General features: G+C 72.0%; 46 protein-coding genes (2 of these 46 cut by a window edge). 38 read left to right on the top strand and 8 right to left on the bottom strand.

Translation table 11 applies throughout. From position 1 onward, the window contains the following. The 10 genes from ACIBNE_RS16090 to ACIBNE_RS16045 all read left to right on the top strand — a co-directional run. On the top strand, positions 1–133 hold the final stretch of the coding sequence (locus ACIBNE_RS16090) for an ABC transporter ATP-binding protein (RefSeq protein ID WP_399271856.1). It extends 908 nt beyond the left edge of the window; 133 of the gene's 1,041 nt are visible here — the last part of the coding sequence; its start codon lies beyond the left edge, outside the window; it ends in the stop codon at positions 131–133. A 385-nt stretch (positions 134–518) separates the two neighbouring features. Beyond that, positions 519–1,517 carry an ABC transporter permease gene (locus ACIBNE_RS16085; protein ID WP_399271854.1) on the top strand — a complete coding sequence of 333 codons (999 nt, stop codon included), beginning with the start codon at positions 519–521 and terminating at the stop codon, positions 1,515–1,517. A gap of 57 nt (positions 1,518–1,574) precedes the next feature. Beyond that, positions 1,575–3,332, top strand: coding sequence for an ABC transporter substrate-binding protein (locus tag ACIBNE_RS16080; protein ID WP_399271852.1), 1,758 nt, complete (start codon positions 1,575–1,577; stop codon positions 3,330–3,332). Between the two features lie 123 nt (positions 3,333–3,455). Further along, positions 3,456–4,469 carry an ABC transporter permease gene (locus ACIBNE_RS16075; protein WP_399271850.1) on the top strand — a complete coding sequence of 338 codons (1,014 nt, stop codon included), beginning with the start codon at positions 3,456–3,458 and terminating at the stop codon, positions 4,467–4,469. Continuing rightward, positions 4,466–5,569: an ABC transporter ATP-binding protein gene (locus ACIBNE_RS16070; RefSeq protein ID WP_399271848.1), complete on the top strand. Its 1,104-nt coding sequence runs from the start codon at positions 4,466–4,468 to the stop codon at positions 5,567–5,569. The genes ACIBNE_RS16075 and ACIBNE_RS16070 overlap by 4 nt, the downstream gene beginning before the upstream one ends. 80 nt (positions 5,570–5,649) lie before the next feature. Next, the gene (locus ACIBNE_RS16065) at positions 5,650–6,882 is read left to right on the top strand and encodes an ABC transporter ATP-binding protein (RefSeq protein WP_399272928.1); all 1,233 of its coding nucleotides are present in this window, start codon (positions 5,650–5,652) and stop codon (positions 6,880–6,882) included. An 18-nt stretch (positions 6,883–6,900) separates the two neighbouring features. Then, positions 6,901–7,575 (top strand): trimeric intracellular cation channel family protein, encoded by a 675-nt coding sequence (locus tag ACIBNE_RS16060; protein ID WP_399271846.1) that lies wholly within the window; start codon positions 6,901–6,903, stop codon positions 7,573–7,575. Positions 7,576–7,598: 23 nt separating this feature from the next. After that, positions 7,599–8,453, top strand: coding sequence for a thioesterase family protein (locus tag ACIBNE_RS16055; protein WP_399271844.1), 855 nt, complete (start codon positions 7,599–7,601; stop codon positions 8,451–8,453). A 97-nt stretch (positions 8,454–8,550) separates the two neighbouring features. Next, positions 8,551–9,564 carry a helix-turn-helix transcriptional regulator gene (locus tag ACIBNE_RS16050; RefSeq protein WP_399271842.1) on the top strand — a complete coding sequence of 338 codons (1,014 nt, stop codon included), beginning with the start codon at positions 8,551–8,553 and terminating at the stop codon, positions 9,562–9,564. Positions 9,565–9,628: 64 nt separating this feature from the next. Next, the gene (locus ACIBNE_RS16045) at positions 9,629–10,792 is read left to right on the top strand and encodes a cysteine desulfurase family protein (RefSeq protein WP_399271840.1); all 1,164 of its coding nucleotides are present in this window, start codon (positions 9,629–9,631) and stop codon (positions 10,790–10,792) included. Here ACIBNE_RS16045 and ACIBNE_RS16040 read toward each other — a convergent pair. Further along, positions 10,785–11,468: an N-acetylmuramoyl-L-alanine amidase gene (locus tag ACIBNE_RS16040; protein ID WP_399271839.1), complete on the bottom strand. Its 684-nt coding sequence runs from the start codon at positions 11,466–11,468 to the stop codon at positions 10,785–10,787. The genes ACIBNE_RS16045 and ACIBNE_RS16040 overlap by 8 nt on opposite strands. 61 nt (positions 11,469–11,529) lie before the next feature. Here ACIBNE_RS16040 and mnmA point away from each other — a divergent pair, with 61 nt between their 5' ends. Further along, a complete protein-coding gene (mnmA, locus tag ACIBNE_RS16035; protein WP_399271837.1) occupies positions 11,530–12,684 on the top strand; it encodes a tRNA 2-thiouridine(34) synthase MnmA in 1,155 nt (384 codons plus the stop codon). Here mnmA and ACIBNE_RS16030 read toward each other — a convergent pair. Continuing rightward, positions 12,681–13,487, bottom strand: a complete 807-nt coding sequence (locus tag ACIBNE_RS16030) for an alpha/beta fold hydrolase (RefSeq protein ID WP_399271835.1) — start codon at positions 13,485–13,487, stop codon at positions 12,681–12,683. The two genes, mnmA and ACIBNE_RS16030, sit on opposite strands and share 4 nt — an antisense overlap. Positions 13,488–13,615: 128 nt before the next feature. Between ACIBNE_RS16030 and ACIBNE_RS16025 the strand changes: the two genes are divergently transcribed. The 9 genes from ACIBNE_RS16025 (at position 13,616) to gatB (ending at position 24,350) form a co-directional block, all read left to right on the top strand. Then, positions 13,616–14,155 (top strand): TIGR00730 family Rossman fold protein, encoded by a 540-nt coding sequence (locus tag ACIBNE_RS16025; protein WP_399271833.1) that lies wholly within the window; start codon positions 13,616–13,618, stop codon positions 14,153–14,155. A gap of 7 nt (positions 14,156–14,162) precedes the next feature. After that, positions 14,163–14,861 carry an SDR family oxidoreductase gene (locus ACIBNE_RS16020; RefSeq protein WP_399271831.1) on the top strand — a complete coding sequence of 233 codons (699 nt, stop codon included), beginning with the start codon at positions 14,163–14,165 and terminating at the stop codon, positions 14,859–14,861. Between the two features lie 5 nt (positions 14,862–14,866). Next, positions 14,867–15,886 carry a methionine synthase gene (locus ACIBNE_RS16015; RefSeq protein ID WP_399271829.1) on the top strand — a complete coding sequence of 340 codons (1,020 nt, stop codon included), beginning with the start codon at positions 14,867–14,869 and terminating at the stop codon, positions 15,884–15,886. Between the two features lie 33 nt (positions 15,887–15,919). Then, positions 15,920–18,103, top strand: coding sequence for an NAD-dependent DNA ligase LigA (gene ligA, locus ACIBNE_RS16010; RefSeq protein ID WP_399271827.1), 2,184 nt, complete (start codon positions 15,920–15,922; stop codon positions 18,101–18,103). Positions 18,104–18,370: 267 nt separating this feature from the next. After that, positions 18,371–20,506 (top strand): putative bifunctional diguanylate cyclase/phosphodiesterase, encoded by a 2,136-nt coding sequence (locus tag ACIBNE_RS16005; RefSeq protein WP_399271825.1) that lies wholly within the window; start codon positions 18,371–18,373, stop codon positions 20,504–20,506. A gap of 281 nt (positions 20,507–20,787) precedes the next feature. Continuing rightward, positions 20,788–21,084, top strand: a complete 297-nt coding sequence (gene gatC / locus ACIBNE_RS16000; RefSeq protein ID WP_016642027.1) for an Asp-tRNA(Asn)/Glu-tRNA(Gln) amidotransferase subunit GatC — start codon at positions 20,788–20,790, stop codon at positions 21,082–21,084. Between the two features lie 5 nt (positions 21,085–21,089). Next, entirely contained in the window at positions 21,090–22,589 is a 1,500-nt protein-coding gene (gene gatA, locus ACIBNE_RS15995; RefSeq protein WP_399271823.1) for an Asp-tRNA(Asn)/Glu-tRNA(Gln) amidotransferase subunit GatA, read from the top strand. Beyond that, entirely contained in the window at positions 22,586–22,825 is a 240-nt protein-coding gene (locus ACIBNE_RS15990; protein ID WP_399271821.1) for a hypothetical protein, read from the top strand. Before gatA ends, ACIBNE_RS15990 begins: the two co-directional genes overlap by 4 nt. 16 nt (positions 22,826–22,841) lie before the next feature. Next, positions 22,842–24,350: an Asp-tRNA(Asn)/Glu-tRNA(Gln) amidotransferase subunit GatB gene (gene gatB / locus ACIBNE_RS15985; RefSeq protein ID WP_399271818.1), complete on the top strand. Its 1,509-nt coding sequence runs from the start codon at positions 22,842–22,844 to the stop codon at positions 24,348–24,350. 87 nt (positions 24,351–24,437) lie between these two features. On the opposite strand, the gene ACIBNE_RS15980 is transcribed toward gatB, so the two are convergent. Then, positions 24,438–25,325: a hypothetical protein gene (locus ACIBNE_RS15980; RefSeq protein WP_399271816.1), complete on the bottom strand. Its 888-nt coding sequence runs from the start codon at positions 25,323–25,325 to the stop codon at positions 24,438–24,440. Between the two features lie 219 nt (positions 25,326–25,544). Between ACIBNE_RS15980 and ACIBNE_RS15975 the strand changes: the two genes are divergently transcribed. The 3 genes from ACIBNE_RS15975 (at position 25,545) to ACIBNE_RS15965 (ending at position 30,665) form a co-directional block, all read left to right on the top strand. Then, positions 25,545–27,605, top strand: coding sequence for a phosphocholine-specific phospholipase C (locus ACIBNE_RS15975; protein WP_399272926.1), 2,061 nt, complete (start codon positions 25,545–25,547; stop codon positions 27,603–27,605). Between the two features lie 246 nt (positions 27,606–27,851). Beyond that, positions 27,852–30,092, top strand: a complete 2,241-nt coding sequence (locus ACIBNE_RS15970) for an MMPL family transporter (RefSeq protein ID WP_399271814.1) — start codon at positions 27,852–27,854, stop codon at positions 30,090–30,092. 15 nt (positions 30,093–30,107) lie between these two features. Next, positions 30,108–30,665, top strand: coding sequence for a GNAT family N-acetyltransferase (locus ACIBNE_RS15965; protein WP_399271812.1), 558 nt, complete (start codon positions 30,108–30,110; stop codon positions 30,663–30,665). A 61-nt stretch (positions 30,666–30,726) separates the two neighbouring features. Here the strand turns inward: ACIBNE_RS15965 and ACIBNE_RS15960 are convergent, their stop codons facing one another. Then, on the bottom strand, positions 30,727–31,953 hold the full coding sequence (locus ACIBNE_RS15960) for a serine hydrolase domain-containing protein (RefSeq protein ID WP_399271810.1): 1,227 nt from the start codon (positions 31,951–31,953) through the stop codon (positions 30,727–30,729). A 333-nt stretch (positions 31,954–32,286) separates the two neighbouring features. On the opposite strand from ACIBNE_RS15960, the gene ACIBNE_RS15955 reads away from it, so the two are divergent. Next, positions 32,287–32,469: a hypothetical protein gene (locus ACIBNE_RS15955; RefSeq protein WP_399271808.1), complete on the top strand. Its 183-nt coding sequence runs from the start codon at positions 32,287–32,289 to the stop codon at positions 32,467–32,469. Then, on the top strand, positions 32,466–35,576 hold the full coding sequence (locus ACIBNE_RS15950) for an AAA family ATPase (protein WP_399271806.1): 3,111 nt from the start codon (positions 32,466–32,468) through the stop codon (positions 35,574–35,576). The genes ACIBNE_RS15955 and ACIBNE_RS15950 overlap by 4 nt, the downstream gene beginning before the upstream one ends. On the opposite strand, the gene ACIBNE_RS15945 is transcribed toward ACIBNE_RS15950, so the two are convergent. From ACIBNE_RS15945 to ACIBNE_RS15935, 3 genes are all read right to left on the bottom strand, one after another. After that, entirely contained in the window at positions 35,519–35,755 is a 237-nt protein-coding gene (locus ACIBNE_RS15945; RefSeq protein WP_399272924.1) for a DUF6191 domain-containing protein, read from the bottom strand. The two genes, ACIBNE_RS15950 and ACIBNE_RS15945, sit on opposite strands and share 58 nt — an antisense overlap. 68 nt (positions 35,756–35,823) lie before the next feature. Beyond that, positions 35,824–36,996: a PQQ-dependent sugar dehydrogenase gene (locus tag ACIBNE_RS15940; RefSeq protein ID WP_399271804.1), complete on the bottom strand. Its 1,173-nt coding sequence runs from the start codon at positions 36,994–36,996 to the stop codon at positions 35,824–35,826. A gap of 221 nt (positions 36,997–37,217) precedes the next feature. Beyond that, the gene (locus ACIBNE_RS15935; RefSeq protein WP_399271802.1) at positions 37,218–38,219 is read right to left on the bottom strand and encodes an aldo/keto reductase; all 1,002 of its coding nucleotides are present in this window, start codon (positions 38,217–38,219) and stop codon (positions 37,218–37,220) included. 135 nt (positions 38,220–38,354) lie between these two features. Here ACIBNE_RS15935 and ACIBNE_RS15930 point away from each other — a divergent pair, with 135 nt between their 5' ends. The 9 genes from ACIBNE_RS15930 to ACIBNE_RS15890 all read left to right on the top strand — a co-directional run bounded on the left by ACIBNE_RS15930 (position 38,355) and on the right by ACIBNE_RS15890 (position 52,125). Continuing rightward, positions 38,355–39,305 (top strand): 2-hydroxyacid dehydrogenase, encoded by a 951-nt coding sequence (locus tag ACIBNE_RS15930; protein WP_399271801.1) that lies wholly within the window; start codon positions 38,355–38,357, stop codon positions 39,303–39,305. A gap of 552 nt (positions 39,306–39,857) precedes the next feature. After that, a complete protein-coding gene (locus tag ACIBNE_RS15925; protein ID WP_399271799.1) occupies positions 39,858–42,674 on the top strand; it encodes a putative bifunctional diguanylate cyclase/phosphodiesterase in 2,817 nt (938 codons plus the stop codon). Between the two features lie 236 nt (positions 42,675–42,910). Beyond that, the gene (locus ACIBNE_RS15920; RefSeq protein WP_399271796.1) at positions 42,911–44,776 is read left to right on the top strand and encodes an acetolactate synthase large subunit; all 1,866 of its coding nucleotides are present in this window, start codon (positions 42,911–42,913) and stop codon (positions 44,774–44,776) included. A 20-nt stretch (positions 44,777–44,796) separates the two neighbouring features. Beyond that, the gene (gene ilvN / locus ACIBNE_RS15915; RefSeq protein ID WP_399271795.1) at positions 44,797–45,324 is read left to right on the top strand and encodes an acetolactate synthase small subunit; all 528 of its coding nucleotides are present in this window, start codon (positions 44,797–44,799) and stop codon (positions 45,322–45,324) included. 100 nt (positions 45,325–45,424) lie between these two features. After that, positions 45,425–46,426: a ketol-acid reductoisomerase gene (gene ilvC, locus ACIBNE_RS15910; protein ID WP_399271793.1), complete on the top strand. Its 1,002-nt coding sequence runs from the start codon at positions 45,425–45,427 to the stop codon at positions 46,424–46,426. Positions 46,427–46,662: 236 nt separating this feature from the next. Further along, positions 46,663–48,264, top strand: coding sequence for a phosphoglycerate dehydrogenase (gene serA, locus ACIBNE_RS15905; RefSeq protein ID WP_399271791.1), 1,602 nt, complete (start codon positions 46,663–46,665; stop codon positions 48,262–48,264). A 269-nt stretch (positions 48,265–48,533) separates the two neighbouring features. After that, a complete protein-coding gene (locus ACIBNE_RS15900; protein ID WP_399271789.1) occupies positions 48,534–49,811 on the top strand; it encodes a helix-turn-helix domain-containing protein in 1,278 nt (425 codons plus the stop codon). Then, a complete protein-coding gene (locus tag ACIBNE_RS15895; protein ID WP_399271787.1) occupies positions 49,808–50,443 on the top strand; it encodes a transcriptional regulator in 636 nt (211 codons plus the stop codon). Before ACIBNE_RS15900 ends, ACIBNE_RS15895 begins: the two co-directional genes overlap by 4 nt. Further along, a complete protein-coding gene (locus ACIBNE_RS15890; RefSeq protein ID WP_399271785.1) occupies positions 50,440–52,125 on the top strand; it encodes a pyruvate, phosphate dikinase in 1,686 nt (561 codons plus the stop codon). The genes ACIBNE_RS15895 and ACIBNE_RS15890 overlap by 4 nt, the downstream gene beginning before the upstream one ends. An 88-nt stretch (positions 52,126–52,213) precedes the next feature. On the opposite strand, the gene ACIBNE_RS15885 is transcribed toward ACIBNE_RS15890, so the two are convergent. Continuing rightward, on the bottom strand, positions 52,214–53,362 hold the full coding sequence (locus tag ACIBNE_RS15885; protein ID WP_399271783.1) for a PucR family transcriptional regulator: 1,149 nt from the start codon (positions 53,360–53,362) through the stop codon (positions 52,214–52,216). A gap of 185 nt (positions 53,363–53,547) precedes the next feature. Between ACIBNE_RS15885 and ACIBNE_RS15880 the strand changes: the two genes are divergently transcribed. From ACIBNE_RS15880 to ACIBNE_RS15865, 4 genes are all read left to right on the top strand, one after another. Then, positions 53,548–54,474: a proline dehydrogenase family protein gene (locus ACIBNE_RS15880; RefSeq protein ID WP_399271780.1), complete on the top strand. Its 927-nt coding sequence runs from the start codon at positions 53,548–53,550 to the stop codon at positions 54,472–54,474. A gap of 43 nt (positions 54,475–54,517) precedes the next feature. Next, the gene (gene pruA, locus ACIBNE_RS15875) at positions 54,518–56,158 is read left to right on the top strand and encodes an L-glutamate gamma-semialdehyde dehydrogenase (protein ID WP_399271779.1); all 1,641 of its coding nucleotides are present in this window, start codon (positions 54,518–54,520) and stop codon (positions 56,156–56,158) included. A gap of 152 nt (positions 56,159–56,310) precedes the next feature. Next, positions 56,311–56,679, top strand: coding sequence for a hypothetical protein (locus ACIBNE_RS15870; protein ID WP_399271778.1), 369 nt, complete (start codon positions 56,311–56,313; stop codon positions 56,677–56,679). 177 nt (positions 56,680–56,856) lie between these two features. Next, on the top strand, positions 56,857–57,671 hold the 5' portion of the coding sequence (locus ACIBNE_RS15865) for a S1 family peptidase (RefSeq protein ID WP_399271776.1). It continues 250 nt past the right edge of the window; 815 of the gene's 1,065 nt are visible here — the first part of the coding sequence; its start codon is at positions 56,857–56,859; its stop codon lies off the right edge, out of view.

Below are 57,671 nucleotides of genomic sequence, written 5' to 3'. Positions count from 1 at the left end.
CGCCACGGACCGCCCGCCCCTGGCGGACGTCGGCGGCGGCCACCGGGTCGCCTGCCACTACGCCGCGGGCATCGCCGACGGGAGCGTCGCGCGGAGCGCCGCTTCGGCACGGGACACGGCCTACGCCCCCTGAGGGCGGCAATGCCCGGTTCTGCGGGATCTGGTGGCGATGTGATGTACATGTCGTACGTTGCGGGGTTCCCGCCCCAACTGCCCCGCGTCCGTACCCCGTTCAGTGACGTCCGGATAACGGAATGCGCCTGACCTCATCACGTTTGAGCAAACATTCCCCTGGGGGGCTGGCGGGTGATCGCGGCCACATTGAAGACTCCCCGCTAACACCGGGCAGTCGGCCCTTTGTGCGAACTGGGCGCCAAGTGCTCTCTCGCACTTCACGGGGCATCTTCCGTAACGACAGACCCAGTTGACTTCCAGTTGAGTTCCACCCAAAGCGAGCCAGGCCGTCACTGCGGCGAGTACGGGCCGGCCACCGCCGGCCGAGAGGGGTCAAAGGCACTGTGACCGCACCGATCGAGACCACCGGATCGGCTGCCGAGGCGCAGCCGGAGGCAGTCCTCACGGGGGCCAAACAGAGCCAGATCGAGGGCCGTTCGCTCGGTCAGATCGCCTGGACCCGCTTCAAGCGGGACAAGGCGGCCATGGCCGGCGGAATCGTCGTCCTCCTGCTGATTCTGCTCGCGGTCCTCTCCAAGCCCATCCAGGCCTGGTTCGGACTCGACCCCAACGCGTTCAACCAGGACCTCGTCGACCCGGCGCTGCTGGCGCCCAAGGGCGAGTGGGGCGGCATGAGCTGGGACCACCCGCTCGGTGTCGACCCGCAGTACGGGCGCGACATCATGACCCGCATCATCGAGGGCTCCTGGGTCTCGCTGCTCGTCGCGGGCGGCGCCACCCTGCTCTCGGTGGTCATCGGCGTGATCATGGGCATCATCGCCGGCTTCTACGGCGGCTGGGTCGACACCGTCATCAGCCGCACCATGGACACCTTCCTGGCGTTCCCGCTCCTGCTCTTCGCGATCTCGATCTCGGCCTCGCTGCAGAGCGGCGCCTTCGGCCTGGACGGGCTGCCCCTGCGGATCAGCGTCCTGATCTTCGTGATCGGCTTCTTCAACTGGCCCTACATGGGCCGGATCGTGCGCGCCCAGACCATGACCCTGCGCAACCGCGAGTTCGTGGAGGCGTCCAGGTCGCTCGGAGCGCGCGGTCCCTTCATCCTCTTCCGGGAACTGCTCCCGAACCTGGTGGCGCCGATCCTCGTCTACGCGACGCTGCTGATCCCCACCAACATCCTCTTCGAGGCGGCGCTCAGCTACCTCGGTGTCGGAATCGCGCCGCCGCAGGCGTCGTGGGGCGGAATGCTCTCCAACGCCGTCGAGTACTACGAGCCCGATCCGCAGTACATGATCGTGCCGGGCCTGGCCATCTTCATTACGGTCCTGGCGTTCAACCTGCTGGGCGACGGGCTGCGCGATGCGCTCGACCCCCGCAGCAAGTAGTGCGCGGCGTGCAGCCAACTCCCGCGCCGCAACCAACGATTGAGGGGGCAACCTCAGGTGAAGACTAGAAAAGCAACGGCCGCCATCGCCACGGCCGTGGTGCTGGGGCTGACGGCCACCGCCTGTGGTGGCTCCGACAGCAAGGACGAAGGCGGCAAGGGGGGCTCCGGCGCCACCGACGCCGCGCTGAACTCCATCGTCAACCCTTCCACCACGAAGGGCGGCACCCTCAAGATCGAGATGTCGGACGAGCCCGACTCCCTCGACCCGGGCAACACCTACTACGGCTGGGTGCAGAACGTCTCGCGCCTCTACAGCCGTACGCTGATGTCCTTCAAGCCCGCCGCGGGCAAGGCCGGCCTGGAGGTCGTCCCCGACCTCGCCGAGGCCAAGGGGCAGCCCAGCCCGGACGCCAAGACCTGGACCTACAAGCTCAAGAAGGGTCTGAAGTACGAGGACGGCACCGTCATCACGTCCAAGGACGTGAAGTACGCGGTCGAGCGTTCCAACTTCGCGCCCGAGGCCCTGTCCAACGGCCCGACGTACTTCAAGGCGCACCTCATCGGCGGCGACAAGTACAAGGGTCCGTACAAGGACAAGAACCCGGCCGGCATCGCGTCCATCGAGACGCCGGACGACAACACCATCGTCTTCAAGCTGAAGAACGCCTTCGCGGACTTCGACTACCTGGCGACCTTCTCGCAGACGGCCCCCGTGCCGCGCGGCAAGGACAAGGGCGCCGACTACGTCAAGGGCATCGTGTCCTCCGGCCCGTACAAGTTCTCGTCGTACAAGGAAGGCCAGTCGGCCGAACTCGTGCGCAACGACAACTGGGACGCCAAGACCGACCCGATCCGCCCGGCCCTGCCGGACAAGGTCACCCTGCGCTTCAAGGTCAAGCAGGAGACGGTCGACAACAACCTGCTCGCCGACAACATCACCGTCGACGGCTTCGGCACCGGTGTCGCCCCGGCCACCCAGGCCAAGGTGCTGACCCAGAAGAAGTACAAGTCGCAGACGGACAACCCGTACGCGGGCGCCACCTCGTACATCGGTCTGAACCCGAACGTGAAGCCGTTCGACAAGCTGGAGTGCCGCCAGGCCGTCCAGTGGGGCGTCGACAAGGCCTCGGTCCAGGCCGCGCAGGGCGGTGACCCGAAGGGTGACGTCGCCACGACGCTGCTCCCGCCGTCCGTCGCCGGTTACACCAAGTTCGACCTGTACGAGACCGAGGGCCACAAGGGCGACGTCGCCAAGGCCAAGGAACTGCTGACGAAGTGCGGCCAGCCGAACGGCTTCAAGGCCAACCTCTCGGCGCGTGCCGACCGCCCGGCCGAGATGGCCGCGGCGACCGCCATCCAGGCGTCGCTGAAGAAGATCAACATTGACGTCGAGATCAAGTCCTTCCCCGGCGGCAAGTACTTCCAGAACTTCGCGGGCAACCCGAGCTACGTGCACGCCAACAAGCTCGGCATGATCATGACCGCGTGGGGCGCCGACTGGCCGACCGGCTTCGGCTTCCTCGACCAGATCGCCAACGGCGCGGCCATCAAGCCCTCCGGCGGCAACAACGTCCAGGAGCTCAACGACCCGAAGGTCAACGAGGGCCTGAACAAGGGCATCGCCAACACCGACGACGCCGCCCGTGAGAAGGGCTGGGGCGAGGTCGACAAGCTCATCGCGGAGACGGCGACCGCCGTGCCGCTGATCTACCGCAAGAACCTGCTCTTCCGGCCGAAGTCCGCGACGAACGTCACGGTCACCCAGGCCTACCTCGGCCAGTACGACTACCTGCTGATGGGCTCCTCGAAGTAATCGAGGGACCGGGCAAAACGAGAGTTTCGAAAGGCAGGTGATGGCATCGGTGCTCGCCGGTGGTCCGGCCGCTCCTCATGAAGGAGCCGGCCGGACCCCGGCGGGCGCCGACGCCGGATAGCTGTGGCTGCGTACATCATTCGACGCCTCTTCGGCGCGGTGCTGCTGCTGTTGATCGTCAGCGCAGTCACCTTCGCGATCTTCTTCCTAGTCCCCCGGCTCGCCGGGCAGACGATGGACCAGTTGGCGGCCCAGTACGTGGGCAAGGACGCCAACCCCCAGTCCATCCAGGCGGTCAAGCAGAACCTCGGCCTGGACCAGCCGCTCTACGAGCAGTACTGGGACTTCATCCGCAACATCGTCACGGGCACGACCTACAAGTTCGGCCCCGACGCCTCCGAGTGCAGCGCCCCGTGCTTCGGCTACTCCTTCAAGAACCACGTCGAGGTGTGGCCGCAGATCACCGACCGCATCCCGGTCACCTTCTCGCTGGCCATCGGCGCCGCCGTGATCTGGCTGATCAGCGGCATCGCCATCGGCATCGTCTCGGCGCTGAAGCGCGGCAGCATCCTCGACCGCTTCTTCATGGCCATCGCGCTCGCCGGCGTCTCCCTCCCGATCTTCTTCACCGGCATGCTGGCGCTGGGCGTCTTCACCGTCCAATGGCCGGTGTGGGACGAGGGCATCAACTACGTGCCGTTCACCGAGAACCCCGGTGAGTGGGCGTGGAACCTGCTGATCCCCTGGTGCTCGCTCGCCTTCCTCTACTCCGCGCTCTACGCCCGTCTCACCAGGGCCGGAATGCTGGAGACGATGGGCGAGGACTACATCCGCACGGCGCGGGCGAAGGGCCTCACGGAAGCCAAGGTCATCGGCAAGCACGGCCTGCGCTCCGCGCTCACCCCGCTCGTCACCATCTTCGGCATGGACTTCAGCCTCCTGATCGGCGGCGCCGTCCTCACCGAGACGGTCTTCTCCTTCAACGGCCTCGGCCGTTACGCGATCGACAGCGTCCAGAAGAGCGACCTGCCGGTCGTGATGGGCGTGACCCTGATCGCCGCGTTCTTCATCGTTTTCTGCAATCTGCTGGTGGACCTGGTGTACGCCGCCATCGACCCCAGGGTGAGGTACTCGTGAGCGAGGTTTCCAAGAAGGCCAAGGACGCGGCGGTGGGCGAACCCGTGCCCGCGCAGCGGTCCGGGTCCGGCTCGGAGGAAGCCTTCCTCTCCGTACGCGACCTGCGCATCCACTTCAAGACGGACGACGGCCTCGTCAAGTCGGTCGACGGCGTCAGCTTCGACGTCAAGCCGGGCCAGACGCTCGGCATCGTCGGCGAGTCGGGCTCCGGCAAGTCGGTCACCTCGCTCGGCATCCTCGGCCTGCACCGCACCGCGCCGAACGCCAACATCTCCGGTGAGGTCTGGCTGGACGGCGAGGAGCTGATCGGCGCCTCCGCCGACCGCGTGCGCGCGCTGCGCGGCCAGAAGATGGCCATGATCTTCCAGGACCCGCTCTCCGCGATGCACCCGTACTACACGGTCGGCGCGCAGATCGTGGAGGCGTACCGGGTCCACCACAAGGTCACCAAGAAGGTCGCCCGCACCCGTGCGATCGAGATGCTCGACCGCGTCGGCATCCCGGAGCCCGGCAAGCGCGTCGACTCCTACCCGCACGAGTTCTCCGGCGGCATGCGCCAGCGCGCGATGATCGCGATGGCGCTGGTCAACAACCCCGAGCTGCTGATCGCCGACGAGCCGACCACCGCGCTCGACGTGACCGTGCAGGCGCAGATCCTCGACCTGATCAGGGATCTCCAGAAGGAGTTCGGCTCCGCGGTCATCATGATCACGCACGACCTGGGCGTGGTCGCCGAGATGGCCGACGACATCCTGGTGATGTACGGCGGCCGGTGCATCGAGCGCGGCAGCGCCGAGAAGGTCTTCTACGAGCCCCAGCACCCCTACACCTGGGGCCTGCTGACCTCGATGCCGCGCATCGACCGCGAGGGCTCCGAGCGGCTCATCCCGGTCAAGGGCTCGCCGCCGTCCCTGATCAACGTCCCGTCCGGCTGCGCCTTCAACCCGCGCTGCCCGTACGCGGACGTCCCCAAGGACGGCATCACCCGCACCACCCGTCCCGAGCTGACCCAGGTCAGCAGCGGCCACTACTCGGCGTGCCACATGTCGGCCGAGGAGCGGACCCGGATCTGGACCGAAGAGATTGCGCCGAAGCTGTGAGTGAGGCCGAAGCAGTGAGCAAAGCCGCGAACAAGGCCGCGAGCGAGGCTGCCAGCGACAACGAGGCGGGCGCCGGGGAGGTGCTCCTGAAGGTCGAGAACCTGACGAAGCACTTCCCGATCCGCAAGGGCCTGCTCCAGCGGCAGACCGGCGCGGTCAAGGCCGTCGACGGCATCTCCTTCGACGTGCGCGCGGGGGAGACCCTGGGCGTCGTGGGCGAGTCCGGCTGCGGCAAGTCGACCATGGGCCGGCTGATCACCCGGCTGCTCGAACCGACCGGCGGAAAGGTCGAGTTCGAGGGGAAGGACATCACGCACCTGTCCATGGGGCAGCTGCGGCCGATGCGCCGCGACGTGCAGATGATCTTCCAGGACCCGTACTCCTCGCTGAACCCGCGCCACACCATCGGCACGATCGTCAGCGCCCCCTTCAGGCTCCAGGGCGTCACGCCCGAGGGCGGGGTCAAGCAGGAGGTCCAGCGGCTGATGGGGCTCGTGGGTCTCAACCCCGAGCACTACAACCGCTATCCGCACGAGTTCTCCGGCGGCCAGCGCCAGCGCATCGGCATCGCCCGCGCGCTCGCCCTGAACCCGAAGATGGTCGTCGCGGACGAGCCGGTCTCGGCGCTCGACGTGTCGATCCAGGCGCAGGTGGTCAACCTGCTGGACGACCTCCAGGACGAGCTGGGCCTCACGTACGTGATCATCGCGCACGACCTCTCGGTGATCCGGCACGTCTCGGACCGCATCGCGGTCATGTACCTCGGCAAGATCGTCGAGCTCGCGGACCGCAAGTCGCTGTACGAGTCGCCCATGCACCCGTACACCAAGGCGCTGATGTCCGCGGTGCCGGTGCCGGACCCGAAGCGGCGCGGCCAGAAGAGCGAGCGCATCCTGCTCAAGGGCGACGTGCCCTCGCCGATCTCGCCGCCGAGCGGCTGCCGGTTCCACACCCGGTGCTGGAAGGCGACGGAGCTCTGCAAGACGCAGGAGCCGCCGCTGATCGCGCTGAAGACCGGCCACCAGGTGGCGTGCCACCACCCCGAGAACGCCGAGGACCAGGCGCCGAGCGACAAGGCGCTGCCCGGGGCGCGGGAAGCGGTGGAGATCGTGACGCTGCCCGGCGCGTCCGTGTCCGAGGAGGCGGAGGCGCCCGAGGCCGCGGAGGCACCCGCGAAGGCGGAAGCGTCCGACGACACCCCGGCCGAGGGCGACGACGCCTCGACCGAGGACGAATCCGCTGCCGCGGACGACTCCTCCGCCGAGGGGGACTCCGGCGGCAGCGGTACCCGGAAGGACCTCACCAAGGAGTAGACCCGGCACAATCGTCCGGTGCTCCATGAATTGTTCACGCCCTCCGTCCAGCATGCGCTCGACCTCATCGGGATCTTCGTCTTCGCGATCTCCGGTGCTCTGCTCGCCGTACGCAAGAACTTCGACGTCTTCGGCATCGCGGTACTCGCAGAGGTCACGGCGCTGGGCGGGGGGCTCTTCCGCGACCTGATCATCGGGGCGGTGCCGCCCGCGGCCTTCACGGACCTCGGCTACTTCATCACCCCGCTCTTCGCCACCGTGCTCGTCTTCTTCCTCCACCCCGAGGTGGAGCGGACGCAGCACGCGGTCAACGTGTTCGACGCGGCTGGCCTCGGGCTCTTCTGCGTGACCGGCACCACCAAGGCGTACGACTACGGGCTCGGCCTCACCGCGTCGGCGACGCTGGGCCTGGCGACGGCGGTCGGCGGCGGCGTGCTGCGCGACGTCCTCGCGAACGAGGTGCCCTCGCTGCTGCGCTGGGACCGCGACCTGTACGCGGTGCCGGCGATCGTCGGCTCGGCGATGGTGGTGCTGTTCATCCGCTTCGACGTGGTGAACGCCTTCACCAGCGGGCTCGCGGTGGTCACCGCGTTCGTGCTGCGGCTGCTCGCGATGCACTTCCACTGGCGGGCGCCGCGCGCCTGGAACCGGAAGTCGGCGAGGTCGGAGACCGAAGAAGCTACCGCTCAGTAACCCCGTTCGGGTACGGTGCCCGCATGGCTCAGGCGACACAGGCAACCATCGGCAACAGCGAGTTCGACCGGGACACCGCGGTCGTCCCCCGCCCCGGCGAGCCGGGCGTGTACGACGCGGAGCTCTCGGCGGGCTGGACGATCATCCACGCCGTGAACGGCGGGTACCTGCTGGCGGTGCTGGGGCGGGCGCTCGGCGACGCGCTGCCGCACGCCGATCCGTTCTCGGTCTCGGCGCACTACCTCACGGCGTCCGTGCCGGGCCCCGCGGTGATCCGTACCCAGACCGTGCGCAGCGGGCGGACCGTCTCGACCGGGCAGGCGTCGCTCCTCCAGTACGAGGAGGACGGCACCGAGGTCGAGCGGATACGGGTGCTCGCGACGTACGGCGACCTGGACGCGCTCACGGACGAGGTCCGCACGACGGCCCTGCCGCCGGCGATCCCGCCGTACGAGCAGTGCCTGGGCGCCGCGGACGGGCCCGCGCCCGCGGCGATCCCCGGCTCGTCGGCGATCACCGACCGCCTGAACATCAAGCTGGACCCGGCGACGGTCGGCTGGGCGGTCGGCGCGCCGTCCGGCAGGGGGGAGATGCGGGGCTGGTTCGGCCTCGCGGACGGGCGCGACGCGGACGCGCTGTCCCTGCTGCTGACGGTGGACGCGCTGCCGCCGACCAGCTTCGAGCTGGGCCTGAAGGGCTGGACGCCGACGGTCGAACTGACCACGCACGTCCGCTGCCGCCCGGCTCCCGGCCCCCTGCGGGTCGCGATCACGACGCGGAACCTGGCGGGCGGGTTCCTGGAGGAGGACGCGGAGGTCTGGGACAGCACGGACCGCCTGGTGGCCCAGTCCAGGCAACTGGCGAGGGCGCCGCGCTAGGGGGCGCCGTCGCGCCCGCGGCGGGCGGGGGAACCGCACGAGAGCGGGGCACGCCCCGGGCCGACGGTCCCAGGAGGAGGCACGCCATCCTGGGGGCGTGAAGTCCGACCGGCTGCTCTCCATCCTCCTGCTCCTCCAGACCCACCACCGCCTCCCCGCCCCCGACCTCGCCACCCGCCTGGAAGTCTCGGTCCGCACCATCTACCGGGACGTCGAGGCACTCTCCGCCGCGGGCGTCCCCGTCTACGCCGAACGCGGCCGGCACGGCGGCATCTCCCTGCTCCCCGGCTTCCGCACCGACGTCACCGGCCTGACCGCCGACGAGGCCCGCGCCCTCTTCGTCCTCGCCGCCGAGGGCACCCACGCCGCCCTCGGCCTGGACGAGGCGCTGGGCTCCGCGCTCCGCAAGGTGATGGCCGCGCTGCCCGCCCCGCACCGCCCCGCCGCCGAGCAGACCAGCCGCCGGATCCTGGTCGACCCGGTGCGCTGGATGCGCGCCCCGAAGACCCCGCCGCCCGCCGTGGACGTCGCGGAACTCCAGGACGCCGTCCTCACCGACCGCCGCCTGCGCCTGCGCTACCGGCACAGCGGGGCGGGGGCCCCGAGGACGTACACCGTCGACCCGTACGGCCTCGTCGTGAAGGCGGGCGTCTGGTACCTCGTCGCGGACCGCCGCCGCACCCCCCGCCTCTTCCGCGCCGACCGCGTCCAGCGCGCCGGGACGACCGGCGACCCGGTGCGCCGCAGGCCGGGCGTGGAGCTGGCCGACGTCTGGGAGGTGCTGCGGCGGCAGGTCGAGGACCGCCCGACGGGCGTCCGCGTCCGCGTCAGGGTGCACACCTCCCGCGTGGACCTGCTGATGCGGATCTACGCGCCCCAGCTCACCGGCCCGCCCGAGCCGACCGGCGACGACCCCGCCTGGCAGGAGGCCGAACTCGCCTTCCCCACCGTCCAGGGCGTGCGCTCGCTCCTCGCCCTCGGCGAAGGCCTGGAGGTCGTCGCGCCCCCGGAGGCCCGCCGCGAGATCGCCCGCGCGGCCGCCTCGGTCACCGCGCTGTACGCGAAGGACGCGGGGCCGCACCCGGACGCCGCCGCGCCCCGCCCCGGCTGATAACGGCCTGCGGCCGGGCCGCCCGCTCCGGTCCGCCCCACCGGCTCGTAGAATCGTGCCCACCATGGCTTACCTCGACCACGCCGCGACCACCCCGATCCTCCCGGAGGCGGCCCAGGCGTTGACCGCCCAGCTCGCCGTCACCGGGAACGCGTCCTCGTTGCACGCCGCCGGCCGCAGGGCCCGCCGTACGGTCGAGGAGTCCCGCGAGACGCTGGCCGCCTCCCTCGGCGCCCGGCCCAGCGAGGTGGTGTTCACCTCCGGCGGCACGGAGGCCGACAACCTCGCCGTGAAGGGCCTGTACTGGGCCCGCAGGGACGCCGACCCGCGCCGCGTCCGCGTCCTGGCCAGCCCCGTCGAGCACCACGCGGTGCTCGACGCGGTCGACTGGCTCGGCGAGCACGAGGGCGCCGAGGTCGAGTACCTGCCCGTCGACTCCCACGGGCGCGTGCACCCCGAAGCGCTCCGCGAGGCGATCGCCCGCGACCCCGACACGGTCGCGCTCGCCACGGTCATGTGGGCGAACAACGAGATCGGCACGGTCATGCCCGTACGGGAACTGGCCGAAGCGGCGGCCGAGTTCGACGTGCCGCTGCACGCCGACGCGGTACAGGCGTACGGCCAGCTGGAGGTCGACTTCGCGGCCTCCGGCCTCGCCGCGATGACGGTTTCCGGCCACAAAGTCGGCGGCCCCTACGGGATCGGCGCGCTGCTGCTGGGCCGCGAGTACAGCCCCGTGCCCGTGCTGCACGGCGGCGGCCAGGAGCGGCACGTGCGCTCCGGCACCCTCGACGTCCCCGCGATCGCCGCGTTCGCGGTGGCCGGGCACCTCGCCGCCGAGCGCCGCGAGGACTTCGCCCGCGACATCGGCGGTCTGCGCGACGAGCTGATCGCGGTCGTACGGGCCGCGGTGCCGGACGCGGTGCTCGGCGGCGACCCCGTGGACCGCCTCCCCGCCAACGCCCACTTCTCGTTCCCCGGCTGCGAGGGCGACTCGCTGCTCCTGCTGCTGGACGCGCAGGGCATCGAGTGCTCGACGGGCTCGGCCTGCACGGCGGGCGTCGCCCAGCCCAGCCACGTCCTGCTCGCCGCGGGCACCGACCCGGACCTGGCGCGCGGCACCCTGCGCTTCTCGCTGGGGCACACCTCGACCAAGGCCGACGTGGCGGCCGTCGCCGCGGCGATCGGCCCGGCGGTGGAGCGGGCCAGGACGGCGGGGCTCAGCTAGCGCGGGCCCCCGAGGGCGTCGGGGACGGCTCCGGCGCCGCCAGCGCCGCCCGCACCAGCTTCAGGTACCGGTCCCAGTCCCAGTGCGGCCCCGGGTCCGTGTGGTCGGCCCCCGGCACCTCGGAGTGCCCGATGACGTGCTCCCGGTCCGCCGGCATGCCGTACCTGCGGCAGATGTCGGCGGTCAGCCGCGCGGAGGCCGCGTACATCGCGCCCGTGAAGTCCCGCGGCCGGTCCACGAACCCCTCGTGCTCGATGCCGACGCTGCGTTCGTTGTACTTCCGGTTGCCCGCGTGGAACGCCACGTCCAGCTCGCGGATCAGCTGGGTCACCGTCCCGGCCTGCGTCACGATGTAGTGCGTCGCCGCGCCGTGCCCCGGGTCCCTGAACGCCCGTACCGCCGAGTCGTAGCTGCCCTGCGTGACGTGGACGACCACCCGGTCGATCTCGTAGTCGTCCGGCCTGTCCGCCCGCCGCAGGTTCGCGTTCGACGCCGCCCTCCACCGCGCGCCCGCGTGGTCAAGCTCGCCCTCCTTGCGGGGCCTGGTCACCCCGGGCAGCCGCCACCAGGCGTCGCCGATCTGCTCGCGCGCGAGCAGCGCCGTGCCGGCGGCCGCCGCCGCTCCGCCGACGAGCAGCGCCCGGCGGGTGATCCGAGGATCCCGTTTCTCCCCCATGCGACCGTCAACGCGTACTCACGGGCATTCGGTTCCCGGCGCCCCGTACCCTGGAAGGGCTATGACTCAGACTCCTCAGGGCACCCCCCAGCGTCCGCACCCCCGTCCCCTCCGGGTCCTGGCCGCCATGTCCGGCGGCGTGGACTCCGCCGTCGCGGCCGCCCGCGCGGCCGAAGCGGGCCACGACGTCACCGGCGTGCACCTCGCGCTCTCCGCGAACCCGCAGTCCTTCCGCACGGGCGCCCGGGGCTGTTGCACCATCGAGGACTCCCGCGACGCCCGCCGCGCGGCCGACGTCATCGGCATCCCGTTCTACGTCTGGGACCTCGCCGAGCGGTTCCGCGAGGACGTGGTGGAGGACTTCGTCGCGGAGTACGAGGCGGGCCGCACGCCCAACCCGTGCCTGCGCTGCAACGAGAAGATCAAGTTCGCCGCGCTGCTCGACAAGGCGCTGGCGCTGGGCTTCGACGCGGTCTGCACCGGCCACTACGCGACGGTCGTACGGGCCGAGGACGGCACCCGCGAGCTGCACCGCGCCTCCGACATGGCCAAGGACCAGTCGTACGTGCTCGGCGTGCTGGACGAGAAGCAGCTGGCCCACGCGATGTTCCCGCTCGGCGACACCCTCACCACCAAGGACGAGATCCGCGCGGAGGCCGAGCGGCGCGGTCTGGCCGTCGCCAAGAAGCCCGACAGCCACGACATCTGCTTCATCGCCGACGGCGACACCCAGGGCTTCCTCGCGAACCGCCTGGGCAAGGCGGAGGGCGACATCGTCGACGAGGCGGGCAACAGGCTCGGCACGCACGAGGGCGCGTACGGCTACACGATCGGCCAGCGCAAGGGCCTGCGCATCGGCCACCCGGCCCCGGACGGCAAGCCGCGCTACGTCCTGGACATCTCTCCCGTGAACAACACCGTCACCGTCGGCCCCGTCGAGGCGCTGGACGTCACGGCCCTGACCGCGATCAAGCCGCGCTGGTGCGGCACCCCGCCCGAGGGCCCCGGCACGTACACCGCGCAGCTGCGCGCGCACGGCGGCGAGACGGAGGTGAGCGCGGAACTGCGCGACGGCACGCTGCACGTCGCGTTCACCGAGGCGGTCCGCGGCGTGGCACCGGGCCAGGCCATCGTGCTGTACGACGGCACGCGCGTGGTCGGCTCGGCGACGATCGCCACCACCGAGCGGCGCAGCACGGCGGGCGCCACCGCCTAGCCCGCGAGGCCCAGCAGCGGCGCCTCGGTGCCCGCGAAGAAGTCCGTGAGGACCGGGGCCAGGACCTGCGGGGCCACCTCGTGGGTCTGGCCGGTCAGCGTGCGGTGGCGGGCCCTGGGCACCGCGTCGGCGACCGCGCGCGCCGCCGAGCGCATCCACTCGGGGCTCGCGCCGCCGCTGATCACCAGGGTGCGCCTGGCGACGGCCGCGAGACCGGCCAGCGGGGGCTCTCCGTCGCCCATCACCGCGTAGTCGTACGCCAGGGTGGGCGCCAGCGCCTGAAGCCCCGGCCACATCGGGGCGCGCCGCATCTGGTCGAGCATCTCGGGCGGCATGCCCGTGCCCGTCAGGAACAGCTCCAGCGCGCCCGTCCGGTCGCCCGCCGCGACCAGCTCGCGCAGCCGCGCCCGGTCGGGGGCGGCCGCGGCCCGGCTCGCCGGGTCCAGGTCGTACGGCGGCTCGTACACCGCGACGCGGTCGACGGGCAGCCCGGCGGCGACCGCCCTCAGGACCAGCGCGGCGCCCGACGACATGCCGTACACACCGGCCCGCCCGCCCGCCTGGGCGAGAACCGCCGCCAGGTCCTCGACCTCGCGCTCCACCGCGTAGGGCGCGGTGTCACCGCTGGAGCCGCGGCCCCGCCGGTCGTAGCGGAACACCGTGAAGCGCGGCGCGAGGAGCGCGGCCAGGGCGTCGTCCGTGGCGGCCGTGGACAGGGCGCCGGTCACCAGCACCACCGAGGGGCCCGCGCCCTGCCGCCGAAAGGCGATGGGCGTGCCGTCTTGCGAGAGGGTCTTCTCCATGTGAGGGCAGACCGCGTGCCGCCGCAGAACTCATCGTTCGGCCGGAAAATACTTTCGCGCCGCAGGTGGGAGGGGGTACGAAGGGGCCCGCCCGGCCGCTTGTCACACCCGGCCCCTACCGTGGACGCATGAACATCTGCGTCTTCCTCTCCGCCGCCGACCTCGACGAGCGCTACGTCCGCCCCGCCCGCGAATTCGCCGAGCTCATCGGCAAGGGCGGGCACACCCTGGTGTGGGGCGGCTCCGACGTCGGCCTGATGAAGGTCGTCGCGGACGGCGTCGAGGCCGCGGGCGGCAGGCTCGTCGGCGTCTCGGTGGACTTCCTCGCCGACAGGGCCAGGCCCGGCGTCGACGAGATGGTGATCGCCGGGGACCTCGCGGAGCGCAAGGCGCTGCTCCTGGAGAAGTCCGACGCGATCGTCGTCATGGTCGGCGGGACCGGCACGCTCGACGAGGCGACCGAGGTGCTGGAGCTGAAGAAGCACGCCAAGCACACCAAGCCGGTGGTGCTGCTCAACACCGCGGGGTTCTACGACGGGCTCAAGCTCCAGTTCCAGCGCATGGAGGAGGAGGGCTTCCTGCCGATACCCCTCACCGACCTGGTGTTCTTCGCGGAGGACGGCGTCGCGGCCCTTGCCCACCTGGAGGAGTCCCACGGGGTGCGCTGATGCGAGCATGGTCCCCATGGCTACACATGTGATCACTGGTGCCGGGTCCGGGATCGGCGCGGCCGTCGCGCGCCGGCTGCACGAGCGGGGCGACGACCTCGTGCTGCTGGCCCGCGACGCCGGGCGCGCCAAGGAGCTCGCGGCCGCCCACCCCGGCGCCCGCACCCTCGTCGCCGACCTGGCCGACCCGGACCGCATCTCCTGGGCGTTCGGCCACCAGTCGCTGCCCGACCGCGTCGACTCGCTGCTGCACGTCGCGGGCGTCGTGGACCTCGCTCCGGTCGCCGACCTCACCCCCAGGACCTGGCGCGAACAGCTCAACACCAACCTCCTCGCCCCCGCCGAACTGACCAGGCACTTCATCCACCAGCTCCGCCTCACCCGCGGCCACGTGCTGTTCGTCAACTCCGGCGCGGGGCTGAACGCGCACGCGGGCTGGAGCGCGTACGCCGCCTCCAAGCACGGCCTGAAGGCGCTCGCCGACTCGCTGCGCCACGAGGAGCACGAGCACGGCGTGCGCGTCACCACCGTCTACCCGGGCCGCACCGCCAGCCCCATGCAGGCCAAGGTGCACGCCCAGGAGGGCAAGGAGTACGACCCGGCGCGCTTCATCGACCCGGAGTCCGTCGCGACGACGATCCTGATGGCCATCGACCTGCCGCGCGACGCCGAGGTCAACGACCTGACCGTGCGGCCGGGCCGGTGAGCGCGGTGACCGCAGCGGCCGAGGGCGCCTTCCCCTGGGGCCCGGCGACCGGCGTCGGGTCGATGCCCGGCGGCGACGCCCGCGAGGCCGCCAGGACCGTCACGGGCTCGTTCGACGACGCCCCCTTCCCTTACCTCGCGGAGCTGCCCGCGCGCGGGCCCGGCGCCGACATGATCGGCCGGACCATCGGGCTGCTCGTGGAGATGTACGCCCACGTCGAGCCCAGCGGCTGGCGGGTCAGCGACCGGCCGGGCCGCGACACCCGCAGGGCCAGGTCCTGGCTGGGGGAGGACCTCGACGCGCTGGAGGAGTTCACCCAGGGGTACGAGGGCCCGCTCAAGGTCCAGGCCGTCGGCCCCTGGACCCTGGCCGCCGCCCTGGAGCTGCGCGGCGGCGAGGCGCTGCTCGCCGACGCCGGGGCCTGCCGCGACCTCGCGGCCTCGCTCGCCGAGGGGCTGCGCGGGCACCTCGCGGCGGTGCGGCGCAGGGTGCCGGGCGCCCGGGTGGTGCTCCAGCTCGACGAGCCCTCGCTCACGGCCGTGCTGCGCGGACAGATCAAGAGCGCCAGTGGGTACAGGACCTACAGGGCCGTCGACCGCCAGGTGGTCGAGAGCGCGCTGCGGGACGTGATCGCGGTGACCGGCGACGAGCCGGCGATCGTGCACTCGTGCGCGCCCGACGTGCCGTTCGCGCTGCTGCGCAGGGCGGGGGCCGCCGGCCTGTCCTTCGACTTCGGGCTGTTGACCGAGCGTGACGAGGAGGCGATCGGTGAAGCGGTGGAGGGCGGCACGAAGCTCTTCACCGGCGTCGTGCCGTCCACTGACGCCGGATTGTCAGACCCGGCTAGTAGCGTCATGGGTGTCAGGACGCTGTGGCGCAGGCTGGGGCTGAATCCGGGGACCCTCGCGGAGTCCGTGGTGATCACCCCGTCGTGCGGGCTGGCCGGGGCATCGCCCGGACACGCGCGCGCGGCCCTCGCCCACTGCGCCCGCGCCGCGAGATCGCTCGCAGACAACCCTGAGTAACGGGGCCCCGAGCCCAACGGGAGGACGAAAACGGTGGCTGGCGAACAGCAGGCGGCACTGCCCGCGGACGTGCGGGAGCAGCACGCGCAGATTGCCGAGCAGGTCGAGGAGCACCGCTTCCGGTACTACGTGAAGGACCAGCCGGTCATCAGCGACGGCGACTTCGACAAGCTGCTGCGCTCGCTGGAGGCACTGGAGGAGGAGTACCCCGCGCTGCGCACGCCCGACTCGCCGACCCAGAAGGTCGCGGGGGCGTACGAGACGGAGTTCACCGCCGTCGAGCACCGCGAGCGGATGCTGTCGCTGGACAACGCCTTCGACGACGAGGAGCTGACGGCCTGGGCCGAGCGCGTCGCCAAGGACGTCAACACCGACGACTACCACCTGCTGTGCGAGCTGAAGGTCGACGGCCTCGCCGTCAACCTCACGTACGAGAAGGGGCGGCTGACCCGCGCCGCGACGCGCGGGGACGGCCGCACCGGCGAGGACATCACGCCCAACGTCCGCACCATCGCCGACGTCCCCGACCGCCTGGAGGGCGAGCGGATCCCCGACCTCGTGGAGATCCGCGGCGAGGTCTACTTCCCGATGGAGAAGTTCCAGGAGCTCAACGCCCGGCTGATCGAGGCGGGCGACAAGCCGTTCGCCAACCCGCGCAACGCGGCGGCGGGCTCGCTCCGCCAGAAGGACCCGAAGGTCACGGCGACCCGCCCGCTGCACATGGTGGTGCACGGCATCGGCGCCCGCGAGGGCTTCGACATCGACTGTCTCTCGCACGCCTACGACCTGCTCCGCGGGTGGGGCCTGCCGACGTCCGCGAACAACAGGGTCGTGGACTCCCTGGACGGCGTGCGCGACTTCATCGCGTACTACGGCGAGAACCGCCACTCGGTGCAGCACGAGATCGACGGAGTGGTCGTCAAGCTCGACGAGATCCCGCTCCAGGGCCGCCTGGGCTCCACCTCGCGCGCCCCGCGCTGGGCCATCGCCTGGAAGTACGCGCCCGAGGAGGTCAACACCAAGCTGGTCAACATCCGCGTCGGCGTGGGCCGCACGGGCCGCGTCACGCCGTACGCCCAGGTCGAGCCGGTCACGGTCGCGGGCTCCGAGGTCGAGTTCGCGACCCTGCACAACCAGGACGTGGTGAAGGCCAAGGGCGTCCTCATCGGGGACACGGTCGTGCTCAGGAAGGCCGGGGACGTGATCCCCGAGATCCTGGGCCCCGTCGCCGACCTGCGCGACGGCACCGAGCGGGAGTTCGTGATGCCCGCCGAGTGCCCCGAGTGCGGTACCGCGCTGCGTCCGATGAAGGACGGCGACATCGACCTCAGGTGCCCCAACTCCCGCTCGTGCCCTGCCCAGTTGAGGGAACGTCTCTTCTATCTGGCGGGCCGCAAGTCGCTCGACATCGAGAACTTCGGGTACGTGGCGGCCGCCGCGCTCACCAAGCCGCTGGAGCCCGCCGACCCGCCGCTCGTCGACGAGGGCGACCTCTTCGACCTCACCATCGAGCAGCTGCTGCCCATCAAGGCGTACGTCCTGGACCAGGACAGCGGCCTGCCCAAGCGCGACCCCGAGACCGGCGAGGAGAAGATCGCCACGGTCTTCGCCAACAAGGAGGGCGAGCCCCGCAAGAACGCCCTGTCGATGCTGGAGAACATCGCGGCGGCCAAGGAGCGCCCGCTGGCCCGGATCATCACCGGCCTGTCCATCCGCCACGTGGGCCCCGTCGCGGCCGAGGCGCTGGCCAGGGAGTTCCGCTCGATCGACCGCATCGAGCAGGCCACGGAAGAGGAGTTGGCCGCCGTCGAGGGCGTGGGGCCCACCATCGCCGCCTCGCTCAAGCAGTGGTTCGACGAGGAGTGGCACCGCGAGATCCTGCGCAAGTGGCGCGCCGCCGGGGTCCGGATGGAGGAGGAGGGCTCGGGCGAGGACGAGGGGCCGCGCCCCCTCGAAGGCCTCACCGTGGTCGTCACCGGCACCCTCGTGGCGCACACCCGGGATGGCGCGAAAGAGGCGTTGCAGAGCCGCGGAGCCAAGGTGACGGGTTCCGTTTCGAAGAAGACGTCCTTCGTCGTGGTCGGGGACAACCCGGGTTCCAAGTACGACAAGGCGATGCAGCTGAAGGTTCCAGTTCTGGACGAGGACGGCTTCGCGGTCCTGCTGGAACAGGGACCCGACGCGGCTCGGGAGGCGGCGGTACCCATCGAGGAGTAGGCCCACGAACGCACAGGACCGGCCGACTTGGGCCACCCGTTCAGCGCATACCAGATGGATAAGGGTGGCCGGGTCGCATTCGGGCAAGAGCTGTAGAGCGCTGCCCGTCAGAGCCTTCTGCGGCCTACTGTTGAGGTGTGCGCCTGCCGAGCACAGCTGCGAATGGGGTCTCCCCTGCTCGTGGAGAGCTTGGGGAAGGGATTTCGTGGCGGCACGTCATCGTGCCGTCGCGTGGCATCGGCACCGCCGGCTGTGAGAGGGACGGGAATGAATCCGACCGAGAGCGCATCCCCGGTCGCGCGGCTGCGCGGTTTCGCGGGCCTCGCCCCGAAGCTCGCGGCCGCCGTCGTGGCCATCGCGACCGTCGTCCTCGCCGTGGGCTTCTGCCAGGCGGTCCGAGGCGGCCACGCGCTCTTCCCCGACGGCACGCCCGGCTGGTCCTTCGCCGTGCTCACGGGGCTCATCGTGGGACACCTGGTCGCGCTGGGCCGCGACCGGTGGTGGGGCGGCACCGGCTCGGGTGCCGCCCTCACTCTCTCCGTGCTCCTCCTGTACGGCTGGGTCCCCGCCGGGCTCGTCAGCCTCGTCGTGGTGGTGCTCGTCGGAGTGGCCCGCAGACACCGCTGGGGGCAGGGCGTCCTGCACGGCGCGGTCGACATCCTCGGCATCGGCGCCGGAGCCCTGGTCCTCGCCGCCTTCGGGGACGTGCCGACCGTAGAGGAGTCCTGGTCGCCGCTCGACTGGGACTTCGGGGCGCTCCCCGAGGTGGTCCTGGTGGCGGGGGCGTACCTCGTCACCACCCGTCTGCTCCTGTGGTACGCGTTCTTCTCGCCTGGCGGCGGGCTGCCGACCGTCGCCCGCACGGCGCTGCTGCGGCAGGGCCTGGTCGCCGTCGCGCTGCTCGGCATCGCCCCGCTGATCTGCGTGGTCGCCGTCGCCCTGCCGGTCCTGCTGCCGCTCTTCGCCGTTCCGCTGATCGCCCTCGACTCCACGCTCTGGATCGCCAGGGCCAGGGCCGAGGAGCAGCTGCGCGACCCGCTGACCGGGCTCCCCAACCGCCAGTGGCTCCTGGAGCGCACCTGGACGGCGCTGGAGGACGCGGAGAGCGTCGGCGCCAGATCCGCCCTCGTCCTGATCGACCTCGACCGGTTCCGCTCGGTCAACGACACGCTCGGCCATCTGGCGGGCGACCGGCTGCTGCTCCAGATCGCCGACCGGCTGCGGCTCGCGCTGCCGCGCGGGGCGGAGGCGGCCCGGCTCGGCGGCGACGAGTTCGCGGTGCTGCTGCCGACGGCCGACTCCACGACGAGCGCGCAGCGCGTCGCCAGGCACCTGGTCGCCGAACTGTCCTCGCCGCTCGACCTGGACGGACTGACGCTCGTACTGGAAGCCAGTGCGGGCGTCGCCGTCTCTCCCGACCACGCGCTGGACGCCGAAGGGCTGCTGCGCCGCGCGGACGTGGCGATGTACCAGGCGAAGCGGGACCGCACGGGCGTGGAGGTGTACGAGTCGAAGCGCGACTCCAACACGCCGGACAGGCTCGGGCTGCTCGGCGACCTGCGGCGCGCGCTGGACGCGGGCGAGGTGGAGCTGCACTACCAGCCCAAGGTCCGCTTCGACGGGCAGGTCGCGGGGCTGGAAGCGCTGGTGCGCTGGGTGCACCCGGAGCGCGGGCGGGTCCCTCCCGACGAGTTCATCGCGATCGCCGAGTCGTCCGGGCTGATGCCGCACCTCACGGAGTACGTGCTGGAGACCGCGCTCGCGCAGGTCGCGCGGTGGCGGGCGCAGGGCCTGAACACGCCGGTCGCGGTGAACGTCTCGCCGCGCGACGTGCACACCCCCGGCTTCGCGGGCGCCGTCGCCGCGCGGCTCGCCCGGCACGGGGTCCCCGCGGGGGCGCTCCAGCTGGAGATAACGGAACACGTGCTCCTGGAGGACCCGCAGCGGGCCGCGGACACGCTGGCCGGGCTGACCGGGCACGGCGTGAAGATGTCCCTCGACGACTTCGGCACGGGGTACTCCTCGCTGGTCCACCTGCGCCGCCTGCCCGTCAGCGAGCTGAAGATCGACCGCTCGTTCGTGGCACGGCTCGCGGTGGACACCGAGGACGCGGAGATCGTGCGGTGCACGGTGGACCTGGCGCACTCGCTGGGCCTCCTGGTCGTCGCGGAGGGCGTCGAGGACGACGAGACCTGGGAGCGGCTGCGGGACCTGGGGTGCGACGCCGTCCAGGGCTGGCTGGTCGCCGCGGCGATGCCGCCCAGCGAGACGACCGCGTGGCTGCGGGCGCGCGGCTCGCGGGGCTGGCGGCGCCCCGCTGAGCTGGCGGCGGAGGCGGCGGCCGAGGCGGGCGCGGGCGACACCACGGAGGCCGGCAGCCCGACGAGCCCGGTGGTGAACTAGCGGGGCGCGGCCCGGCCCGGCGCGGCGCGTTTCGCCTGCGGCGGGCCGCACCCCACCCCGCCCCTTTCAGGGGTGCGGGGAACTGCGCGAGGGCGGGACACACGCCGCGCGTACCCACCCGCCCCGCAGGGCCCCCGGAGGGTTTCGGGAAGGGGCGGGGCGGGGGAACGCCCCGCGCGGCGGACCCGCACCACCGCTCCGCCGCGAAACCGTTTCACGGGCACGGGGCCGCGCCCCATAGGATTGGGCGCAAACCACACACGCACCCCGTGAGGATCCGCATGCCTGGCATTACGCGCGAGGAGGTCGCCCACCTCGCCCGGCTGGCGCGTCTGGAGCTGAAGGACGAAGAGCTCGACCACTTCGCCGGACAGCTGGACGACATCATCGGCGCGGTCGCCCGCGTCTCCGAGGTCGCCGACCAAGACGTGCCCCCGACCTCCCACCCGCTGCCGCTGACCAATGTCATGCGCGCGGACGAGGTCCGTCCGTCGCTCACCCCCGAGCAGGCGCTCTCCGGCGCCCCGGCCCAGGAGCAGCAGCGTTTCAAGGTGCCGCAGATCCTGGGGGAGGACTAACCACCATGACGGACAGCAACATCATCAAGCTCACCGCCGCCGAGACCGCCGCGAAGATCGCTTCGGGCGAGCTCACCGCGGTCGAGGTCACCGAGGCCCACCTGGCCCGGATCGACGCGGTCGACGAGAAGGTCAACGCCTTCCTGCACGTCGACCGCGAGGGCGCCCTCGCCCAGGCCCGCGCCGTGGACGAGAAGCGCGCCAGGGGCGAGAAGCTCGGCCCCCTCGCGGGCGTGCCCCTCGCACTGAAGGACATCTTCACCACCGAGGGCATCCCGACCACCGTCGGCTCCAAGATCCTCGAAGGCTGGATCCCGCCGTACGACGCGACGCTCACCAAGCGGCTGAAGGCCGCCGACGTCGTCATCCTCGGCAAGACCAACATGGACGAGTTCGCCATGGGGTCCTCGACGGAGAACAGCGCGTACGGGCCCACCGGCAACCCCTGGGACCTGACCCGCATCCCCGGCGGCTCCGGCGGCGGCTCGTCCGCCGCGCTCGCCGCGTACGAGGCCCCGCTCGCCATCGGCACGGACACCGGCGGCTCGATCCGCCAGCCCGCCGCCGTCACCGGCACGGTCGGCGTCAAGCCGACGTACGGCGCGGTCTCCCGCTACGGCATGGTCGCCTTCTCGTCCTCCCTGGACCAGGGCGGGCCCTGCGCCCGTACGGTCCTGGACGCGGCGCTGCTCCACGAGGTCATCGCCGGGCACGACCCGCTCGACTCGACCTCCATCGACGCCCCGGTCCCGCCGGTCGTCGAGGCCGCCCGCAACGGCTCGGTCGAGGGCATGCGCGTCGGCGTCGTCAAGCAGTTCTCGGGCGAGGGCTACCAGGCGGGCGTCGTCCAGCGGTTCAACGAGTCCGTCGAGCTGCTGAAGTCCCTCGGGGCCACGATCGTCGAGCTGGACTGCCCGTCCTTCGACCTGGCGCTCTCCGCGTACTACCTGATCGCGCCGAGCGAGTGCTCCAGCAACCTCGCGCGCTTCGACGCCATGCGCTACGGCCTGCGGGTCGGCGACGACGGCACGAAGTCCGCCGAGGACGTCACCGCGCTCACCCGCGAGGCGGGCTTCGGCGACGAGGTCAAGCGCCGCGTCATCCTCGGCACGTACGCGCTGAGCTCCGGCTACTACGACGCGTACTACGGCAGCGCCCAGAAGGTCCGCACGCTCATCAAGCAGGACTTCGACAAGGCGTTCGAGCAGGTCGACGTGATCGTCTCGCCGACCACGCCCACCACCGCCTTCCCGATCGGCGAGCGCGCCGACGACCCGATGGCGATGTACCTCGCCGACCTGTGCACCATCCCGACCAACATGGCGGGCAACGCCGCCATGTCGCTGCCCTGCGGCCTCGCGCCCGAGGACGGCCTGCCGGTCGGTCTGCAGATCATCGCCCCCGTCATGAAGGACGACCGCCTTTACAAGGTGGGCGCGGCCGTCGAGGCCGCCTTCGTGGAAAAGTGGGGTCACCCGCTGCTGGAGGAGGCTCCGTCGCTGTGAGTGCACTGACCAAGGCCAAGGGCTTCAAGAAGTCCAAGACCGGTACGTACCTGTCCATCGGCACCACCGCGTTCGGTGCGATCAGCGTGCTGAAGCAGGCCAAGAAGGCCCGCAGCGAGCACGACACGCTGAAGCTGCTGGACGCCGTCGTCTCCGCCGCCGCCATCGCCACCGGTGTCGCCATCCTGCTGCGCGAGCTCAAGCGCATCGGGGACGACGACGTCCTGTTCGGCTGAGAGGGAAAGTTTCACCGTGACCGTCACTGAACTGGTGTCGTACGAGGACGCCCTCGCGGCGTACGACCCCGTCATGGGCCTTGAGGTCCATGTCGAACTCGGCACCAAGACCAAGATGTTCTGCGGCTGTTCGACCGAGCTGGGCGCCGAGCCCAACTCGCAGACCTGCCCCACCTGCCTCGGCCTGCCCGGCTCGCTCCCGGTCGTCAACGCGATCGGCGTCGAGTCGGCGATCAAGATCGGTCTCGCGCTGAACTGCGAGATCGCCGAGTGGTGCCGCTTCGCCCGGAAGAACTACTTCTATCCGGACATGCCGAAGAACTTCCAGACCTCGCAGTACGACGAGCCGATCGCCTTCAACGGCTACCTGGACGTCCAGCTGGAGGACGGCGAGGTCTTCCGCGTGGAGATCGAGCGCGCCCACATGGAGGAGGACACCGGCAAGTCGACGCACGTCGGCGGTGCCACCGGCCGCATCCACGGCGCCTCGCACTCCCTGCTCGACTACAACCGCGCGGGCATCCCGCTCATCGAGATCGTCACCAAGCCCATCGAGGGCGCGGGCGAGCGGGCCCCCGAGGTCGCCAAGGCGTACGTCGCCGAGCTGCGCGAGGTCATCAAGTCGCTGGGCGTCTCCGAGGCGCGCATGGACAAGGGCCAGATGCGCTGCGACGTGAACCTGTCGCTCCGCCCGAACGGGACGGAGGCGTTCGGCACCCGCAGCGAGACGAAGAACGTCAACTCGCTGCGCTCCGTCGAGCGCGCCGCCCGCTTCGAGATCCAGCGGCACGCGGCCGTCCTGAACGGCGGCGGCACGATCGTGCAGGAGACCCGGCACTTCCACGAGGAGGACGGCTCCACCACGTCGGGGCGCATCAAGGACAACGCCGAGGACTACCGGTACTTCCCGGAGCCCGACCTGGTGCCCGTCGCCCCGGCCCGCGAGTGGGTCGAGGAGCTGCGCGCCGCGCTGCCCGAGATGCCCCGCGCCCGGCGCAACCGGCTCCGCGAGGAGTGGGGCGTGTCCGAGCACGACATGCAGTCCATCCTCAACGCGGGGGCGGTCGACCCGATCGTCGCCACGATCGACGCGGGTGCCCCGGCCGACCAGGCCCGCAAGTGGTGGATGGGCGAGCTGGCCCGCAACGCCAACGAGCAGGGCAAGGCGCTGGACGAGCTGGCGATCACCCCGGCGCAGGTCGCCCGGGTCACCGCGCTCGTCGCCTCGGGCGACCTCAACGACAAGCTGGCCCGCCAGGTCATCGAGGGCGTGCTGAGCGGCGAGGGCGACCCGGACGCCGTGGTCGAGAAGCGCGGCCTGAAGGTCGTCTCGGACGAGGGCGCGCTGACCGCCGCCGTCGACGAGGCCATCGCGGGCAACGCGGCCATCGCGGACAAGATCCGCGGCGGCAAGGTCGCGGCCGTGGGCGCGCTGGTGGGCGCGGTCATGAAGGCCACGCGAGGCCAGGCGGACGCGGCGCGCGTCAAGGAGCTGATCCTGGAGCGCCTGGGCGTCGAGGGCTGAGGCCCGCGCCCGCTCCGTGGGCTCCACGGACGTCGGGGCGGAGGGGCGGTCGCACCACGCGGTGCGGCCGCCCCTCCGCCGTACGTCCTACCAGTCGCCGTCGCGGCCGACGCCCAGGCCGGGCAGGGTGAAGATGCCGTGGTCGTTGCAGCTGACGTCGTACGGCTCCAGGTCCTTGACCTCCTGGGCCCCGCGCGCCCGCACCTCGGCGACGATGAGCCGGGCCGCCGCGGCCGCCGTCTTCTCGTCGGGCTCGGGGAAGGTCGCCTCCCAGTCGTAAGCGGTCCGCACCTGCCAGCCGCGCTCCTTCATCTCGGCCGCCCGCTCCGGGGTGTCCTCGCCCGTCCTGTCGTCGATGCGCAGGAACAGCTCGTCGTCCTGGAGGGAGACGAGCAGCCGCCGCCTGCCGTCCGGCTTGACCAGGAGGCTGAAGCTCGCCCAGTCGCCCGGCACCTGTACGGGAATCTGCTCGGCCCAGGCCGCCAGCATCAGCCGCAGCGCCTCCTCCAGGTGCTCCCAGCACGCCGCGAGCCGTCCGCCGGGCCAGAAGGACGGGGCGGTACCGGGGCCCTCGCGGTCCAACTGCCATATGTAGGGCAGCATGTCGAAGTCGTGCGGCTCGTTCGCCGACCAGGCGCCGCCCCACTTGAACGTGCGGTTCTCCTCGCCCTCCAGCTCGTCCGTGACGTGCACCGAGAGCCGTACCGCGAAACCGTCGGCGGCGAGCAGCACCAGCCGCTCGTCCGAACGCCAGCGCACCGAGGGGCCGTCCGCTGAGCCGCCGAGGAGCGTCGGCTCGCCGATCCGGCCCACCACCGCCTCGTACACCCGCCGGAAGGTCTCCCTGCGGTCGGGCAGGGTGCCCATGTTGCCGTACCTGGCCACCTCGGCCGGGGGCTTGCCGAAGTGCGCCTCGGGCGAGGTGAAGTAGGTGTGGGCGAGCTCCGCGACGTCCGCGGCGGTCATGTTCTCCATGAACACATCGTCGCAGCCGCCACTGACAACCCGGTGGGCGGCAGGTGACTTGGACTCTTCGCGGCGCCTCTTGGACGTTCACTCCACAGCAGTCGCGAGGTCTTCTCCAGTCCACTCGCCCTCACTACCGTCCGGGCCGTACCGTCCAATGGCTCACACACTGACCATTGGCTTTCGACTGGGAGGTCGGGCTTGTCACCGGAGATTTCACGCAGGCGGATGTTCGCGCTCGGGGCGGGCGCCATCGGCGCCGCGGCGGCCGGCTCGCTGCTTCCGCCCTCGCTGCAGACGGCGCTGGCCGCCGAGCCGCTGGAGGGCGGTCTCGACGCGGTGGAGCACGTGGTGATCCTGATGCAGGAGAACCGTTCCTTCGACCACTACTTCGGCATGCTGCGCGGTGTCCGCGGCTTCGGGGACCGCAACGCCATCGAACTCCCCACCGGCAAGCCCGTCTTCGAGCAGCCGGGCCCGCTCGGCCGCACCGTGCTGCCGTTCCCGGTGCGCGGCGCCGCCGAGACGCAGAAGAAGGACCTCCAGTACATCGGGGACCTCGACCACTCCTGGAACGGCGGCGCCAAGGCCTGGCACGAGGGCTGGATGGACGGCTGGGTCTCCGCGAAGACCGCCGCCACCATGGCGTACTACGACCGCTCCGACATCCCCCTGCACTACGAGCTCGCCGACACGTTCACCGTCTGCGACGCGTACCACTCCTCCGTCCACACCTCCACCAGCCCCAACCGCAACCACCTGTGGAGCGGCTGGACCGGCTTCGAGGCCGACGGCTCGCGCGCGGTGAGCAACGCCGCGTACGCGGAGGGCACCCACCCCGGCTACCCGTGGCCCACCTACGCCGAGCGCCTGGAGAAGGCGGGGCTGAGCTGGAAGACGTACACGGAGTGGGAGAACTTCACCGACAACAACATCGAGTTCTTCACCACCTTCAAGAAGATCGCGCGCAAGGCGCTGGCCAGGACCGGCGGCCACACCTTCATGGAGTCCTTCTACGCGAAGGTGCGCGAGACCGGGGACGCCGCCGAGCGGGCGCGGCTGCTCGGCCTCCTGGAGGAGGGCGTCAAGACGCTCACGAAGCAGGAGCGCTCGCTGTTCGAGCGGGGCCTGCGGCGCGTGGAGTCCGGCACCCTCGCCGACGCCTTCCGCGCCGACGTGGCGGCCGGGAAGCTGCCCGCGGTCTCCTACCTGGTGCCGTCCGCGATCGACTCCGAGCACCCCGGCTCCTCGTCCCCGATCGCCTCGGCGACCCTCGTCTACAAGATCCTCGACGCGCTGGGCTCCCACCCCGACGTCTGGCGGCGCACCGTCGTACTGATCAACTACGACGAGAACGACGGCTTCTTCGACCACGTCCCGCCGCCGGTGCCGCCCGCGGACGACACCGAGGAGCGCTGGCAGGGCAGGCCCACCGGGCTCGGCATCCGCGTCCCGCTGCTCGTCGTCTCGCCCTGGTCGGTCGGCGGATACGTCTGCTCCGAGACCTTCGACCACACCTCGGTCATCCGCTTCCTGGAGCGCTGGACGGGCATCGAGGAGCCCAACATCACCGACTGGCGGCGCCAGGTCACCGGCGACCTCACCTCGGCGTTCGACTTCCGGCGCGGCCACCGGCAGCCCGCCGTCGAGCAGCCCGGCGAGATCCCGCCCTTCACCGGCCGCTGGCGGCCCGTGCCCCCGGCCGAGCAGCACATGCCGGTCCAGGAGGAGGGCGTGCGCCGCGCGCGTCCGCTGCCCTACCGGCCGGACGCGGACAGCAAGGCGAAGGGCGGCGCCCTCACCGTCTTCCTGCGCAACACCGGGCGCGCCAGCGCGCACTTCGCGCTCTACCCGTACGCCGGGGAGTTCGCCGTCCCGCAGCACCAGGACGTAAGGGGCACGGCCCAATGGCGGGTGCCCCTTACCGGGCTCGCCGAAGGGCGCTACCGCTTCACGATCACGGGCCCCAACGGCTTCCGCCGCGAGTTCGCCGGAGCCGCCGACTCCGCCGCCGAGGTCACCTCGTACATCAACCACCGCGGGCGCGACCTGCACCTCACGCTCGCCAACCGGGGCCGGCGCACGCTGACCTTCACCGTGAAGACGATCGGCTACACCGACGACGAGCGGGTGCGGCGCATCACGGTGCGGCCGGGCCGCAGCCGCATCGTCGCGCACTCCACCGACCGCACCCACGGCTGGTACGACCTGGAGGTCACGGCGGAGGGCGGCTTCCGCAGGCGCCTCATGGGCCACATCGAGAACGGCAGGGCCAGCGTCTCCGGCTGACCGGCCGGGGTCCGGCACCCGCGCCGCCGCGCGGGTGCCGGACCCGCACTCCGAGGGGACTGGACCCGTACCTCCGCGGGTACTGGATCCGCACCTCATCGGGCCCCGGATCCGTACAGCTGTGAGTAAACCCACGAAAGGGGCAAACGATCACGATTGGCTGCCAGAGTGACCCTGCGTAGGTCATGCGTTCTTTGCGGGCTGTTCCCGGTCAAAGATCCACGAACCGCTCAGGGAGCACATCCGTTGGCAGCCATCGCCCGGTGGTGCGTACAGCACCGCCTCACAGCCGTACTGCTCTGGCTTTCCGCCCTCGTCGGCACGGGCGTCGCCGCCGGTCTCGCCGGTTCCGCGTACTCCAACGACTACCAGGTGCCGGGCACCGAGTCCGGCCGCGCCACCGCCCTGCTCGACCGGGGCTTCCCCGGCGGCGGCGGCGACACGGCCACCGTCGTCTGGCACGCCGGGGGCGGCACGACCGTCCGCGACGCCGAGGTGCGCCACCGCGTGACCAAGGCGCTCAACGCCATCGCCGAGTTGCCCGGCGTCGCCTCGGTCACCAGCCCCTACGGCTCCGACGACCCGGGCCCCGACGGCACCGGGGGCGCCGCGCGGATCAGCGCGGACGGCCGCACGGCCCACGCCGACGTCGCCTTCGACGAGCAGGCCGACGACATCGCACCCGCCCGTGCGCGGGCCGTCGTCGACACCGCGAAGGCCGCCGCGACCGACACCCTCCAGGTCGAGCTGGGCGGCAGCGTCGTCGCGCTCACCGAGGCACCGTCCGCGCACCTCGCCGAGGTCGTGGGCGTCGCCGTCGCCGCCGTCGTGCTCTTCCTCGCCTTCGGCTCGCTCGCCGCGAGCCTGCTGCCCATCGCCACCGCACTGGTCTCCGTCGGCACCGCCTACGCGGGCATCACCCTGCTCGGCCACGCCATGACGGTGGCCGACTTCGCGCCCATGCTGGGCACCCTCATCGGGCTCGGCGTCGGCATCGACTACGCGCTGTTCATCGTCACCCGGCACCGCAAGGGCCTGCGGCGCGGCCTCACCGTCCAGGAGGCCGCCGTCAGCGCGACGGCCACCACCGGGCGCGCCGTGGTCTTCGCGGGCGCCACCGTCTGCATCGCGCTGCTCGGCATGCTGATCCTGCGGCTGTCGTTCCTCAACGGCGTGGCCGTCGCCGCCTCGCTCACCGTCGTCCTGACCGTCGCCGCGTCCGTGACCCTGCTGCCCGCGCTGCTCTCGCTGATCGGGACGCGCGCGCTGAGCCGCCGCGAGCGCCGCCACCTCGCCGAACACGGCCCCGGGCCCGAAACGCCCACCGGGTTCGCCGCCCGCTGGGCCGCCTTCGTCGAGCGGCGCCCCAAGCTGCTCGGCGCGCTCGCGGCCGTCGTGATGGCGGTCCTCGCGCTGCCCGCGCTCTCGCTCCACCTCGGCACGTCCGACCAGGGCAACAACCCCGCGACCGCGACGACCCGCAAGGCCTACGACCTGCTCGCGGACGGCTTCGGGCCCGGCGTCAACGGCCCCCTCACGCTCGCCGCCGAACTGCGCGGCCCCGCCGACCAGGCCGCCATGGACCGGCTGCCCGCCGCGCTGCGCGCCGCCGACGGCGTCGCCTCCGTGGGTCCCGTCGCCTACAACGGCGCCAAGGACACCGCGGTCGTCACCGTCGTACCGACGTCGTCCCCGCAGTCCCAGGACACCAGCGAGCTGGTCGACCGGCTGCGCTCCGACGTCCTGCCGCGCGCCGAGAGCGGCAGCTCGCTGAAGGTCCACGTGGGCGGCGTCACCGCCTCCTACGACGACTTCGCCGAGGTCATCGTCGGCAAGCTGCCGCTCTTCGTCGGCGCGGTCATCGCGCTCGGCTGCGTCCTGCTGCTGCTCGCCTTCCGCTCGATCGGCATCCCGCTCAAGGCCGCGGCGATGAACGTGGCGGCGGTCGCCTCCTCCTTCGGGATCGTCGTCGCGATCTTCCAGTGGGGCTGGGGGAGCGAACTGCTCGGGCTCGGCAGCGCGGGCCCCATCGAGCCCTTCCTGCCCGTGATCATGGTCTCGGTGCTCTTCGGGCTCTCCATGGACTACCAGGTGTTCCTGGTCAGCAGGATGTACGAGGAGTGGCTGGAGACCGGCGACAACCGGCGCGCGGTCCGGGTCGGCCTCGCGGAGACCAGCCGGGTGATCAACTCCGCCGCGGTGATCATGATCTCGGTCTTCCTGGCGTTCGTGCTGAGCGGGGACCGGGTCATCGCGATGTTCGGCATCGCGCTGGCCGCCGCCGTCGCACTGGACGCGTTCGTCCTGCGCACCCTGCTGGTGCCCGCCCTGATGCACCTGCTCGGCGGCGCCAACTGGTGGCTGCCCGGCTGGCTCGACCGCAGGCTGCCGCGCATCAGCATCGAACCGCCCGAGTGCCGCGCCGCGGCCCGTGGGAAGATCCCCGGACAGCGCGCGGGCGAGGACGAGGAACTGCTCGTGCCGTGACGGGCGGAGGAACCGATGTTCGCGATATCCCTGGGAGACGACGGCGCCGAGCTGCGCCCCCTGGAACCCCACCACGCAGAGGAGTTCTTCGCCTCGATGGACCGCGGCCGTGACTACATCGGCCGGTTCATCCCGCTGCCCGACTTCGCGAAGGACGTCGCCGGCGCACGCGCCTACCTCCAGGGCTACGCCGACAAGGCCGCGCGCGACGCCGGACGCACGTACGGCATCTGGCAGGACGGGACCCTCGTCGGCGGCGTCCTCTTCCGCACCATGGACACCGCGATGGGCACCGCCGAGGCGGGCTGCTGGCTGGAGCCGTCGGCCGCGGGGCGCGGCCTGGTCACGCGCGCCGCGCGGATCATCATCGACTGGGCGGTCGAGGAGCGCGGCATCCACCGCGTGGACTGGCTGGTCGCCGCGGGCAACACCGGGAGCATCAACGTCGCCGAGCGCCTCGGGATGACCCACGAGGGCACCCTGCGCGGCAACTACGTGTACCGGGGCGTGCGCCACGACACGCAGGTCTGGTCGGTCCTCGCTCCGGAGTGGCGCGCGGCGCGCGCGAAGTAGTCGAAGCAGGCGAAGCAGGCGGGCGTACGGCCCCGGGGCCGGTGCGCGCCCCGGGCCCGGGTCAGCAGGACACGGCCCCGTTGAGGCGCGCGATCACCTCCCCGGCGTCCGTGCCCTTCCCGTACAGGCTGCCCGCCGTCACGGCCTGCCGACGGCCCTGCGGGTCGCCGAACACGAACGCCACGCTGCCGTGGATCCCGCCGGTGTGCCCCCACAGCTCGCCGCAGCCGAGCCCCTTCAGGCTGTCCAGCCGCTGGATCCCCAGCCCGTACTCGACCCCGAGCCCCGTCTTCACGGTGCGCTTCATCTCGGCCGCCTCGGCCGGGCGCAGCAGCCTGCCCTTGAGGAGCGCGGAGTAGAACCGCGCCAGGTCGGCCGCGGTCGAGACGCCGCCGCCCCCCGCCCCGGCGGAGGACGGGTTGAGCAGCGTGGTGTCCACGGGGCCCGAGGGCAGCAGGGTGTAGGCGCGCGCGTGCGGACCCTTGAGCAGCGGCGAGGTGTGCGGCATGGCGGTGTCGCGCAGGCCCAGCGGGCGGACGATGCGCCGCTCGACCTCCTGGTTCCAGGTCCGGCCCGTGACCCGCTGGATCAGCATCCCGGCGACGAGGTAGTTGGTGTTGGAGTAGTGCCAGCCCCCGCCGGGCGGGAAGTAGGGCGCGTGCCGCGCCGCGTCGGCGACGATCTCCCGGTCGGTGTACGTGCGCCAGCGGCCGAAGCGCACCCACTGCTCCCGCCCCGCGTCGTCCACCGGCACGTACTTCGGATCCTCGGTGTAGTTGAACAGCCCGCTGGTGTGGTTCAGCAGCTGCCGTACGGTGATGCGCCCGCCGTTCGGGACGACGCCGGGAAGGTACCTCTCCACCGGTGCGTCCAGCCGGACGCGGCCCTCGCCGACCAACTGGAGCACGACGGTCGCGGTGAACGTCTTGGTGATGCTGCCGATCCGGAACCGCCCGTCCGGATCGACGCGCGCACCGGTCGTGCGGTCGGACACTCCGGCGGCGCCCTTCCACACCGTACGGCCGTCCTCGACGACCCGCGCCAGGTCCCAGGTCACCGCCCCGCTGTCGACCACCGCACGCAGGGCGGCCTGTCGCGCGGCGGGTGCGGTGGCGGACGCCACGGCCGCTGGTGCGGGTGCGGTGGCGGTGGCGGCCGGGGTGAGGGTCCCCACCAGCGCGGCGGCGGCCAGGACGGCCGCCCCGGCCCCCACGGCGGCCCGCCTCCTCACGCTCCTCGCGTCCTTCACGCCCGTCGCGTCCTTCACGCCCCGCGCCTGGCCGTTCATCCCGAACCTCCTCGATCGAGCACCGGCGGACTTCCCGCCGGTCCCGACTCTAGGAATCCGCCCCCGTACCGGACCATGGCCCCAACTCCCGCACGGAGGAGGGAGACCGCTCCCGCCCGAAGGGTGTAGCCCGCCCCCTGTCACCACACCCCCGCCCCGCCCTCCTCAGGCCGCGCACCGCCGCCTAAGCACCCCCACCGGCTCTCTAAGGCACCCCGGGCCCGCGCAGATGCGGCACTCTCCCGATGTGCCCGCACCCCCTGGGGGACGAGAGTCGAGGCATCGAGAACGAGGCCCGCGACAAGCGGGCCGACCACCCCAGGGAGACACCAGATGTACGAGTTCGAGCTCCAGAAGATCCGCATCGCCGAGCTGATCCGCGAGGCGGACGGCGAGCGACTGGCCCGCCGGGCGCGACCGGGCCGCCGCGTGCGCCGCACGGTGCGCGTCGAGGGGGAACACGCGACGGAGGGGCGGGTGAGTCAGCTCCGCGACCTGTTCACGCACGCCGCATGACCACCCAGGTCCGTCCGCCGCGGCGGTGTGCGATGCTCGGCACCGTGGAGACCCGATCCCTCAGCCCCGTGTTCGTCGGCAGGACCGGCGAACTGACCTCGCTCACCGACGCGCTCTCCCGCGCCACCGCGGGAGAGCCGCAGGCGTTGCTGATCGGCGGTGAGGCCGGGGTCGGCAAGACCCGGCTGGTCGAGGAGTTCCTGCGCGAGGCGTGCCGCGAGGGCGCGTTCGTCGCCCTGGGCGGCTGCGTGGAGATCGGCGCCGACGGATTGCCCTTCGCCCCCTTCTCCACCGCGCTGCGCTCCCTGCGTCGCCGCCTGCCCGAGGGCGAGCTGGACGCCGTGTTCGCGGGCCAGGAGGGCGAGCTCGCCAGGATCCTGCCGGAACTGGGCCAGTTCGACGGCGCGGCGCTCGGCGAGCACGGCACCGCCCGGCTCTTCGAACTGACCGCCCGCCTCCTGGAGCGCATAGCCGCCGACCGCACCGTCGTCCTGGTCGTCGAGGACCTGCACTGGGCCGACGCCTCCACCCGCAACCTCCTCGCCTACCTCCTGCGCACCCTGCGCCGCGGCCGCCTCGTCGTCGTCGCCACCTACCGCTCCGACGACATCCACCGCCGCCACCCCCTGCGCCCCCTCCTCGCCGAGCTGGAACGGATGCGCGCCGTCCGCCGCATCGAACTCGCCCGCTTCAGCCGCTCCGAAGTGCGCCGCCAGCTCACCGGCATCCTCGCGACCGTCCCCGATCCCGGCCTGGTCGACGACGTCTTCACCCGCTCCGACGGCAACGCCTTCTTCGTCGAGGAACTGGCCTGCAGCCTGGAGGGCGGCAGCTGCGACGGGCTCAGCGACTCCCTGCGCGACCTGCTGCTCGTCCGGGTCGAGGCGCTGCCCGAAGACGCCCAGAAGGTCGTGCGCCTGGTCGCCGAGGGCGGCTCCACCGTCGAGCACGAACTCCTGGCGGCCGTCGCCGGGCTCTGCGAGGACGACCTGATCGCGGCGCTGCGCGCGGCCGTCGGCGCCAGCATCCTCACCCCCACCCCCGAAGGCGACGGCTACCGCTTCCGGCACTCCCTGGTCCGCGAGGCCGTCAGCGACGACCTGCTGCCCGGCGAGCGCTCCCGCCTCAACCGCCGCTACGCCCAGGCACTGGAGGCCGACCCCGCGCTCGTCCGCGCGGACGAGCGCACCACCCGCATCGCGGGTTACTGGTACCACGCGCACGACGCCGCCAAAGCCCTGCCCGCCGTGCTCCAGGCGTCCGTCGAGGCCCGCAAGCGCTTCGCGCACTTCGAGCAACTGCGGCTGCTGGAGCGGGCGATGGAACTCTGGGACAACGCCCCGGAGGACGTCAGGGCCACCCTGAGGCCCGCCGAGTACGCCGAGGCCTACCCTTCCGACAGTTCGGCCGGCTGCCCCGAGGGCGCGACCGCCCCGCTGCGCTACCTCGACCTGATGGCCGAGGCGACCGTCGCCGCCCGCTACGGCGGCGACCGCGAGCGCGCCCTCGCCCTCGCCAAGAAGGCCACCAGGGCGCTCGCCGAGGAGAACGACCCGCTGCGCTCCGCGTGGTTCTGGGTCAAGCGCGCCCGGCTCATGCAGGACCTCACCAGGGGCGACGGCCGCGAGGAACTGGCCACGGCCCAGGACCTCGTGCGCGGCCTCCCGCCGTCCGCCGTGCACGCCGACATCCTCACCGCCGTCGCCACCTGGGGCGCCCTGCACGAGCCCGGCCCCGACTCCCTCGCCGACGCCGACCGCGCCGTGGAGTTCGCCAGGCTCGTCGGCGAGGAGTACATCGAACTCCAGGCCAGACTCACCCGGGGCTGGCTCACCGTCGACGCGGGCGGCGTCGAAGAGGGCATCGCCGAGATGTACGAGACCCGCGAACGCGCCGAGACCCTGGGCCACATCGGTGTCATGGGCCGCGCCAGCATCAACCTCCCCTCCACCCTCGAAAGCATCGGCCGCTCCGAGGAGGCCGTCACGGCCGCCCGGCACGGCATCGAGGTCTGCCACGCCCACGGCCTGCCCAACATGGAGGCCTGGGTCCAGATCAACCTCGCCCGGTCGCTCTTCTCGCTCGGCCACTGGCGCGAGTGCGAACAGGCCATCGAAGCCGCCGAGCGCGCCTCGCAGACCGACAAGTCCCGCGGCCTGGTCGCCTCCTACCGGTCCGAGCTGGCCCTCGAACGCGGCGAGCCCGACGAGGCCGACCGCCAACTCGCCCTGGCCATGCACTACTTCGGCCACCACGACCGCCGGCCGCAGCACCTCGTCCCGCTCGCCAGGCACGGGATGGTCATCGCGGCGACCCAGGGCAGGCTCCTGGACGCCCGCGCCGAACTCGCCCGCGCCGTCGAGTGCGGCTTCCCGCCCGGCACCCAGCGCTACGCCCTGCCCCTGCTGCGCACCGCCGCCGCGATCGAGGCCGACGCCCTGGGCCAGCCCGCCGCCGCGTACGACCGCCCGGCCGTCCTCGCCATGATCCGCGAGGCCGCCAGGAAGCTCCCCACGTTCGTCCCCGTCTGGGCGGCGCACGGCCTGTTCCTGGAGGCCGAGCTGGCCCGAGCGGAGCGCCGCGACACCCCGGACCACTGGGAGCGCACCGCGGCCGCCTTCGCCCCGCTCTCCCGCCCCTACGAGACCGCGCAGATCTGCTACCGCTGGGCCGAGGCGCTGCTCGCCGCGTCCGGCGACCGCGCGACCGCGGCGGGGCTGCTCCGCCGGGGCCACGCCGCCGCGGTGGAGCTCGGCGCGCGCCTGCTGGCCGAGGACGTCGCGCTGCTCGCCACCCGCGCCCGCGTCGACCTCGCCGACCCGGGGGAGCCCGGCACGGACGGCGGCGGCCACACCCCGGAGTCCCTGGGCCTGACCCCGCGCGAGCAGGACGTCCTGCGGCTGGTCGCCGAGGGCCGCAGCAACCGGCAGATCGCCCAGGCGCTCTTCATCTCACCCAAGACGGCCAGCGTCCACGTCTCCAACATCCTCGCCAAGCTGGGCGTCTCCGGCCGGGGCGAGGCCGCCGCCCTGGCCCACCGGCTGAGGCTCTACGACTCCGCCGAACCGTCCGCCTCCGAGGCGGCCCTGGCCTCCGGATCCGTCTGAGGACCCTTTGAGCCGTCCTCGGGCGCGGGGTCCGGCAGGCGTATGACCACGCGGCCCGACGAGAGGTCTATCGGCCCCCTGCCCGGATCGCCGTCCCCGAGGTCCACCCGGGTCAGCTCCTGCCGCTTCGCCTCGTCGTCCGTGTGCTTGCGGCCAGGGGCGAACAGCGCGTCGATCATGTTGAACACGGGACCGCGTCCTTCCTGTCGTGGCTGTCCACCTGCGCGGCCGGCGCACCCGGTCGCGGCTACCGCACCTTCAGCTCCAGGATCCTGTCCTCGCCCGGATCCACGCTGCCCCGGCCGTCCGTATCGCTGGTGACCAGCCAGAGCCTGCCGCCGCCCGCCGCCACCACCGTGCGCAGCCGGCCGTACTCCTCCTTCAGGAACGCCTGGGGCTCGGCGGATCGTTCCCTGCCGTCCAGCGGGATCCGCCACAGCCGCCTGCCGCGCAGCCCCGCCATCCATATGGAGCCCTCCTCGTAGGCGATGCCGCTGGGGGAGGCGTCCGCCGTCTTCCACTGCGCCACCGGGTCCACGAACCCGGGCTTTGAGCCCTTGCCCTCCACCGTCGGCCAGCCGTAGTTCCCGCCCGGCTCGATCAGGTTCAGCTCGTCCCAGGTGTCCTGCCCGAACTCGGCGGCCCACAGCCGCTTGTCCGCGTCCCAGGCGAGCCCCTGCACATTGCGGTGTCCGTAGGAGTACACCACCGAGTCCGCCGACGGATTGCCGTGCACCGGCTGCCCGTCGGGGGTCATCCGCAGGATCTTGCCCGCCAGCGACTCCTTGTCCTGAGCGAGCCCCGTCACGCCCGTCTCGCCCGTGCCCGCGTACAGCATCCGGTCCGGGCCGAACGCTATCCGCCCGCCGTTGTGGATCGAGCCCTTGGGGATGCCCCGCAGGATCGTGTCCGGCGCCCCCAACTGCTGCCCGGCCGGCTTCTTCGGGTCGTACAGCATGCGCGCGATGCGGTTGTCCGACGCGGTGGTGAAGTACGCGTAGACCATGTGGTCCGTGGCGTACCCGTCCGGCGAGACGGCCAGGCCCAGCAGCCCGCCCTCGCCGTCCGGCGCGACCCCGGGGACCTTGCCCACCAGGGTCTGCTTGCCGCCCCCGGCCGCGACCAGGGTGATCGTCCCCTCGTCGCGCGAGGAGACCAGGAGGTCGCCGCCGGGCAGCGCGGCGACGCCCCACGGAGACTTGAGCCCCTCGGTGAGCGTGGACACCACCTTGACCGAGCCCTTGTCCGGCGGCACGGCCCGGCCGTCGCCCTTCTCGGGTCCGCCCGAGGGCGCGGCACCTTCGGACTTCCCCGGCGCCGAGGGCGACGCGCTCTTCCCCGCCTTCGCCGAGGGGCCGTTCCCGCCGTCCGACGAGCACCCCGAGACCATCAGCAGTGCGGCGGCCGCCAATACGGCCATCACAGGAGGACGTTGCACGGAATTGATCCCTTCGACGGCTGCACGACTACTGTTCATACACCGCCCGGCCCTGCCGGGTTCCCGAAGTTCCCGATCAATACGGGCGGACCCGTCGACCACGCGGCCCGCCCCGCCGCGCGAGCACCGCTCGCCCCGCCCGGCCCCGCAGCCCCGGGACTCCCGATCAGCCCCGGGACTCCAAATCAGTCCCAGGCCCCCGATCAGTCCCAGGACCCCCGCGCCGCGGGCAGCGCCGCGAGCTCCGCCAGGTCAGCCGCCGTCAGCCGCAGCCGCGCCGCGCCCGCGTTCTCCACGGCCCACCGCTCCCGCTTCGTCCCGGGCACCGGCACCACGTGCCGCCCCTGGCTCAGCGTCCACGCCAGCGCCACCTGGGCGGGCGTCACCTCGGGCCCGTGCCGCCGCGCGACCCGCCGCAACCCCACCACCACCGGCTGGTTCGCCGCCATCATCTCGGCCGTGAAGCGCGGGTGGCGCGCCCGCAGGTCCTCCGGCTCGAAGCCGCCGCCCGTGGTCAGCGTCCCCGTCAGATAGCCGTTCCCCAGCGGCATCGCCGCCAGGAAGCCCACCCCGCGCGCCACGCACCACGGCAGCAGCGCGGCCAGCGCCTCGGGCGACCACACCGAGAGCTCGGCCTGCACCGCGCTCACCGGGAACACCTGCTGCGCCCGCTCCAGCAGGCGAATCGTTCCGTCGTGCAGCCGCGCCCCCGGGGTCCTGCGCGCCGCCCGCGCGCCCATCGCGCACAGCCCCAGCGCCCGCACCTTCCCCGCGGCCACCAGCCCCGCCATCGCGCCCCAGGTCTCCTCGATCGGCACCTCGGGGTCGACCCGGTGCAGCTGGTACAGGTCGATGACGTCCGTACCGAGCCGCCGCAGCGAGGCGTCGCACGCCCGCCGCACGTACCCGGGCCGCCCGTTCGCCACGATGTGCTGATCGCCCACGAGGAGACCGCACTTGGTGGAGACGAAGGCCTCCCCGCGCCGCTCCTTGAGCGCCCGCCCCACCAGCAGCTCGTTGGTGAAGGGGCCGTACATGTCGGCGGTGTCGAGCAGCGTCACCCCGGCGTCCAGCGCCGCGTGCACCGTACGGAGCGAACGCTCCCCGTGCTGCTGCGAGGCGCTGTAGGCCCAGCTCATCGGCATGCACCCGAGCCCGACCGCCCCCACTTCCAGCGCGCCCGCACCGATTGTCCTGCGCTCCAACTGCCCGTACCCCTCCCTGTGCCGCCCCCAAGCTAACCGCACCGCGCCGCCCGCCCCCGCAACGCCCTCGCCGCGCCCACCGCTCCGCCGCCCGCCCCGCTCCGTCGCGTGCCCCTTTCACCTAGCCTCCTGACCATGACTTCCGACGTTTGGCTCCCGTTCCCCGCCGCCGACATCAACGGCCTCCCCGCCCCCGGGACCTCCGGTCTCAACTACCGCGAATGGGACGGCGGTCCCGACTTCCCCGCCGATCCGGCCGACTGCGTCTTCTACGTCGTGCCGTACATGACGACCTCCGCCATCGCGACCAGGCCCCTGCCCGCAATGGCGTCGGTGGGGGTCGTGCAGACCCTCACGGCGGGCATCGACCACGTGGAGCCGGGACTTGCTGCTCTGCGCCCCGGTGTGCGCCTGTGCAACGCGAAGGGCGTCCACGAGGCGAGCACGGCGGAGCTGGCCCTCGCGCTCACCCTCGCCTCGCTCCGCGGAATCCCGCGTTTCGTGGACGGACAGCGACGGGAGGAGTGGCGGTCCGGCTTCTATCCCGCACTTGCCGACAAGTCCGTACTCATCGTCGGATACGGGTCGATCGGCGCCGCCATCGAGGACCGGCTCGCGCCCTTCGAGTGCGCGCGGGTGGTGCGCGTCGCACGCTCCTCCCGGGACACCGCGCGCGGCCCCGTCCACGCGTTCGGCGAGCTTCCCGCGCTGCTGCCCGAGGCCGACGTGGTGATCCTCTCCACCCCGCTCAACGCCTCCACACAGGGTCTGGCCGGGGCGTCCTTCCTCGCGGCCATGAAGGACGGGGCGCTGCTGGTGAACGTCGCCAGGGGACCGGTCGTCGACACCAAGGCCCTCCTCGCCGAGACGGAGAGCGGGCGCATCACCGCGGCCCTCGACGTCACGGACCCCGAACCCCTGCCCCAGGGGCACCCCCTGTGGCACGCTCCGGGTGTCCTGATTTCGCCCCACGTCGGTGGTAGTACGTCCGCATTCCTCCCCCGGGCCCACCGGCTGCTGGCCGGTCAGCTCACCCGATTCGCCGCGGGAGAGTCGTTGCAGAACGTGGTAATCACCACCACATAGCCCTTTCGGGGGCGCACGGATGCACGGAGAGAAATCGAACGACTGCACCCCGTGCCGACGGCCTCGCAGACGGTCACGGAGAGTAGAGGAACTATGTCCCTGAGTGACGAGACTGGTGTATCGTCCCGACCTGGGGGCTGTGCCGCACATGAAACGGCGCGGGGGAGCAGCCAGGATTCAAGGGGGGCGACGGGTGATGTACGGCCAATGGGCGAACGATCCGACGCGGCGGGGAAGCCGGAGTCGGCCGCGCCCCTCACTCACGCGTCCGCGGTGCGCCGCGGGCGGTCCCGGAAGCCCGCACGCACCGACGGCGGCGAGGGCCGCGCACCGGACGCCGAGGACCGCGCACCCACCGGCCCGGCGCCGGGGAGCCCCACCGAGCCCGCCCCGCCCCGCCGTCGAGCGGCCCGCGGGGGCGGTGCGCGCGGCGCGGACGCCCCGGACCGAACCGGGCCCACGGACCGCACGGGCCGCGCGAACCATTCAAGCCACGTGGACCACGCGGGTCACGGTCCCCGCGAAGACCGCCCCCTCGGGTGGAGCGGCCCGGTGAGCGCGCAGAGTGCCCTCCTCTCCCGGAAGCCGGTCTCCGGCGGCGGGGCGGGGCTGTTCTCGCAGTTGCTGCTCGCACTGGTCTGCGCCGGTTACGCCGTCGGCGCCGCCCTCGGCTGGGGCTCGCCCCAACTGGCCCTGATCATGGGCGACTTCGGACTCTCCGTGGCCGCGTCCGCCGCCGCCGTCTCCTGCTTCCTCTACGCCCGCACCCGCGAGAGCCGCTTCCGCCCCGCCTGGCTGCTCTTCTCCGCCTCGTCCGCGATGGCCGCGGCGGGGAACGCGGTCTGGGGGTGGTACGAGGTCGTGCTCGACGTCGAAGTGCCGAGCCCGTCCCTCGCCGACCTCTTCTTCCTCTGCTTCGCCCCGCCCGCCATCGTCGGGCTCCTCGTCCTCGCCAAGCGCCCCGTCACCAAAGCCGGTTGGGTCTGCCTCGCGCTCGACTCCTGGCTGATCGGCGGCTCGCTGCTCACCCTCTCCTGGAGCCTGGCCCTCGCGCACACCGCGCACTTCGAGGGCGAGAGCGTCGCCCAGGCCGCGCTCTCCCTGGCGTACCCCCTGCTGGACATCGTCCTGGTCAGCATGGTGCTCGCGCTGCACTTCCGGCGCTCCAACGCCAACCGCGCCGCCATCAACACCGCCATCGCCGCGCTCGCCCTGACCGTCCTGTCCGACGCCATGTTCACCTCGCCGCTGCTCCGCGAGAACTACCGCTCGGGCCAACTCCTGGACGCGGGCTGGTTCGCCGGATCGCTGCTCCTCGCGTACGCCCCCTGGGGTGCTCGCCGGGCCGCGGAGGCGCTCGGCCCGCCGCCGGGGCCGCAGCGCCACGCGGGCCGCCCCATCGCGGGCTCGCTCGCCGCGCTGACCCCGTACCTCGCGGCGGCCGTCTGCACGCTCGGGATCCTCTACAACGTCCTGGACGGCCGCAGGATCGACCGGGTGGTCCTCTTCACCGGCTGCACGGTCGTGCTGGCGCTCGTCGTGCGGCAGGGCATCATGCTCGTCGACAACATCGCACTCACTCACGAACTGGCCCAGAAGGAGAACCACTTCCGCTCCCTGGTCCAGGGGTCGAGCGACGTGATCATGATCGCCGCGCCCACCGGCATACTGCGCTACGTCAGCCCCGCCGCCGCCGGCGTCTACGGGCGCGAGGCCGAGGACCTGGTCGGCGCCGAGCTCGCCTCGATCATCCACCCCGAGGACCTGGGCCGCGTCGTCCACGAGGTCCGCAGGTTCCTGGCCGCGCCACCCGCCGACGAGCCGACCACCCGCATCGAGTGCCGCTTCCGCTCCGGCACGGGCGACTGGCTGAACGTCGAGTCCACGGTCAACCGCCACCAGGGCGGACTGATCTTCAACAGCCGAGACGTCACCGAGCGCGTCCGCCTCCAGGCCCAGCTCCAGCACAACGCCGAGCACGACCCGCTCACCGACCTGCCCAACCGCGCCCTGTTCACCGAGCGCGTCCGCAAGGCGCTCACCGGCCGCAGGGCCGCCGACCCCGGCACCGCCGTGCTCTACATCGACCTCGACGGCTTCAAGGGGGTCAACGACCGCCTCGGCCACCAAGCGGGCGACGAGCTGCTGATCCAAGCGGCCCGCCGCCTCCAGGAATCGGTACGGGCCGGGGACACCGCGTCCCGGCTCGGCGGCGACGAGTTCGCCGCGCTGATCGTCGGCGACGGCACCCGCGACCAGGCGGCCCGCGAGTACCAGGTGCACGAGATCGCCGACCGGCTGCGGCTCACGCTCTCCCAGCCGTACCGCATCGACGGCAACGACGTACGGGTCGCGGCCTCCATCGGGGTCGCCTTCGCCGAGCCCGGCATCAGCCCCACCGACCTCATGCGCAACGCGGACCTCGCCATGTACCGCGCCAAGGCCGGCGGAAAGGACCGCGTCGAGCTGTACGCGCCCCAGATGCAGGCCGAAGTGGTCCGTCGCTCCGAACTGGCCGCCAGACTGCGCTCCGCGCTCCACGACGGCGAGTTCGCGCTGCTCCACCAGCCGGTCGTGAACCTCGCCACCGGCCGCATCGCCGCCGTCGCCGCCCAGGCCCGCTGGCGCTCCGCCCAGGGCATCCTCTTCACTCCGGCCGAATTCCTCCGGGTCGCCGACGACAGCGACCGCACGGCGGAACTAGGCCGCTGGCTCCTCGAAGAGGCCGTCGAACAGGCCGCCGAGCGCAGCAGGGCGGGCCACCACGCGCCCGTGGCGGTACGCCTCTCCGCGCGCCGCCTGCTGGACAAGTCCATGCCGCTCGGCTCCATCGAGGCCCTGCTCACCCGGCACGGCCTGCCGTCGGGCTCGCTCGTCATCGAGCTGGCCGACAGCGACCCCAGGATCTCCTTCGACGAGCTGGAGCACCGGCTGGTCGCGCTGCGCAGGCTCGGCGTACGCATCGCGCTGGACGGCTTCGGCAGCGGGTACGCCGCCATCAACGCGCTGCGCAGGCTCCCCATCGACGTGCTGAAGCTCGACCGGGGGCTGGTCGAGGGGGTGGTGGAATCGGCCAGGCTGCACAAGATCACCAGCGGTCTGCTGCGCATCGCCTGCGACCTCGGCATGGAGTCCGTGGCCGACGGGGTGGACGTCCCGGAGCAGGTGTTGGCGCTGCGCGCCATGGGGTGCACGCACGGGCAGGGAATGGCCTTCTCCGGTCCGCTGGACGAGTACCGGCTGCGCCGCTCGCTGGTCCGCTCGGAGTTCCCCGTGCCTGGTGGGGAGGGGCGTCCGGCCCTCTTCGGGGGTGGCTCACGGCCGACCGTGATCGGCTCACATTCCGAGACGCCTGTCCCACCCACTTGACATCCATGCAGCGCGGGGGGGAGGGTCAGGGCCATGCGCACCCGAATTCTCGTACTTGGAAAGCGCGTCGGCTGAAGCTGGGACACCACCGAGTGATCCCCGCAGACACAAGCCCGACGCGCTCCCCTCGCCTGCCTCACGGCACGAGGGGTTTTTTGTTGCACCGGCAGCCCCAGACGTACCCCACGAACCGCCCAAATCCTCGCAAAACCCTCATCCTTGAGAAGAGATTGCCGATGACCGAGCAGGCCACCGGGGCCCACCATCCGCAGCCCCGGCCCCGTAGCGGTGGACAGCCCGCCGCCACCGTCGAACACGTCACGGGTGCGAAGTCCCTCATCCGTTCGCTCGAAGAGGTCGGGGCCGACACGGTATTCGGCATTCCCGGCGGCGCGATCCTTCCGGCGTACGACCCGATGATGGACTCCACCCGGGTCCGGCACATCCTGGTCAGGCACGAGCAGGGCGCGGGGCACGCGGCCACCGGATACGCGCAGGCCACCGGCAAGGTCGGGGTGTGCATGGCGACCTCGGGCCCCGGCGCGACGAACCTGGTCACGCCGATCGCGGACGCCCACATGGACTCGGTCCCGCTGGTCGCGATCACCGGCCAGGTCTCCTCCAAGGCCATCGGCACGGACGCCTTCCAGGAGGCCGACATCGTCGGCATCACGATGCCGATCACCAAGCACAACTTCCTGGTCACCAAGGCCGAGGACATCCCGCGCACGATCGCCGAGGCGTTCCACATCGCCTCCACCGGCCGCCCCGGTCCCGTCCTGGTCGACATCGCCAAGGACGCCCTCCAGGCGCAGACCACCTTCTCCTGGCCGCCGCAGACCGACCTGCCCGGCTACCGCCCGGTCACCAAGCCGCACGCCAAGCAGATCCGCGAGGCCGCCAAGCTGATCGTCCAGGCCAAGCGGCCCGTCCTGTACGTCGGCGGCGGCGTCCTCAAGGCGCACGCGACGGCCGAGCTGAAGGTCCTCGCCGAGCTGACCGGCGCCCCGGTCACCACCACCCTGATGGCGCTCGGCGCGTTCCCCGACAGCCACCCGCAGCACGTCGGCATGCCCGGCATGCACGGCTCGGTCACCGCCGTCACCGCGCTCCAGAAGGCCGACCTGATCGTCGCGCTCGGCGCCCGCTTCGACGACCGCGTCACCGGCAAGCTGGACAGCTTCGCGCCGTTCGCGAAGATCGTCCACGCGGACATCGACCCGGCCGAGATCGGCAAGAACCGCACCGCGGACGTCCCGATCGTCGGCGACGCCCGCGAGGTCATCGCCGACCTGGTCCAGGCCGTCCAGGCCGAGCACACCGAGGGCCACACCGGCGACTACACCGCCTGGTGGGCCGACCTGAACCGGTGGCGCGAGACGTACCCGCTGGGCTTCGACCACCCCGCCGACGGCAGCCTCTCCCCGCAGCACGTGATCCAGCGGATCGGCGCGCTCGCCCCCGAGGGCACCGTCTTCGCGGCGGGCGTCGGCCAGCACCAGATGTGGGCCTCGCACTTCATCCAGTACGAGCAGCCCGCGACCTGGCTCAACTCCGGCGGCGCCGGGACGATGGGCTACGCGGTCCCGGCCGCCATGGGCGCCAAGGCCGGCATGCCGGACCGCACCGTCTGGGCCATCGACGGCGACGGCTGCTTCCAGATGACCAACCAGGAACTCACCACCTGCGCCCTGAACAACATCCCGATCAAGGTCGCCATCATCAACAACGGCGCCCTGGGAATGGTCCGCCAGTGGCAGACCCTCTTCTACAACCAGCGCTACTCCAACACCGTGCTGCACAGCGGCCCGGAGTCGGACGGGTTCGCGCAGGACGGCAAGGCCAGCGGGGGCACCCGCGTCCCGGACTTCGTGAAGCTCTCCGAGGCCATGGGCGCCGTCGCCCTGCGCTGCGAGCGCCCCGAGGACCTGGACAAGGTCATCGCCGAGGCCAACGCCATCAACGACCGGCCCGTCGTGGTCGACTTCATCGTCCACGAGGACGCCATGGTGTGGCCGATGGTCGCCGCCGGGACCTCCAACGACGAGGTCATGGCCGCCAGGGGCGTCCGCCCCGACTTCGGCGACAACGAAGACGACTGAGGCCAGAGGAGCAACTGACCATGTCCACCAAGCACACGCTCTCGGTCCTGGTCGAGAACACCCCCGGCATCCTCGCCAGGATCGCCGCGCTGTTCTCCCGTCGAGGCTTCAACATCGACTCGCTCGCCGTCGGTGTCACCGAACACCCCGACATCTCCCGCATCACCATCGTGGTGAGTGTCGAGGACCTGCCGCTGGAGCAGGTGACCAAACAGCTCAACAAGCTGGTCAACGTCCTGAAGATCGTCGAACTCGAGCCCACCGCTGCGATCCAGCGGGAGCTCGTCCTGGTGAAGGTCCGCGCCGACAACGAGACCCGCTCCCAGATCGTCGAGATCGTCCAGCTCTTCCGCGCCAAGACCGTCGACGTCTCCCCCGAGGCCGTGACGATCGAGGCGACCGGATCGAGCGACAAGCTGGAGGCGATGCTCAAGATGCTGGAGCAGTTCGGCATCAAGGAGCTCGTCCAGTCCGGGACCATCGCCATAGGGCGCGGAGCCCGGTCCATCACGGACCGCAGCCTGCGCGCGCTGGACCGCACCGCGTAAGCGGCCGTGGCCTCGCCCGCATGGCGAGACCCAGTGACCACCTTCCTCACGCCCGCCGTACGGTGGGTACAGCAACACCTGTACACAAGGAGATTTTCCAGTGGCCGAGCTGTTCTACGACGACAACGCCGACCTGTCCATCATCCAGGGCCGCAAGGTCGCGGTGATCGGTTACGGCAGCCAGGGCCACGCCCACGCGCTGTCGCTCCGCGACTCGGGCGTCGACGTCCGCGTCGGTCTGCACGAGGGCTCCAAGTCCCGTGCGAAGGCCGAGGAGCAGGGCCTGCGCGTGGTCACCCCGGCAGAGGCGGCCGCCGAGGCCGACGTCATCATGATCCTGGTGCCGGACCCGATCCAGGCGCAGGTCTACGAGGAGTCCATCAAGGACAACCTCAAGGACGGCGACGCGCTCTTCTTCGGCCACGGCCTGAACATCCGCTTCGGCTTCATCAAGCCCCCGGCCGGCGTGGACGTCGCCATGGTCGCGCCGAAGGGTCCGGGCCACCTGGTCCGCCGCCAGTACGAGGAGGGCCGCGGCGTTCCGTGCATCGCGGCCGTCGAGCAGGACGCCACCGGCAAGGCCTTCGAGCTGGCCCTCTCGTACGCCAAGGGCATCGGCGGCACCCGCGCCGGAGTCATCAAGACCACGTTCACCGAGGAGACCGAGACCGACCTCTTCGGCGAGCAGGCCGTTCTGTGCGGCGGCACCGCCGCACTGGTCAAGGCCGGGTTCGAGACCCTGACCGAGGCCGGCTACCAGCCGGAGATCGCCTACTTCGAGTGCCTCCACGAGCTGAAGCTGATCGTGGACCTCATGTACGAGGGCGGCCTGGAGAAGATGCGCTGGTCCGTCTCGGAGACCGCGGAGTGGGGCGACTACGTCACCGGCCCGCGCATCATCACGGACGCCACCAAGGCCGAGATGAAGAAGGTCCTCGCCGAGATCCAGGACGGCACCTTCGCCAAGCAGTGGATGGCCGAGTACCACGGCGGTCTGAAGAAGTACAACGAGTACAAGACCCAGGACGAGAACCACCTCCTGGAGACCACGGGCAAAGAGCTGCGCAAGCTCATGAGCTGGGTCGACAACGACGACGCGTAACGGCGTCCGCAGGGGTGGGGCGCCGGGTCCTCCCGGCGTCCCGCCACCTGCTTGTCCGCGCCGTCACACTCGTGCGGGTGATCCTGCCAACGCGGCGCATCCGGAACCACCGTGCACCACTAGACTGCCCAACACATACGCGTCAGGCCCACAGTGTCGTGCGTCTTCGCGGCTAGCCCCCTCCACCGCCTGCGGCCGTCGGGACGGCCGTCCGCACTGGACTTGTGAGGACTCACGTGAGCACTGCGTCTCGTAAACCCGTCGTACTCATCGCTGAAGAGCTGTCGCCCGCCACCGTGGACGCGCTCGGACCGGACTTCGAGATCCGGCACTGCAACGGCGCGGACCGTGCGGAGCTGCTCCCCGCCGTCGCGGACGTCGACGCGATCCTGGTCCGCTCCGCCACCAAGGTCGACGCCGAGGCCATCGCCGCGGCCAAGAAGCTCAAGGTCGTCGCCCGCGCCGGAGTCGGCCTCGACAACGTGGACGTCTCCTCCGCCACCAAGGCGGGCGTGATGGTCGTGAACGCCCCGACCTCCAACATCGTCACCGCCGCCGAGCTCGCCTGCGGCCTGCTCGTCGCCACCGCGCGCAACATCCCGCAGGCCAACACCGCGCTGAAGAACGGCGAGTGGAAGCGGAGCAAGTACACGGGCGTCGAGCTGAGCGAGAAGACGCTCGGCGTCGTCGGTCTCGGCCGCATCGGCGTGCTGGTCGCCCAGCGGATGTCCGCCTTCGGCATGAAGATCGTCGCGTACGACCCCTACGTACAGCCCGCGCGCGCCGCGCAGATGGGCGTCAAGCTGCTCTCGCTCGACGAGCTGCTCGAAGTCGCCGACTTCATCACCGTGCACCTCCCCAAGACCCCCGAGACGCTCGGCCTCATCGGCGACGAGGCGCTGCACAAGGTCAAGCCGTCCGTGCGCATCGTCAACGCCGCGCGCGGCGGGATCGTCGACGAGGCGGCGCTGTACACGGCGCTCAAGGAGGGCCGCGTCGCGGGCGCCGGCCTCGACGTGTACGCCAAGGAGCCCTGCACCGACTCCCCGCTCTTCGAGCTGGACCAGGTCGTCTGCACGCCGCACCTCGGCGCCTCCACCGACGAGGCCCAGGAGAAGGCGGGCATCGCCGTCGCCAAGTCGGTGCGCCTCGCGCTCGCCGGCGAGCTGGTGCCCGACGCGGTCAACGTCCAGGGCGGGGTCATCGCCGAGGACGTCAAGCCCGGCCTGCCGCTCGCCGAGAAGCTCGGTCGGATCTTCACCGCGCTGGCGGGCGAGGTCGCGGTCCGCCTCGACGTCGAGGTGTACGGCGAGATCACCCAGCACGACGTGAAGGTGCTCGAACTCTCCGCGCTGAAGGGCGTGTTCGAGGACGTCGTCGACGAGACCGTGTCGTACGTGAACGCCCCGCTGTTCGCGCAGGAGCGCGGCGTCGAGGTGCGGCTCACCACCAGCTCCGAGTCGGCCGAGCACCGCAACGTCGTCACCGTGCGCGGCACGCTCGCGGGCGGCGAGGAGGTCTCGATCTCCGGCACGCTGGCGGGCCCCAAGCACCTCCAGAAGATCGTCGCGGTCGGCGACCACGACATCGACCTGGCGCTCGCCGACCACATGCTCGTGCTGCGGTACGAGGACCGGCCCGGCGTCGTCGGCACGGTCGGCCGGATCCTCGGCGAGGCCGGTCTGAACATCGCGGGCATGCAGGTCTCCCGGGCCGAGGAGGGCGGCGAGGCGCTGGTCGTGCTCACCGTCGACGACGACGTTCCGCCGGCGGTGCTCGCGGAGATCTCCGAGGAGATCGGCGCGGCTTCGGCCCGGTCGGTGAACCTGGCGGGCTGAGTCGGGCGGGCTCGCTGAGTCGGGCGGGCTCGGGCTGTCCCGGGCCGACCTCGCGGTACCTCACGACGCACCCGGCGTCCGGGCACTCGTACGACACGAGTGCCCGGCGCCGGGTGCGTTGCTGTCGGGGGAGGGGGAGGGGGAGGGGCGGGGGCGGTGGGCCGGGGGCCGGGGGAGTCACTCGAAAGTGTGGGTCTTCGACTCGGATGTTCCCATCATCTGGATGCTGTGGGTATCTTGAATGAGGTGGCGTCGGGAGGGAGCATCGGATGGTCCGGCTGACTCGGGCTCAGCAGCAGGAGCGCACGCGCGCGGCCGTACTCGCCGCGGCGAGGGCGGAGTTCACCGAGCGCGGATACGCGGCGGTGAAGGTCGACGACATCGCGGAGCGGGCCGAACTGACCCGTGGCGCGGTGTACTCGAACTTCCCCGGCAAGCGCGCCCTCTATCTCGCGGTACTGGTCGACACGTTCGAGCACGGCGCCGCCGACGAACCGGCGCCGCCCCCTCCGGCGCTGTCCCCCTCCGAAGCGCTGGGCGCGTTCGCCCGCGCCCGGCTCGACCGGCTGCCCCTGGCCGACGGCGCGTCCGAGGCGGGGAGGCCGCAGCCGCACGCGCTGGCCGGGGTGCTCGACGACGAGACGATCCGCGAGGCGTTCCGGCAGACGACCCGGCTGGAGGCGCTGCTCCTCGCGCTCGCACTGGAGACGTACGAACCCGCGGGCGCGCGGCAGGTGCGGCGGGCCGAGCTCGTGCTGCGCCTGTTGGACGGGCCCGGCGCACCGGCCGATCCCGGGCTCGGCTGCGGCGACCCCTTCGACATCGCCCTGGCCTGTGCGCACCTGGCAGGGCTCGCCCTCGACGACACCTGGGACCCGCCGTACCTGCCCTACGTCTCCGCCGCGCGCCCCTGCCGGGACGTGTGGAGCCCACCGGCCCCGCTGCCTGACCTGCTCACGGGCCACCCCGTCGGGTTCGCCGACGACGGGGTGATCGCGGTCCTCGGCACCCGGCGGCTCGAAGCGGCAGAGGAGGCCGTCCGCGCCGCACGCCCCGGCGACACGGTCACCGTGGCCGTCGCGACGGCCGACCCGGCCGAGAGCGGGCGCCTCGTCCACGTGAGGATCGGCGAATTCGCGCACAGCCTGCGGCGCGTGTTCGCCCGGGAGGACCGGCCGCGCCTGCGCCTCGTCATGGACGACCGCGGTCTGCTGGCGTCGGCCCTCGGGGTGCCGGACGCCGACGACGCCACCGAGTGCGCGGTGCGGATCGAACGCGGCGAACTCGTCGCGCGGGCGCGGGGGAGGGGAGCCGCGCACGCGGCGGCGACCTTCGGCCGTACCGGCGGGGACGCCTCCAGGACCGGAGCCGACGTCACCCGGGCCGATGCCCCCGGGACCGGAGCCCACGCCACCCGGGCCGATGCCCCCGGGACCGGAGCCGACGTCACCCGGGCCGACGCCACCCGGGCCGATGCCGACCCTTCCCGCACGGCACGCCCCCGCGCAGCACATCCCCGCACCACACAGCACGGAGCCACGCCATGACCCACTCCGTCACGCCGGGACCTGGCACGAGCACCGATCTGCTGGTCCTGCACACGCTGCGCTGCATCGGCTTCTCGGAACCGGCCTCGGTCGCGGCGGCGACCGGGCTCGACGTGTCCGACGCCGAGTCGGAGCTGATCGACCTCGCCGTGGCCGGGTTCGTCACGCGCTCCCCGGGGCCCTTCGCCGGATGGGGCCTCACCGATGCGGGGCGGGCCGCGGACGCCGAGCGGATCGCCGACGAACTGACGGCGGCCGGTGCGCGGCCCGCGCTGACCGCGGCCTTCGAGCGGTTCCTCGTGCTCAACCCCGAGCTGCTCGACCTCTGCACGGCGTGGCAGACCCGCACCTTCGACGGTGCCGTGACGATGAACGACCACACCGACTCCGCGTACGACGCCCGGGTCATCGAACGGTTCGTGGAGTTCGACCGGCGGGCCGGGCCCGTCTGCGCGGAGCTGGCCGCCGCGCTGCCCCGGTTCGGGCGCTACCGGACCAGGCTCGCCGACGCCCTCGCCGGTGCCCGGGGCGGTGAGCTGGAGCGGTTGACGGACAGCACCTCCTCGTACCACACCGTCTGGTTCCAGCTCCACGAGGACCTGTTGGCCACGCTCGGGATCCCGCGCCGATGACCTGGATCCACCCGCTTTCGGCGGAGACCGGGGAAACGGCCGAGGTCATCGGCGGCAAGGCACACGGGCTGATCGCACTGCGCCGACTCGGGCTGCCGGTGCCCCCGGGGTTCGTCATCAGCGCGGAGGCGTGCCGCGCGTTCCTGCGCACGGGGCGGTTCCCCGCCGGCCTCGACGCCGAACTGGCGGACGCCGTCGCCTCGTTGGAGGTCGTCACGCACCGCAGGTTCGGCGGGCCGGAGCGGCCGTTGGCGGTCTCCGTGCGCTCCGGCGGCAGCGTGTCGATGCCCGGGATGATGAGCACGGTCCTCAACCTGGGCCTCACCGCCCCGGCCGCCGCCGCGCTCGCCGAGGAGACGGGCGACCCTCGGTTCGCGTACGACGCGCGGTTGCGGTTCCTGTGCGGCTTCGCCACCGAAGTCGTCGGCGTGAGCCGGGACGTCGTGGAGCGGGGGGCGGTGGAGCGGGGCGCCGTGCCGGGGCGCATCGCGGCGGCGGTCCGAGGTCTCGAACGGCTCATCGGGGAGCGGGAAGCGGAGCCCGAAACCGAGGACGCGGCACGGCAGTTGGCGCGGACCGTCGCCGCGGTGTTCGCGTCGTGGGACACCCCGCGCGCGAAGACCTACCGCGCGCTGCACGACATCCCGGGCGACCTCGGCACGGCCGTGACCGTCCAGGCGATGGTGTTCGGCAACCGCGACCGGCGCAGCGGGACGGGCGTCGCGTTCAGCCGCGACCCCGGCACCGGTGAGCACGTGCCGTTCGGCGAGGTCCTCTTCGGCCGCCAGGGCGACGACGTCGTCTCCGGCAGGGCGCTGACCCGGCCCCTGCGGGAGCTGGCCGACCGGGAGCCCGCGGTGTGGGCCGGGCTGCGGGACGCCCTGGAGCGCGTCGAGGAGCACTACCGCGACGCGTGCTACTTGGAGTTCACCTTCGAGGCGGGAGAGCTGTGGATCCTCCAGGTGCGGCCCGGCCGGTTCGTCGGGCGCGCCGCCGTCCGGGTCGCGGTCGACCTCGCCGACGCGGGCGCGATCGGGCGCGACGAGGCGCTCCTGCGCGTCCGCCCGCACGATCTGAAGCAGGTGCGGACGCCTCGGATCGCGGTGTCCGAAGCGGAGGACGTGCTGGTCCGGGGGACCGGGGCGTCGCCGGGCGTCGCGGTCGGCAGGGTGGCGACCTCCGCCGACAGCGCGGTCAGGATGGCCGCGCGGGGCCCGGTCGTACTGCTGCGCCCCGAGACCTCACCGCTCGATCTGCACGGCCTGGCCGCCGCGGCGGGAGTCGTCACCGCGCGCGGCGGTCCGGCCAGCCACGCGGCGGTCGTCGCCAGGTCGATGGGCAAGCCCGCCGTCGTGGGCGCGGCGGACCTCACGGTCGAGGAGTCGGCGGGCCGGGTCCTGACGGGCGGCCGCAGCCTGCCCGAAGGCACGCTCGTCGCGATCGACGGGACGGGCGGGGAGGTCGTCGCGGGCACCCCGCGCATCGTCACCGCCGCGACCGACCCGAGGCTGCACCGGCTGCTCGACTGGGCCGACGAGATAGCGGGGAGCACTCCGGATGAGGCCGAAGCGGAACGCCTCACGGCGGCCCGCACGGTTCTGCTCCGCAGCCGAAGCAGTGGCCGAGGCAGTGGCCGAGGCAGTGGCCGAGGCAGTGGCCGAGGCAGTGGCTGGAGGGGGTGACAGGGACGGGCGGCCGGGGCGGGTGAACGTACACGCCAAGGTCCGGGCCAAGAGCGGTCCCCTACAACCCCTACAACCCCTGCAACCGCTACAACCGCGCCCGCTTCAGTGCCATGTGCAGCAGCAGGCGGTCCTCGCCCTCGGCCAGGTCCAGGCCGGTGAGCTGTTCCACCCGCGACAGCCGGTAGTACAGGGTCTGGCGGTGGATCCCCAGTTCCGCTGCCGTACGGCCGGCCTGGCCCGCGCAGTCGAGGAACGTCTCCGCCGTGCGGGCCAGCTCGCGGTGGGCGGTGCCCAGCAGCGAGGCGACCGCGGGGTCCGGGGCCGCGGGCTCCGGCAGGGCCGTCAGCAGGCGGTACGGACCGATGTCCGACCACTGTGCGACCGCCCCCAGCACGGACTCCGCCGCCGCGGCCCGCGCCGCCGACTCCGCCTCGCGCCACGCGTCCGCCAGCTCGGGCAGTCCGCGCCGGGGCGTCGCCACGCCCGCCCGCGCCGCCTCCCCGGCCGCGTCGCGCAGCCGGGCCGCCGCCGACAGGGCGGGGTCGGGGGTCTCAAGGGAGCGCAGCCGTACGAGCGCGGCGAGCCGCCGACCGCCCGAGGCCGCGGGGAGCGTGCAGATCGCGGACGTCGCGGGCACGGTCCTGACCGAGGGCGCGTCGTCGGACGGCCACGGCGTGACGCACACCACCGCGTGCAGCCCCTCCGCGCTCGGCCCGAGCGCGGTGCGCAGCGCCGCCAGGGCCATGTCACGCTGCCAGCCCCGCTCCGAGGTCAGCGCGGCGGCCAGTTCCCGGGAGAGGTCGGCCCCGGCCTGCTCCTCGTCCGCGAGGAGCGTGCCGATCCTGGTGGTCACCGCCATGGCCTCGGCCAGCCGGGCGGCGGTGGGCCGGGCCGCGCCGGGGTCGGCCTCCAGCAGCCAGACGTATCCCAGGACGACACCCCGATGGCGTACGGGAAGGCAGAGGCGGCCCCGGAAGACCCCGGCCTCCGGCGCCGCCGGGATGTGCACGGGGCCCGTGGCCCGCGCGATGCCGAAGCCCTCGAACCAGTCGCGGACGGCGGGGGAGGACTTGCGGGTGAGGATCGAGCGGGTGCGGACCGGGTCCATCGCGAGGTCGTCGTCCGAGTCGTGCGCACCGAAGGCGATCAGGCCGAAATCCCGGTTCTCGATGGTCGCGGGGGCGCCCAGCAGGGCGGAGATCTCGTCGGCCAGCTCTTGGTAGTCGCCTTTCACGGGACCATTCTCGCACCCCTTCAGACAGGTGTATGAGATCCCGGCCACGGATGCGTGACAGCTGTCGATGGCAGAGGATCGGAGCGATCCTTAAGTTTCACGGTGGTTCTCCGTGCCGTTCCGGACTTGTCGCGTACGTGTCCGTCAGCGGTGCTCCGTCCCTTCTTTCCCCGTGGAGGTGCCCCGTGCTGGGTCCTGTGATCCTCGCCGCTTCGCGCAGCGACAAGATGCGCCGTTTCGTCTCGGCCGCCCCCGGCACCAAGCAGGTCGTCGACCGCTTCATCGCCGGTGAGACCGTCGACCAGGTCGTCGCCATCACCGAGGACGCCGCCGCGAAGGGGCTTGAGGTCACGCTGGACGTCGTGGGTGAGGACATCACCACCCGCGAGCAGTCGTTCGCCGCGCGCGACGCGTACCTGGAGCTGATCGGGCGTCTGGCGGAGCTGGGCCTGGGCGAGCGCGCGGAGATGTCCGTGAAGCTCTCGATGTTCGGCCAGGCGCTGGAAGGCGGCCACGAGCTGGCCCTCGCGAACGTCCGCCCGGTCGTCGAGGCCGCCGCCGCGATCGGCACCACGGTCACCCTGGACGCCGAGGACCACACGACCCTCGACTCGATGTTCGCCATCCACGAGGAGCTGCGGAAGGACTTCCCGCAGACCGGCTGCGTCATCCAGTCGTACCTCTTCCGCACCGAGGACGACGCCCGCCGCCTCGCCGCGAACGGCAGCCGCGTGCGCATCGTGAAGGGCGCCTACAAGGAGCCCGCCGAGGTCGCGTACCTGGACAAGGCGGAGATCGACAAGGCGTACGTCCGCATCCTGAAGATCCTGATGGAGGGCGAGGGCTACCCGATGATCGGGTCCCACGACCCGCGCCTGATCGCCATCGGCCAGGAGCTCGCCCGCCGTGCGGGGCGCAAGCTGGACGAGTACGAGTTCCAGATGCTGTACGGCATCCGGAGCGACGAGCACCTGCGGCTGGCCGCCGAGGGCCACCGGATGCGCGTCTACACGGCGTACGGCACCGACTGGTACGGATACTTCATGCGCCGTCTCGCGGAGAAGCCCGCGAACCTGCTGTTCTTCGCCCGCTCCATCCTCACCAAGGGCTGAGCAACCCGCCTCCCCCGACCCCTCTGAAGGAGATACGGAACTCATGGACGCTGTGACCCAGGTCCCCGCCCCGGTCAACGAGCCGGTCCACGGCTACGCTCCCGGTTCGCCCGAGCGCGCCCGCCTTGAGGCCAAGCTCAAGGAGCTGGCCGACAACCCCATCGACCTCCCGATGACCATCAACGGCGAGAAGCGGATGGGCGGCGGCGACGAGTTCAAGGTCGTCCAGCCGCACAACCACCAGTCCGTCATCGGCACCTTCCGCGGCGCCACCCAGCAGGACGCGCAGGACGCCATCGACGCCGCGCTGGCCGCCGCCCCGGCCTGGCGCGCGATGTCCTTCGACGACCGCGCCGCGATCATCCTGCGCGCCGCCGAGCTGCTGGCCGGTCCGTGGCGCGAGACGCTGGCCGCGTCCACGATGCTGGGTCAGTCGAAGACCGCTCAGCAGGCCGAGATCGACACCCCGTGCGAGCTCGTCGACTTCTGGCGCTTCAACGTCGCCTACGCCCGCGAGATCCTGGCCGAGCAGCCCCCGGCCAACGCTCCCGGCGTGTGGAACCGCATGGACCACCGCCCGCTGGAGGGCTTCGTCTACGCGATCACGCCGTTCAACTTCACGGCCATCGCGGGCAACCTGCCGACCGCCCCCGCCCTGATGGGCAACGTGGTCGTGTGGAAGCCGTCCCCGACGCAGACCCACTCCGCCGTGCTGCTGATGCAGCTCCTGGAGGAGGCGGGCCTGCCCAAGGGCGTCATCAACCTGGTGACCGGTGACGGCATCGCCGTCTCCGAGGTGGCGCTGAACCACCGCGACCTGGCCGGCATCCACTTCACCGGTTCGACCCGCACCTTCCAGCACCTGTGGAAGACGGTCGGCACCAACATCGAGAAGTACCGTTCCTACCCGCGCATCGTGGGCGAGACGGGCGGCAAGGACTTCGTCGTCGCGCACCCGAGCGCCGACCGCGCCGTGCTGAAGACCGCGCTGACCCGCGGCTCCTTCGAGTACCAGGGCCAGAAGTGTTCGGCCTCCTCGCGCGCCTACGTCCCGGCGTCCATCTGGAACGACGGGTTCAAGGAGGAGTTCGCGGCCGAGGTCGACGGCATCACCATGGGTGACGTCACCGACCTGTCGAACTTCATCGGCGCCGTCATCGACGACCGCTCGTTCGCCAAGAACAAGGCCGCGATCGACCGCGCCGCGGCCGACCCGGCGTGCACGATCGTCGCAGGCGGCACGTACGACGACTCGGTGGGCTACTTCGTCCGTCCGACCGTCATCGAGTGCACCGACCCGGAGAACGAGGTCTTCAAGGCGGAGTACTTCGGCCCGATCCTCGCGATCCACGTATACGACGACAGCTCGGCCGACAAGTACGACGAGATGCTGACCCAGATGGAGTCGGTCTCGGACTACGCGCTCACCGGCGCCGTCATCTCCAACGACCGCGCGGCCGCCGCGTACACGATGGAGAAGCTCCGCTTCGCCGCGGGCAACTTCTACATCAACGACAAGTCGACCGGCGCCGTCGTCGGCCAGCAGCCCTTCGGCGGCGGTCGCGCGTCCGGCACCAACGACAAGGCCGGCGCCCCGCAGAACCTGATGCGCTGGACGCTGACCCGCGCCATCAAGGAGACGCTGGTCCCGCCGACGGACTACACGTACCCGCACATGGGCTGAGTGTCCGCCTCCTGACACCGCCCCCGTCCTGGCCCCCCAATCCAGGACGGGGGCGGTTCCATGTCGGCAGCTTGTTGCTGGCGGACGGTGGAGGCCGGGGCTCCGCGGCAAGAGTGATCCGGTAAGCACCGGATCACCGTTGGGAGTCCTCCATGCGCATGTCCAAGTCCACGTCCGTCGCCAAGGCCGGGGTCGTCGCGGCCACCGCGCTCGCCGCGTTCGCGATGAACGCGGCTCCGTCCAGTGCGGCCACGGGCACGTTGCAGCGGTCCTCGTGTCTGAGCAACGGGACGCAGGTCTACTTCGTCACCTGGTTCACCGGCACCACCTGCTTCCAGGGCAGTGGTGACCTCGCCTCCCCGATCGGGCTGCCCTGGAAGCCCGGCACCTGGGGCGCGGGGCAGAACTCCGGCTGGTTCACCTACAACGACGCCAACGGCGTGGAGCAGCGGGTGAACTTCAGCGCGGGCCAGACGGGCAACGGGCCGAACGCGTACATCAAGCACCTGCACGTCAACTAGCGGACGGCCCGGGCGGGCGGCGGGACACTGGCCGGAAAACGTTGTCACGCGGGCGTCGCACTCTTGCGTCTTGGTAATGAACATGCCAAGTTTCTTCATCGGTCCCCCCATGTTCCCCGCACGGTCCCCCACGGGGGCGTCCGCGGGAACGTCCACCGATGAAGGAGATCCCCCGCGATGAGACGTCTGGCACGCACGCGTACCGCACTCTCCGCTCTCCTCGCCGCCGGGGCGGTCAGCTACGGCGCCGCCGCCCCGGCGGGCGCCTCGCCCGCCCCGGTCCCGCCGCCCGCCCCCACCGCGGCGCTCTACTCGACGAACGCCCGCGTCGCCCAGGAGCTGGGCGCCGGGAGCGCGGGCACCTACGTCGACGCGGCGACCGGCCGCCTCGTCGTCACCGTCACCACCGACCGCGCCGCGGCCGCGGCCCGCGCGGCCGGGGTCGACGTGAAGCGGGTGACGCGCACGGCCGCCCAGCTGAACGGCGCGATCGCCCGGCTGGAGCGCGACGCGAAGATCACCGGCACTTCCTGGGGCATCGACCCGCGCACCAACCAGGTGGCCGTCGAGGCCGACCGGTCGGTGTCGGCGCGCGACATGGCCAGACTGCGGGCCGTGGCCGCCGCGACGGGCGGCGCGGTGCGCATCGCCCGCGTCCCGGGCACCTTCCACCGCGAACTGGCGGGCGGCGACGCGATCTACGGCGGCGGCTACCGCTGCTCGTCGGCGTTCAACGTGACCAAGGGCGGGGCGCGCTACCTGCTCACCGCGGGGCACTGCACCAACGCCGCCGCCAACTGGTCGGCCACGTCCGGCGGTCCGGTGATCGGGGTCCGCGAGGGCACCAGCTTCCCGACCAACGACTACGGGATCGTGAAGTACAACGACGGTTCCGGCGCCACCGGCGACGTCAACCTCTACAACGGCAGCCGCCAGGACATCGCGTCGGCGGCCGACGCGGTCGTCGGCCAGGCGATCAAGAAGAGCGGTTC

Origin of the sequence: Streptomyces sp. NPDC050504 (assembly GCF_044458065.1) — a bacterium.
Classification (GTDB): domain Bacteria; phylum Actinomycetota; class Actinomycetes; order Streptomycetales; family Streptomycetaceae; genus Streptomyces.
Note: the sequence above shows the minus strand (reverse complement) of the source record. Positions and strands in the feature narration are given on the sequence as shown.

Bases quoted from the DNA above. Each gene is read 5' to 3' on its own strand.
- pruA (WP_399271779.1), top strand. From the start codon at position 54,518: ATGGACGCTGTGACCCAGGTCCCCGCCCCGGTCAACGAGCCGGTCCAC.
- ilvN (WP_399271795.1), top strand. From the start codon at position 44,797: ATGTCCACCAAGCACACGCTCTCGGTCCTGGTCGAGAACACCCCCGGC.
- ACIBNE_RS15900 (WP_399271789.1), top strand. From the start codon at position 48,534: ATGGTCCGGCTGACTCGGGCTCAGCAGCAGGAGCGCACGCGCGCGGCC.
- ACIBNE_RS16030 (WP_399271835.1), bottom strand. From the start codon at position 13,487: ATGGAGAAGACCCTCTCGCAAGACGGCACGCCCATCGCCTTTCGGCGG.
- ACIBNE_RS15950 (WP_399271806.1), top strand. From the start codon at position 32,466: ATGACCACCCAGGTCCGTCCGCCGCGGCGGTGTGCGATGCTCGGCACC.
- gatA (WP_399271823.1), top strand. From the start codon at position 21,090: ATGACGGACAGCAACATCATCAAGCTCACCGCCGCCGAGACCGCCGCG.
- ACIBNE_RS15940 (WP_399271804.1), bottom strand. From the start codon at position 36,996: ATGGCCGTATTGGCGGCCGCCGCACTGCTGATGGTCTCGGGGTGCTCG.
- mnmA (WP_399271837.1), top strand. From the start codon at position 11,530: ATGACTCAGACTCCTCAGGGCACCCCCCAGCGTCCGCACCCCCGTCCC.
- ACIBNE_RS15965 (WP_399271812.1), top strand. From the start codon at position 30,108: ATGTTCGCGATATCCCTGGGAGACGACGGCGCCGAGCTGCGCCCCCTG.
- ACIBNE_RS15960 (WP_399271810.1), bottom strand. From the start codon at position 31,953: ATGAACGGCCAGGCGCGGGGCGTGAAGGACGCGACGGGCGTGAAGGAC.
- ACIBNE_RS16040 (WP_399271839.1), bottom strand. From the start codon at position 11,468: ATGGGGGAGAAACGGGATCCTCGGATCACCCGCCGGGCGCTGCTCGTC.
- ACIBNE_RS16055 (WP_399271844.1), top strand. From the start codon at position 7,599: ATGGCTCAGGCGACACAGGCAACCATCGGCAACAGCGAGTTCGACCGG.
- gatC (WP_016642027.1), top strand. From the start codon at position 20,788: ATGCCTGGCATTACGCGCGAGGAGGTCGCCCACCTCGCCCGGCTGGCG.
- ACIBNE_RS15870 (WP_399271778.1), top strand. From the start codon at position 56,311: ATGCGCATGTCCAAGTCCACGTCCGTCGCCAAGGCCGGGGTCGTCGCG.
- ACIBNE_RS15955 (WP_399271808.1), top strand. From the start codon at position 32,287: ATGTACGAGTTCGAGCTCCAGAAGATCCGCATCGCCGAGCTGATCCGC.
- ACIBNE_RS16005 (WP_399271825.1), top strand. From the start codon at position 18,371: ATGAATCCGACCGAGAGCGCATCCCCGGTCGCGCGGCTGCGCGGTTTC.
- ACIBNE_RS15980 (WP_399271816.1), bottom strand. From the start codon at position 25,325: ATGGAGAACATGACCGCCGCGGACGTCGCGGAGCTCGCCCACACCTAC.
- ACIBNE_RS15895 (WP_399271787.1), top strand. From the start codon at position 49,808: ATGACCCACTCCGTCACGCCGGGACCTGGCACGAGCACCGATCTGCTG.
- ACIBNE_RS15890 (WP_399271785.1), top strand. From the start codon at position 50,440: ATGACCTGGATCCACCCGCTTTCGGCGGAGACCGGGGAAACGGCCGAG.
- ACIBNE_RS16025 (WP_399271833.1), top strand. From the start codon at position 13,616: ATGAACATCTGCGTCTTCCTCTCCGCCGCCGACCTCGACGAGCGCTAC.
- ACIBNE_RS15945 (WP_399272924.1), bottom strand. From the start codon at position 35,755: ATGATCGACGCGCTGTTCGCCCCTGGCCGCAAGCACACGGACGACGAG.
- ACIBNE_RS15930 (WP_399271801.1), top strand. From the start codon at position 38,355: ATGACTTCCGACGTTTGGCTCCCGTTCCCCGCCGCCGACATCAACGGC.
- ACIBNE_RS15920 (WP_399271796.1), top strand. From the start codon at position 42,911: ATGACCGAGCAGGCCACCGGGGCCCACCATCCGCAGCCCCGGCCCCGT.
- ACIBNE_RS16045 (WP_399271840.1), top strand. From the start codon at position 9,629: ATGGCTTACCTCGACCACGCCGCGACCACCCCGATCCTCCCGGAGGCG.
- ACIBNE_RS15975 (WP_399272926.1), top strand. From the start codon at position 25,545: ATGTTCGCGCTCGGGGCGGGCGCCATCGGCGCCGCGGCGGCCGGCTCG.
- ACIBNE_RS16020 (WP_399271831.1), top strand. From the start codon at position 14,163: ATGGTCCCCATGGCTACACATGTGATCACTGGTGCCGGGTCCGGGATC.